The sequence below is a fragment of the Nitratireductor sp. GZWM139 genome (assembly GCF_030068685.1).
Classification (GTDB): domain Bacteria; phylum Pseudomonadota; class Alphaproteobacteria; order Rhizobiales; family Rhizobiaceae; genus Nitratireductor; species Nitratireductor aquimarinus.
The window spans coordinates 1-52,527 of sequence record NZ_JAMQML010000005.1; the positions used below are offsets into that span (position 1 = coordinate 1).

Below are 52,527 nucleotides of genomic sequence, written 5' to 3' on the forward strand. Positions count from 1 at the left end.
CGCCACGATCTGCGACCGCAGGATCACCAGAACGAGGATGACCACCACCAGCACGCCGCCGCCGGCCGCAATGGCCTTCCAATCCATGCCGGTCAACCAGCCCAGACCAAGCGCGCCGGAACCGAGCAGCCCGGTCAGCCACTGCCAGAAGCCGGATTTCTCCTTCACCTTCTGCTCGACCTCTTCGGGAACGGTCGGGCGCGGTACCGGCACCTTCTCGATCTGCTTGGGCTGCCCTTCCAGATGCAGGGAGCGAACGCGAGAGAGCACCCGCTTAACCTCATCCACGGAGACAGAGGCCCGCTGCCCGCCATAATAGCCCCTGCCCTCCGGCGTCGGCAGGCTGGCCCACTCCTTCGCCAGGTTGAGCAGCAGGGTGTTGAGGTGCAGCCGGCCGGCGAGCCATTTGTCGATGCCCCGCAGTCCGAGCAGATAGCAGGCCATCCGGTCCTGCATGTCTTCATCGAACAGTTCCGCGCCGGTCAGGCCGAGCGCCTTGCGGATCGCCCGCATCGTGGTCCGCACGATCTGGTAGCGCCCGCAGGCCGAGGAGTTCAGCCGGCTGTTGTCCGGATCCTTGAGCATCCGGGTTTGCAGCTTGTCGACCTGATCCAGCGTCATCGCGGTCAGGATGACATCGGTGCCCTTGCCCTTGGACACGCGCCCATCGAGCATAATGCCGTAGCCGAGCGTTTCGTTGTAGCCGTCGCCCCTGTCCGTCCCCTCGGAATGGCCAAGGAGATCGAGCACCGGTCGATAGACGCGATACTTGTCCATGTCGTTTCCTTTCTGGTGATGAGTCCATACGAAAGCGCCGCGCCCGGAAGGCACGGCAGAAACTTTCAGATTGTGGGTAGGTTCAGTTGCGCAGCGGCACCAAGATTACGTGATCACACCAATGGTGCGATCACATCATTTTGCTACCTTGGATTGCCGTCGAGCGAGATAATCGCCCTTGGAGCCCCAAGCTTGAAGACGTGAATTAGTACGCCCTCGCTCGTCGGCTCCACCTAGCGCCCTCTCCGTCATTCGCAAAGATGCGTGTAGCCGCAAGGTAGCATTTTATCGGACACTGAATATTCAGTCGGCTGCAAGCGCGCGAGTTGGTTGCGTACTCATGGAAATTCTGCAATCAGATCGGCCGAATAAGCCTGTTCGGGGGAAACCAATTGCAGAAGTCAGGTTATAGGACCGACATCGACGGCATTCGTGCGTTGGCCGTCCTTCTCGTGGTGATCTTTCATATCAACGAAAACCTTATCCCTGGCGGCTTCGTCGGCGTGGATGTGTTCTTCGTTATATCCGGCTATCTTATTACCGGAAATATCCTGAGGGACTATCAACGAGGCACATTCACTTTCTCGGAATTCTACCGACGGAGAATTCGGCGCATACTCCCTGCCATGTTCACCGTCACTTTTGTGACGCTCATTGCCGGCACGCTATTGTTGTTGCCGGAGGATGTGAACCAGCTGGCCTTGTCTTCGCTTGCTACGGCCCTATCCGGCGCTAATATCTTCTTCACGTATTTTCTCGATACAAGCTATTTTGCCGCAGACAGCGCTACCATTCCGCTTTTGCATATGTGGTCGCTCGGCGTCGAAGAGCAGTTCTATTTCCTATGGCCGGTCTTTTTGATCTTCCTTCTCGGTCGAGCGCGCTGGCTTTTAACTGCCCTTGCATCCCTCATAGTGGCGAGCTTGGCTTTCGGCGAATGGCAGTTGCGCCATGAGCAATTTGAATGGGCCTACTACATGTTGCCCAGCCGAGCGTTTCAGCTCGCAGCCGGCGGAACTCTCGTATTCATGCCGCAGATAAGCCGTCTCGCGGCCATGCTTCTCGCACCGTCCGGCCTGCTACTCGTGTTTGGAAGCGCGTTCCTTCTTGCTGGCTCTTCGCCCTTCCCTGGCCTTAACGCCGTTCCTGTAACCATCGGCGCGGCGGCGATTTTGGCTTCGGGCGTCCACACCACGCCATTCTCGACAGCCCTTTCGGTCAGGCCTTTGAGGTTCGTAGGGCTAATCTCCTATTCCCTCTATCTGTGGCATTGGCCGGTACTCGCCTTCCTGCGATACTTCTATGGAGAGTTAGATGCGCTCCAGCAGGTCATCGCGTTCATTGTCATGACAAGCCTCGCCGTCGCCAGCTATTTTCTCGTAGAACTGCCCTTCCGCCATGCGGCATTCTCTTTCCGAAAAAGTTTCATTCGGTTCGCGGTTATGCCGACGGCCACACTCGCTCTGATCGTAGTTGGACTTGTTACGACTGATGGCTACGGGCCTTATCGCTATACGGATTACCCTAAAAGGCTCGCAAATTTACCGGAAGCAAGAGCGGCCTTCTCAATCGCCCAAACGTGCCAACGGTCTGCCATTCGAGTAACCGACACAGAAGGCGACGGTTGCGTGATTGGAGTTGGCGAACCCCGCGTACTTCTTTATGGTGACTCCAACGCCACGCATTACATTGGCGTGATCGCAGCGCTCGCCAGAGAAGCAGGTGTCCCGTTCAGAAACTATGCACACTCAGGGTGTGTACCGCTCAATTCAGACCCTTCACCATATGTCACGGGACGGTACCTTCAGCCGTGTGTCGACTCGCAACAAGTCGTTGCAAGTGATCTCATGCAATATGACCTGATCTTCTTGGCCGCAGCTTGGGGCGTCTACGACAAACGGGCTACCAGAAGCGGAGGCGACTTGGCTGGCGATCTAAAGGCTTTCGTCACAGCACTCACCGCAAATGGGACGCAAGTGGTATTGATAGACACGGTTCCAGCACAACCGCACGTGGATGGTCGATGCGGTCGAAAGATGCTGAAGATCAATGCTTTGGATTGCACCCGTCTTGGCGGATTGAACACAATTCCCGATTTCATCTCAGATCTAAAAACAATCGCGAAAGAAATACCAAACACATCGTTCCTGAGCCTTCGCTCAAGCATTTGCGACGACCGAACGTGTCCAGCATTCCATGAAGACGGAACAGCGCTCTATTTTGACAGAAGTCACCTGAGCGCTGAAGGCAGCCGCAAAATTGGCGAGCGCTTTGTCGGCTCCAGCGAAGGGTTGAAGATGGTCGACTTCATCAAGTCGACCGTTAGTTATTGATAAATGATGCCAGCTGCGGTGATCGCATTCGCATTTTGACTCAGCGTACCAAGGCCGCCACTAGCGTTGATTGTTGATCCGGTCACGACTTCGAACCCAAAGTCGAGCACAGCATTCGCGATACCATTGTGTGCGTTAATATGCGATCCTTCCGCCGCGTAGAAACCGCGCCGCGTCGATGCCTGAGCGTTTTTCGCCACATCAGCGTGGCGCGCATTAATCACGGCACCCTGCCAAGCGTAGATCCCGGCAATCCCCGCATCACGCGCTTGCGCGCCCCAGCAATCGATCACAGCGCCCTCTTCAGCTCGAATACCATACGAGCCACATGATGCTGCTCGACCATTATTGAAGCTCAACTGTGAGACCTGCGAAGATGAAACGCCATACTTCACAGCATCGCGAACGTCAGAGTCATCCGCGTGAATGATTGATCCTCGCCGCGCAGAAATACCTGTCGCATCAACCAACGCTTCCGTAGAGCCCGACGATCCTGCGTACCGAAAATTAGTGCCGTTCGCCACAGCTTTGGAAGCTCGATTTGCGAGAAGACCAAAATATCCAGCCCGAATAACGCCTGCTCCAGCGTCGATAAGCATTGAGGCTCCTGTATCGAGATAAATACCGGTCCTGCCTCGGCCTTCCGCGTCAATAAGACACTCAAGAGAGGGCATAACGCACCCCTTGTCTCCATAGAAGATGTGACTCATAGCTGGGAAAGCAGGACTCAGAAGAATATCTCCCGACTCTGATGTGATCCGAAAATGGCTGTAATCCCCACGCGACAAACGAAGACCAGAGATAAGCAGATGCCCAGATGAAATCCGAATGGTGATTACTGCTCCCGTCCGCTTGGGCAAGCCTCCCAGTTCGTTGAACGCCGTCTGCAGCGTTGGGTAATCCTCTGGAATGCGGTACGTTGTTGATGACAGAGCACGGGGCACCCATAGATAGTCACCATCTGCGTCGCTATTCTTGATAAGCGTGTCACCAATGAATCCGCCGGTCGGGACACCGGTCATCTGTGCAGCCTCATACCATTTGACGGTCACACCATCTGCAAGCGTGATAGGAAACTTCCTGGCATGAGTTGGCTCGGCCGCAACTAACCTGTAAAGCGCACCTCTTCCGTCGCCAGCTAGGACCAAGCCAGCGGTCCTAATGTATTCCGGCGCGACTGCTGGCGCGAACGCTCGTGCCGTTGCAACGTTTGAAAATTGCGGATCAATGACGGTGGTCATGGATCCAGAGGCAACGGAAGCAGCCGCTTCCGACCGGCTTGCTGCAGCTTCTGCTGCGGCTACAATCGCGGCCGAGGCCTGATCGGACAGCAAACGGAAATCTCCGCCCTGCACAACACCCAGCATGACCGAGCCCGCAGGAAGCCCGCCGACAGCCACATCATTGCCCGAGACGGTCTTCACCGTCAGCGCTACCCCACCATTGAACGCCACGGTCACGGGCGAAGCCGTGTTCGCGGCGGTAATAGGCAGAAGGATGAGCTGCGTTTCGTTCACGGCCACAGGCGTGGTGGCCGCAATTGTGTTCGGCGTTCCTGCCCCGGCATTCGTGGCCCTGACGAAGCCCTGCCCCGGAACGTTGCCGATCTTCACCCACGAGCCCGAGCCGGACGCGCCCTGCTTCATGTAGAGGCCATCGTCGGCAATGCTCTCGCCGATCAGGATAGCGCCGGTATTTGCTGCATGGTCAAGGTCGGCATTCAATGCGGAAAGACTGCCATAGACCAGCAGATCGCCGCCCTCGAGTGCCACCTGAACGATGCGCTCAACCTCTGTCGACCACACCTGAGCATCATGATTGATGACCTGGCGCGGGTTGCCGGCTGCATCCGTAGGCGCAAAGATGAGCGCGCCGAGCTTGGAAAAGATCGACATCAAGTATCTCCGATTTTGGATAGGCTTCGCCGGCCGGGCAGATGCACTGCGCGGGGCGGATCAGTTCACGATGGGTGTGGTCTCGACTCCCGGTAGAGCCTCTGCTTCACTTGGAGGCGCTAGACAGGGAGGGGAAAATGGATTGACTCAGACAGAACCAAGTGGTGTGCCCGGACTGCCGTGTTCGGATCGGGAATTGGACGCTTGCGGGCACCCTACAGGTGGTCTCGGGTCTTGGAGGCGTCGCTGGCTGCGCTCACCGAGGAGACCCGAACGCCAAGGGCATCCAATGTCCGCGATTAGCGGAGGCTGTTGCGGAAGCGAAGCGATCAGTCGACCATCCGCGTCGTGAATGACTTCTTCCTGCACGGCCATTCGGATTTCGCCATCATCATCCTTGAAGGCGTATCCGTTCGCCACATAGGTCCAGTTATCTGGGGCCGCGTGGGCAAGATCAAGAAACTCTTCTTCGGTCATGTCTTCCTCGCATGCTTCGCCGACCGAGGCGCGCGGGCCGGGGCGGCTGGAAGGGTTCAAATTGAGGAGTTCAGCGCCGGCCTATGGCGGCGGGCCTTCGAAATTGTAGGTGTTCACCTTCTGTCGGCTGGTGCCATCGGTGGTGTAAACCGTCGTCGTGATGGTGATGGTGTGGGCGCGCCCCTGCCCCGGCTTTCCGATTTCGAAACTGCCGACCTGCTCCTGAAGCGGCCGACCGACACCATCATAGAGCGTCCCACTGCCTGATGGGGTGCCGATGGCGCTCCAGGTCACCACCATCCGCGCAACCTGAATGTCATCCTTGTGGGGTGACGACGTGATGGTGAATGTCCGGTTTTCGCTGGTAACACCACTGTCTTCGTATTCGATGTCCTGATACGGCACATTGGGCAGACTGTTGTCGACTGCCATGGGATCGACCGTCAGATATTCGGATGGATAGGACGCCTCGCCATCCCCATTGTACCAGCGCACCCGGAAGTCGCACTTTGCCCCGCGCGTATCTTCATAGTCCCGCGCATACCAGCGGTCGGCAGGCGAAGGCGGCGGGATAGGATCACCTCCCGGCACGTGATTGTCCCATTCCGCCATGCCCTGCCACGGATCCGGCAACCCGCCCGTATAGGTGCGGAAGTTCGCCTCTGCGAGTGTCCCGCCGCTCACAGTGCCGTATTGGACGCGGGTTTCCCACGCGCCGCCCGGAACCTGCACCACCACCGCGCGCGTGGGCGCGGCCGGCGTGTCCAGATCACTTTCATATTGCAGGTTCGGAAGCTGCTCTGGTGCTGCGGCTTCCATCGTCGCCGGGTTCCACGGGCTGTCAATCAACTCCTGCGGCCAGACCGTGAATGGAATATCCACCTGCCCGCGCTCATCATCAACGCGAGGCGGGGCGATCTTGCAGACCGGGGTTTCCTCGATGTCGGAGAGCGTGATGTTGGCGTAGTCCCTGCCCCACAGCGCAAGCCCCGCCATGTTGCTCTGCACCACGCCGGTGTCGCCACGCGCCTGCAGGAAGAGACGCCGCGCAATGCGCTGCGCCTGGCTGGCCGATGGACAGAATGGAAGTTCGATATCGTAGATCTTCTCGCCATACCGATCGATCTCATCCTGCACGCGCGCCCACCCAATGCCGGTCATGTCGATCTCGCCCATCTCATACCCACGCTCGGGCGAGTAGTAGGAGATGCGGCAGATGTTCGGGCGCTCGGCAGCTTCCGGGCCAGACCGCCACGAATAGCTGGTGATGTGATCGTCGGTCAGCGTCATGTCAGCCGTGGGTGCGTCATCGATGAGCCCGATGCGAACCAGCCCCGCATCGCTCAGCGTCACCTCGCACCCGATGCTTTCCAGCACCTGCTTCATGGTGTCGCCGCGCTTGGCCTCAGAAAGCCACACACCAGAGCATTGCGAACGCGGTTCCGTTCCGGTCAGGGTTGGAACCATCGCATCGGCCTTGTCAGCTTCCGCCGCAATGAAATCCCAATCGAAGCTGTCGGCCGTCAGATCAGGGTAGGAGAGCATGATGCGGGCAGCGCAAAGCGGCCCGTTCATCGACCACACCCATGTGGCGTCGTTGTCCTTGTGCGCCCCGACCTCTCGCGGGTCATAGACGACATTCCACCGGGCAGTGGTCGCGCTTTCCGGTTCACCCTGGTTGTAGAGCTGGCCGAACTTTTCGGTGTAGATGCCGGGGGAGACGTATTTGACCAGAGACTGCGCGATGCCACGAACGCGATGCGCAGAGGTCCATGTGGTCGGGAAAGAGCTGACCAGTTCAGGCCACGCCGTTTCGGTCCCGTCGCCAACCTTGGTCTTGAAGGTCACCCAGGAGCCGCCGGACTTCGCAAACGGCGGTGACGACACATAGCCCGTGTCGCTATCGACCACCACCTCGCGCCCGCCGAGAAAGTACTCCTCGATGGCAACCATCGGCCCCTTGGCGTGGCAGGTCAGGCGAAATCTGTCCCTGTTCCTCGTGTTGCCGAAGGTGCGGACACCGCCGAGACGGCAGCGGCCAATGGCGTTGATCTCGGATCCTTCAGGCGAAATCTCAAACGTGTTCTTGTATTGGCCGGGGTCAATCTTCTGGCTCTTGGACAGGGCCGACGAAACCAGAAGCGAAGCGCCGATGCCGATGGCGTAGAGACCGATCTGCGCGGCTGTCACCAACGCGCCAAACGAGAAGGCAGCACCAAGCGGTCCGGCAAACAGAAAGAAGCCGATGCTGATCGGGTCCGCCGAGGCGTGCGCCGTCATCGCCAGGTAGGATCCACCGGCGCTGAGAAGGAATTTCCAGAGCTTCATGGTGTCTCGTAGACCCTCAGAAACTGGCGCACCGGCCCGAAGGGATGCCAGCCGCCACTGTCTTTGCGAATGATGAGGATGCGGCCGGCGCCGAGAATGCCGCCGACCTGGCCGTGAAGGCGCGTCTCGATGATGCCGACATCACCGATTTCCGGCTCGCCGATGCGCTCCATGCCGCCCGCCTGCGCGGCAATGTCATCCCACACCGCCAGGAGCCCGCCCATGCGCTGGATAATTGCGTGCGCCTCATCTCTTGAAGAGTATTGGGGCAAGTCGATCTGCTTGCCCGTTTCTTCCGACCACCACAGCGCAGGAGCGGCGGAACAGTCACTTTCGCCCCAGACCACCGGAGCGCCCTCAAAGCGCGTCAGGAAAGCCCGCAGGCGGTTTGCGCGGCCCATGGTCAGTTCCATTTCTCGGCCACCTTCACGCCGACGAACTGGAGCCCCTTGTCGCCGGGATAGCGCCGGCGCTGGTCGGCATCGTTCCACTTCCCGCCAAAGGGAAAGTTCTGAGCCTCCCAGAAAGACTCGACCGTCAGCCCCACATAGCGGGTGCCCACGCCCTGCCGGTGCAGCGTCGGTGCGGACATCTTGCCGGGGAACATGCTCTTGAAGAGCTTGATCTGTCCCGTCTCGGGATCGAATGCCCCGAAGCGCAGCGTGGCCGATCTGCCTTCGATGGCGCGCGCATCCCGCTTCACGCTCTTGAAGAACTCGACATTGACGCCGCTCAGGATGATGTCGACCTTGGCCGCCTGCCCGAAGCGCGGATCCTCGACGGCGGAAATACCGACCAGCAGGCCACCGACCGGATCGGTCACGCCAACATATGTCTGCCCCTCGACCTCGACCTCACCGACACCATTGTGCAGGTAGTGAATGCCGGTCGGGAGATCGAACTCGCCGAACCAGGCGCGCGTGACATGGGGACCGGACAGCCAGTCCATGTCCGCTTGCGTGAACTCTGCCATTGATCAATCCGCGAAATACTTGCGCACGTCGTAATCGAGCACTTCGACAAGCGTCATGGAGAGGTTGATGCCGAATGCGGCATCACGGGCGGCGGTCGCAGCTTCCTCGCCTTCCAGCCGCATCGCGATCACGGGGCGAAGGGTGGCAAAGTCATCAGGCGAGATGTCTTTCCGCAGCGGCGGCCAGACACGATACCGACCGGGAGCAAGAACCTCGGTGACCATGTATTTCCCGAGATGGAACGGGAAGAACCCGAACATGTCGCCAATATCGAGGCCGTGGCCCCAGAACGCGCTATCGAGGGAGACAACCGTGCCGCCCTTCGACATCGCAGCCGATACCGCCACCACGGGCGGGGTCGAGCCCCAGTTCTGGCCATTGCTCCATGGTTGCCCGTTCGCCCACGGCTGCCCGTCACGCCACTCCTGATCCGTCGCCGCCACCCCCATTTGCGAGCGTGTCAGCCCATCCCAGTCGCAAAACGGCACGGCGACCGCATTGGCCCCGCCATGCAGGGCAGTGACGAGGCCACGATAGCGCCGGAATATCTGCCCGCGCATCAGTGACGGGAATCCGAAGCGCCAACGCCACAGCCCGAACGGACTCGCCGTGGTCTGGAGAAACCCGCTAATGGATTGCGTCTGCGATGCACCAATCGTGCGCGGGCCGGAAAGCGGCTCACGCATGTTCGTGCGCAAACCGTTCGGCCATGAAAGCAGTCTAGCCATTAGGGCCTCGTTCCACGAACGTCACGGGTGTTGATGCGATTGTCGATCTGCTTGGGCAGGCTGCGCTGCATTTCCTTCAGCTGCTCATTCACACGAGCAAGCGCCGGCGCATTCGCGTCCCGCGCATCGATGGTGATGGGCATGCTGATGGAAGTGCTGCGCGAACCGGATGCGGAAGGCCCGCGAAGATCCACAGGGATGCGACGGCCATCGGGCAGCGGAACCGCAGCCTCCGGCCCCGCCTCACCGAAGATCGATGCCGACCGGGCAACACCGCCCTTGGCAAAGCGTGGAAGCGGCTGGGGCTTGCCGTGCGCGGCAATGCCGCCCTTGGCAAAGCCGAAAAGGCTCAGAAGCCCGCCACCACCGAAACCGCCACCGAATAGACCGGCGATCAGATTGTTCAGCGCCATGTCCAGCAGTTTGTCCGCAACCTTTTGGAGCGCACCCTCCAGCGCTTCGGCAGCATCAACGCCATTGCGCAGATCATTGATGAAGCCGCCCAGCACATCTTTGCCCAGGTCTTTCAGATCGTCGGCCTGCTGCCGTGCATTGTCCTGCGACTCTGCCAGCTTCTCGGATTCCACCGTGGCCGTGGCGTAGGCAGTGGCAAGCTGGCGGATCTGCTCGGAAAGCTGTGGCGTGATCTCAAGCCCCGCCTTCTTGGCCGCATTCTCCAGTTCGGCAATGGCCGTAGCGCGCTCAAGGGCGAAGCCGTAATCATCGATCAGAGGATTAACCGTGGCCTGCGCGGCCGTCATCGCCTGAATGGAAGCGGTGCGCTCCCTGATCTGCTCGATCTCACGCTGGAGATCGTTCTGTCGACCGCCCCGCCGACCACCACCGCCGCCGCCGCCACGTCCACCAGTGCTCGGCAAATCGAAATCACCAAGGGAAACCGTGCGTGGTTTGCTGTCCGGGCGCGCGCCGGGGATCGGCCCACTATCAGGCAACGAGACACCGGCGCCAGCCTGGCTCTTTTCGTACCACTCCTTGATGGCAGCTTCGGAAACCGACCCGGCAGTTTCGACGGTCTGCGCAAAGGCATTGTCGATCCGTGACTGGAGAGCCCGCGAAGATTTGACGGTGAACGCGCCGCCTAGGAAGTCCTTGGAGACTGCGCCACCAGTCAGCACCTCACCAATCCTGTCAGTACCAAGCGCAGCCCCGATGGACGGGACAAGGTTCTGGACCCACTCGATACCTGCACGCAGATCATTGAGCCAACCAAGGATCTTGCGCACTTCCTCGCCGAACGCTTCGAAATCGATCCCGTTGATGGCATCAGCCATCGTCTGGAATGCCGCACCAAGACCATCTGCGGCCAGAGAGCCTTTGGCGAAGTCGCGGGCCGCATCAATCGCAGCGGTGCGGACGTTCTCCAATCCCTGACTGGTCGTGAGTGTCGCGTCGGCAACCTTCTCTTCGAGGATGACGCTGCCAGCCTCAAACGCCCGGAAGAATGCCTCTGACGAAATCTTTCCATCCACAACGAGCTGGCGCAGCTTGGAGACAGAACCACCAGCCTCTTTGAGACCGGCAGCCGCCGCCTGCGCAATCGGCAGCGCACCTTCAAGGATGGAGTTGAATTCCTCAGCCCTCACGACACCAGAACCAAGCGCCTGGGAGAGCTGGAGCAGTGCACCAGAAGATTCAGCCGCCGATTGTCCGGAGACGCGAAGCGCGAGCGCAATCTTGTCGGTGAAGTTCAACATCTCCTCTTGGGAGACGTTCAATTCCTTCTGAACGAGCGCCGCTCTGCCATAAAGCGTGACGAGCGTTTCGAGCGGCGCGGCGTTTCTAATCGCGCTATCGCGGAGCCGGTCATAGACCTTCTCCAATTCAGCGCCAGACAACCCCGCCACTTTCAGCGCGTTGTCGATGCGCGTTGCACTGTCCAGGAGCGATTGCATCCCCCGGATGCCGCCTGCGACAGCAAGCGCCTTCGCGATGGACGCACCAATCCCAGAGAAGCCCCGCGAAAGGTTCTTGTTCATCCTGTTGAAGCGCGTCTCAATCGAGCGGGCACGCTTGTTCGCAGTCTGGTTCGCCTTTGCGAGCTGCTTCTCAAATTTTGCTTGGCTCGCTTCAAGTCTTACGATGAGGCGTTCAACATCAACCGCCATTTGGCAACCTCAGATTCGTTTATACGTCGGAGAAACTCGTTGAAAACCGTCATCGCTAGCCTGACCATACTCGTCACTACCAACGCTGCGCACGCCGATACCTATCGGCTTATCCACGCACTCGGGAACGCTGAAAAGGAAATCGCCAGAGGCTTGAAGAAGGACGAATGCGAAGCAATGAAAAGAGACCGGAAGCGCATTTCAAATGCGCTTGGCATTCACAATGAAACCCTCGGTCTTGGCTCGATCACGTGCCTGCCCGAGAGCATCTTCGCAGACTAAAAGCCCGCAATGCCCATATCAGCCAGGTCGTCGTCGGAGATATCGCCGCCCTTCGGCTTGGCCCCATGCTCAAGCATGATGCCGTCACGGGCGGCCATGAATTCCCATAGGGTCAGAACCCCTATGTCTCCGAGCTTTCCCCGCCACTGATAGAAGCCGGAGAAGCGCCATTTTCCGCGCGGGAGAGGTTCGCGCTCTGGTCCGCCTCCCCCGCCTCCAATTCCCCCACTTCGTCATCCTGTGTGCCGAACAGGGCAGAGGCGAGAACGGCCTGAGCGGTAATCACCGAGAGCGAAAGCGGCTCATCCTCGACATGGAGCTTGACCAGCTTGCGGGCTTCTTCCTTCGACATGCCGCCGCCTTCGAGACCAAGGCGGATCGGCTGGATCACATCGTCAACGTGCCAGCGCGCGGATGAGAGCCGGTTCAGAACATGAGCCGGGCCGGCATCGCACTTCTCCTGAAGCGCTCGCAGAAGCTCGATGGTGAGCAGGAATTCATGCTCACCACCTGCCCAAGTGATCTCGACGCCGCGCGCCATTAGACCTTCGCCGTCCGGGTCGGCACACCGTCGAAGTTGATCTCAAGCTCGGCGGTGACCTTCTGGCCCTTTGTGCGGGAGTTGTTCAGGCTCACCAGTAGGGCGGGGCCAGCTTCGGTCTCGGTGTCACCCGTTGCGCCGTCAGCCTCCACCTTGGCGTTGCGCAGGCGAATATTCAGCGTGGAACCGCCATACCACCAGCCCATGATTGTTTCATGGCTCTGGAGCGCCCAGACGCCGGTGGCCGAGATGGTGACCTCCTGAGAGCGCACAGCACGTTCGATGCTGAGCGGCAGGCTCTCGTCGTTACAGTTCGGCACCTCAGTTGTGTCGATGTTCGACGTGCGGTTGATGGTGACATCCGTGAGACCACAGAGCGCAGCATAGGTGCCGCTTTCCGGCGTGGTCTCGATCTCCAAGATCATCTGTTCGAATTTTGCAGTTACAGCAGTCATTGTGTTGCTCCATGCGGGAATGGGCCGGTCGCAAACCAGCCACGGTGATGGGCGTCCTGCCCGTTCTCAGGTGATGGGCGTTATCCCGCCCGCTTGGCGCGCTTGTAGGCGCGTTTCTGTTCCGGCCTCGGGCTTGTCACCCGCTCGGCCGCGCCGGCCGCCACGGCTGCATTGATGACCTTTGCAGGAAACTCCTGCGGGTCTTCGCCGGGCAATATCTCCTGACACACGGCAGCGTCAGGCCGGAAATCGAAATTGAAGGTGCGATGGAAGACAGCCCATGGCATCAGAAGAACCCTCCCCAGATGAGCAGTGCGACCAGACCGCTATCCATCAAGCGCCGCCCGATCCAACGGCCCCAGAATTCGGTCCATGTGGTTTTCGCTACGCCGCCCTGCCCCAAAAGGGCCATGCGAAGAAGCGGACCCAAGAAGACCTTCGACGCGAGGAGCGTTGCAAGAATCCATTGCGCGCCCTGCCAACGTTCCATCAGCTTTCCTCGATCATTGCCTCGACCGTCACCACGCCATGTGTCGTGAGGTTGTCGGGGTCTTTGAAAAAGCGGATGCCGAGCACGCGCATCTGAACCAGCGCGTTGACGGTGAGCGCCCCGTCATACTTATGCAGCGCCTTCTTCACGGCATCAGCGAGGGTCTTCACCTCTTTGAACTTCCCGGAGGTCCGGGACCAGCAATCAAGCTGGATGGTCTCTGTGCGCCCCGTGATGCATTCCGCATCATCCTCGACCACATCAGACGGGCCGAATGAGACGTATGGGAAGACAGCGCGCGTGGTTGGCGCGTCATAGATCCGATCAGCGCAAATCGCGTGGACGCCTGCGTCAGCGACAAGGCGACCATGGATCAGGGCCTGTAGTTCGTTGGAAGCCGTCACTTCGCACCTTCCTTGATCGCCTTTTTCATCTCGCGGGTAACGCGGCCTTTCACCCGGCGCTTCAGGGTTCGGTAGGCCGGATAGAAGAACGGCGAAGGCGGCATGTTCTGCGTCCCGAACTCGACAAACCGGACATAGAAGGCGTCCTTGTCGCCAAGGTTCTTGTTGCGCGTTCCGGCGTAGATCGTGATTGCCTCATCACCGTCCTTCGACTGACGAACGGTCCCGAGGGTGATCGAACCTTCCGGCGCTGCCCCCCAGGTCCAGCCAATGCTGTCACGAAGCGCGCCGCTGTCCACCGGGACAAGCGACTTCATCATCGCAACGATCTCCTCGGCACCCTTCTCCAGCGCCGCCCGCGTCTTCACCCTGACGCGATCCGGGATCGTCTTTGTCAGCTTGCGATTGAGCGACTTCAGCCCCTGCACCATCAGACAGCCACTCCACTCTCGGCGAGGAACTGGACGTACTGCCGGTCCGACGTGATCTCGCGCGACCGGATATTGAACGTCTCGCCAGTGCGGGTATCCACGATTGACCAGCCGGTATCGACGCGACGGGAGTCGGCGCTGGAGCGCACGGTGATCACGGTCGGCTGGCGACCGGCAAGCCGCGCCGCCTGAACCGTCTCGGAACCGCGGAGACGTTGATAGCCGGCGCGATAGGTGAACTCATCGTTCCAGCCATCGACTATGCCGCCCTGCCCATCTGAGACCGGCTCAGCAGGACTGCGAAACGTTACCCGCTCAATCAGCTTTCCAGCGGCCATCAGAAGAACACCCTTCGATAAGGCGTGATCAGCCTGTCGACGGACAAAGGCACGCTTTCAATCTTCGTGCCCTCAGCCCCTTCGCGGTGCTCGTACCAATGAGCGGCAAGGAGCATGATGGCGACACGCAGGGCCGAGGGAACATCAGTTGCGGCAGGGCCGAACCCCGTGGTGAACGTAACCTGCACCGCATCCGAGACATCATCGAACAGAGCTGGCCGGGAGAAGCTGTCGCGAAAACGGATCATCGATCCAGTCGCAGTCTCCACCACCTCATATTCACCACGACCAAGAACCAGTTCGTTCTCATCGGGATCGATGTATGTGATGTCTGCATCGGACACATCACCGAACGGCAGGACAATACCACCGGCGGGCCAGCACATAAGATCAATGCGCCAGTCCTGATTGATCATCGCCCGACCGAGGATCCCCGTCCAACCGTCCAGATGATCGACGGCCGCATCCAGATACGCTTGCAGGATCGTGTCATCGTCTGAGAAGTCCACCCGCGTCTGCTGCTTCAGTTCGGCAAGCGAAACGGGGGCGTCGGCGGGAGCTGTGACTCGGACGGGCTTCATGGATTATTCCTTGTCAGCCTTGGCCTTCGATACGGCCTTTGGCTTTTCGTCAGAGACGGCATTCGCCTTCATGGCCGCGACCAGAAGATCATCTGGACATTCGTCGCCGACCTTGAAGTCCTGCGGGTAAGAGTTGCCGCCAGTGGCACCCTTGAAAGGCTTGGTGAATTTCATGGGTTCGCTCCAGTTGGTTTTGTGACGGGGCGACCGAAGCCGCCCCACTGCAAAGCCAACCGTTAGGCTGCGACCTGCTGGTAACGGATGTATTCCGGGTTCCAGAGACCACCGCCAACCCGCTTCGTGGTGTAGAACATCACATAGGGCTTGTTGGTGTACGGATCGCGGAGAACACGAACCCCGGCACGGTCGAAGATGCGATAGGCCATCGCCATGTCACCGAAGATGACCGGGCGCGCATTCGCTGCGACATCGGGCATGCCGGCCAGTTCACGGGCCGCATAGCCCAGAACCTGCGCCGGCTGACCTGCCTGGAAAGGCGGCTGCCAGAGGTAGTTGTTCTGGCCATCCTTCATTTTGCGGATGACGGCATGCGTGGCGCGGTTGGCGTAGAACGCCGAGTTCGGCGTGACGCGCTCGCTCGGAATGCCGTAGACGAGATCAACCAGACCATCCGCCGTCAGCAGAGCGGCATCACCGGAGTTGACATCCTGAACCGGTCCGAGCGGATGCTGCTGATTGGCCGGAAGACCGCCTTCGGTCGTCGCGTCGTACATCAGCACGCCCTTGGGGCGGTTGGTGCCGTTGCCATTGACGAAGGCCGTACCTTCCTGCGTGGCAAACTCCAGCTGAACTTCCGAGGCGTGCCATGCGGCAATGTCGATCTCGGAGTCATCGAGGATCTGCTGCGTCAGGGCCGGATTCGCGTAGACCTCACCGAAGGCGAACTCATACGCACCGAACTGCGCCGTGTTGGTCTCAGGACGGCCAGCGGTTTCACCGACCCAGCCAGAGCCAGCACCGTGCAAGTTGTACAGATGGCGGAAGCCCTGACCGCGAACGGTCTGGACGGTCGCATACTGACGCATCTGCGAAACGACCTGGAGTTTGTCAGTGATCTGACGATCCCACTCGACCGGCGCCGTATAGCCGCCGTCCGGGTCAGAGCCGACAGACATGGAGGCCATGACGCCAGACCTGTTCGCCGCACGAATTTCACTCTCACCATCACCAGTGCGGAAATAGGCATTGAACTTGGCCTTGTATTCGGCCATTTCCGGCGTGTCCTGCTCACCTTCCCCGGCGGGAGTTGAAGCAAGCGCCTGCCTGGCGTTCAGCTCATCGATGGCGGCAGTCATTTTGCCGAGATCCGCGTTGATGCGTTCGATCTTCTCATCGACAACCACATCGGCCTTGGCCTTGAGCTGGTCATCGATCGTTGCCTTGAATTCCTCAAAGCCACGGTTCACACCCTCGATCAGGGCCTTGATATCGCCGGGGCCTTCTGCACGCACGGCGACGATCCCGCGCAGCTTGCGCGAGTTTACAATGCTGTTCATTGGTTTTCTCCGAATTACAGCTTCAGGGTTTCGACCAGCCTGGAAAGACTGGCCTTCAGTTCACCAGCGTCGTGCGTGGCGGTTGCGGCAGCGTCGTGCGTGCCACCTTTCACTTCACCAATGAGGCTACGGCGCTCATTGCGTGAAATTCCTGCTTTGGCGAGAAGGGCATCAACACGGCGGGTCGCGTTCACCGACCGCGCACTTTCCGCCTTCGCCTTGTCCTGCTTTTCATCCTTGGGAGGGTCAAAGATGCTGTCGGCAAAGCCCATATCGACAGCCTTCTGGGCCGACATGTAGGTCCCGTCCGACGCCTTCCTTTCGCCCTCCATGATGCTCATGATTTCGTCATCGCCCATTCCGGTGCGGGCGGCGTAGATTTCTGCCATGGACTCATCGAACTGCGAGAACAGCGCCTGAGCCTCTGCGAAATCATGGGTGTTCCCGATGGCGACACCCCACGACCGATGCACCATCATCTGAGCGCCACGACCCATCTGGATTTCATCGCCCGCCATGGCGATGACAGACGCTGCAGAAGCCGCGATGCCGACGATCTGCACAGTGACCTTGGCAGGGTGCTGAGCAAGCATGTTGTACATGGCGATGCCATCGAACATGCTGCCGCCAGGAGAGTTGATCGAGACCGTCACGTCACGGTTGCCGATGCTCCTCAGCGCGGCAGAAAGGCGCTTTGTCGAAAAGCCTTCCCCCATGAATTCATCGCCGATGATGTCGTGAATGGAGATCGTGCTATCGTCGCCAGATCCAGCAGCAACGGGCTTGCTCGCCCATGCGCTCATGACATCATCAGGCGCGTCCCAATCCATGATGGCGGACGCTTTCGGAACCTCAATTATCGGCAGTGTCTTCAGGCTCATCGCCGTTGGTCTCCGTGCTTTGCGCCAGAGCGTTCGGCGCGATTTCCTTTTTCGGTAGGTCCATCGTGTCGCGGACTTCCTCGCAATCCATCCATGGCTGATGACCGCCGGAGCCAAGGGCTTTGGCGAAGAAATCAGACTGATCTTTCATGGACCCGCGAAGGAGAGCACCAGCGTTGAACTTGACCTCAAGCCGCTCCGCTTCCTCATCGCTCATGCAAGAGCGCTTCACCGCCTGCTCCCAGGCCGTGAACCATGGGTTGAGAGTGTAGCGGACGAAGATCTGCCCCAGCACGTCGATACCGCTGCCCCAACTTGTATCGTCCAGATTGAGGAAAGGACGCGGGACGCCATTGAAAGCGCGCGCAATTTCCTCGATCTGGAAAGATCGGCTTTCAATCTGCTGGCTGTCTTTCGCGGTGCTGCTGAACTGATGGGCTTGCATACCCTCTTCACCAATGATCCACCTGCCAGCGTTGTTTGTGCCCGCGTATCTTTCCTCCATCGAAGCCTTAAGGCGCTCATATGCTTCCGGTGAAAGCTTCTCTGGATGGCTCAACATGCCACCGAGAAGCATCCCGTTCTTGAAGAACTTGGCTTGGGCATTCTCCAACTCGCGCGATAACTCAATCGCCCGTGCCGCAGCCTCCAGCGAGGCAGTGCCGCTAAATCCATTCTCGCTGTCCGCATAGACGTGCAGCATGTCGGCTGGCTTGATGACGCGCAGTTCACCGTTCCTCGGCGTGTAGCGGTACTCGACCGACCAATCCCTATTCTGCTTCACCTCGACCATTCTGGGATTAAGCGGTACGAGGCGGACAACCCGGCCCATCGAACGGATGATCAGCGCATAGGCATCACCGTACGCCAGCGCATTGCGCTGCATGTATTGCTTGAAGTTGAACGCGGTCTGCCAGTCGTTAGGCTTGTGATGGAGCAGGGAAAACAATGGGTTCTCCCGCGCCTTCTCCTTGGTCTCCGCATCGATAACATGGAGTGGAAGCATTCCAATCGTAAACGAGATGAGAGACATGCAGCGCATAACCGCTGTATTCCGCATCGCTTCCTTGACGGTAACCTTGGAAACACCGAGATCACCACCGTTCCGCATCCATTCCTTGAACTCAGGTGAGTTCGGATCCATCACCTGAGCCATGGCAGCAAGGTCTTTCATGACCTCGTGATACGGCTCTTTCTGCCCCGCGCGCTCGGAACGGCGGAAGATGTTCAACAGATTCATGTTCCCGCCTCAGATCACAAGAAAGCCGCGTGTTTCGTAGACAGACGGTCCGCGCGCTTCCGGGTTCCGGCTCATCACCGTCACCGCGTCGAAGAGCGCCATCACCGGGTCGATCTTGGCGTCACCAGCATTCTGCTTGGTTGCCCTGATCGCGGTCGCCGTCGGTTCGATCTTCAGATTGCTGACGCACCAGGCCATCAGCTTGGAGCCGCAGTGCAGAAGGGTTCCGTTCGTCAGCTTCCGTTCGGCCGTCTTAATCGCGTTCATCATCGCGTAGCCCTGCGGAGCACCAATGATCTGGTTGTTTTCCGGCGTGATCCCGATCTCGGCCAGACCATCAATCATTTCACCTAGACCGGCGGGATCGGCTGACACCGCCGCAAGAAGGCCCTGCGAATTGATGCGGTCGATCAGATCGATCATCTGGGCGATGTCGTCGAGTTCATCATCGACAATCGTCAGCTCGCCATCAGCTGCCGCCTGCTCCAGAATGGGGGCAATCGACTTGCGGCGGCGAAGCACACTGCGGTGGCACCACGCACGCGACCAGGCGAGCCATTCCTTCGTGGTCTTCCGCCGGCCAAGGGCGCTGAAACCGTAAAGGTCATCAAGGCCACCACCATCGAGGCCGACGACGATCACCTCACATTCAGCAAGCAGATAATCCAGTGTGATCTGCGGATCGTCCCGCTGCGGCCAGACATCGGCACCCGGCCAGCGGTTCGCCCGCAGGTTCATGCCGATTTCAACATTGAGGTGCTTAGCGAGAAACGTCTGGATCGTGTCGCCGTCTTCGTCGCTGCCCGAGCGAACCTTGATCAGCTTCCGCTCCAGCCAGTCCTGCCGAACCGAGCGCCCCATGTTCGGGTTCGTGATGTAGAAGTTCTCGGGCTTCAGATAGGCCTTGGATTTGACCATATCCTCCGGGAACTCGTACAGCACCGGAAGGCTCTGCGGATCATCGATTTTGCCGTCGCGCACTTCGCGAAAGTAATCGAGCTTTTCCTTGAACACGCCGGCCGGCGGACCATCCGATTGCGTCGAGATGTAGATCACGAAGCCCTCTGGCCGCGAGATGAGCCCGCCTGTTGCTTCCTGCAGCATCGCGCTCGCGCTCGCCTTCTTGCCGAACAGCCACAACTCCTCGACCAGCACAAACGCCGCCTTCTTACCGGCCGATGTCGAGCTGTCCGCAGAGACCACTTTCAGAACCGCTTTCGTCACGCGGTGGGTGATCTCTTTCAGGTTCCGCTGGACGTGGAGGAGATCGCGCAACTCTTCATCCGCCTCGACCATATCTGCGGCCGGATTGAACGAGTTGTCGGCAACCTCACGCGTCGGCGCCAGGATCAGCAGTTCCTGCGAATGCCTCCAGTTTCGAATGAGCGCGGTCAGCATGATGCCGGCCGCCATGGTGCTCTTGATGTTCTTCTTTGAGATGAGGAGGAAGAACTCCTCAATCTGCCGGCGGGCTGTAGTGTGGTCATAGGCCCCGAAAATCGCCCGAACGAAATCGAAGACATACTCTTCGCAGGCTTCGCCGAAGGTGGGCTGCCCGGCCACATCGACGATCTTCAGGGACTTGAACACCCGAAGCGCCGCTTCTGCCTCATCCGGGTAGAGCGGATCGAACGGGATCAGCGACCGCCCCTCGACGATACGCTGCTCCCAGTCCGGGCAGGCTGTCGACCAGGTGGCGGTCATCGGTTGTCGATCACCAGTTTCGGCGGCACCGGCGGTGCATACTTCCCACCGACATTCTGAGCCGCCATCTTCTGCTGCTCCTTCTTGCCCAGCTTCTCGGGCTTCTTCGCTGGCTCGGTGCCGCGAGCCTTGACGGTGCGGTCGGCGCTCTCGGCCTTGACGCGTTCAAGCATGCCGAGCGCTGCATTCAGCGCAGACGCGTTGCCGGACAGTCCCTGCCTGATCTGGCTCACCCGCAGCTTCGTCTGGAGCCGGTCGAGCAAGAGGTCGCGATGTTTGATCAGGTGCAAATAATGTTTCCGAAAAGTCGGCACCGACAGGCCGAGCGTTTTCGCAACTTCACGATTGGTTGCGCCCGATGCCAGTAACACCATGACAAATATGATCTTTTCTTCGTCCGGTTCATGCTCCGGTCGACCAAGCTTTTTCTCGGTCGTCACCAGAGGGTTTCCGAACAGGTCGAAATCCTGAGCCATGAGAAAAAAATATCCGAATGAGGGGGACGCGGGTCCGGGAGCGGAGGGGCCTCAGACTTTTGACCCGCCCCCCATCCTGTGGAGGTCGGCCCTTCGCTCTTCGCGCTGGATGATGCTGTCGTGGACCTGCTTGGTCACCGTCTCGAGATTGTCCGGATCCCAGAACAATGCAGGGTCACCACGATGGGGAACCTTGTGGTTTGCCACCGGCGTTGCAGGGTGATTGCCCTTGCCGGTGCACAATGCGCCAGTGCGCTGGCAGGTGAACTGGTCACGCACGAACACGCTCTGTCTCAGCCGCTCCCAGCGCGCAGTCTTGTACCAGGCGCGCCATGGCTGCTCTTTCGAGCGCTTGCGGTCTCGGCCTTTCTCGTCTCCCGGCGCATAGCCGATGCGCGAAGCAAGGACACCGATCCGGGGTTTCAGGCTGGTGAGCTTAGCCATACCCTAACCTCCAAGGTCGACACTTCCAGCCTTGACCAGAACACCGATCACTTCCTCACCGAGCCCGCGACCGAACGCGATCTCCTCAGCGTGCGGCCAAGATGTTCCGATGATGCATCCACCGTATGTCCGGTCATTGGCTTGGAACTCGGAGCAGAACACCACACCACGTGCGACGAGGAGATTGCGCTCTGGGCCTTTCAGCCCATCGAGATCATCAAACCGGATGCCGTCTGCAACAGGGCGCGAAGGATCGATGCGCAAACCGCTTGTCGGCAAGTGAGACCTCCACATACGGGAAGCCCCGGCGCATGACCGGGGAGTTTTGTGCAGATCTTGCACAGAAGTGATCACCGACAGGGCGTCGACATGTGATCTGATTTTCGGAGATAGCTTCGCCATGAGGCTCAATGTTTACCGGCTGATCGCCGTCTCATCGAGCTGGGTTGCCGCGGCGTCGCACGCTTGCATGAAGCGCCTTCGTCCTGCGGCAGTGGCCTATGGGTCGGAATCGCTATGCCAGTTTTCTCAGATGGTCAATCCCCACCCGGCAAGGCGTCATCCGCCCGAAGATATCGATTTCGATGTCGACGGTATTTCCATCGCCCTCATCTTTCGAGACGACGCCCTCAAAAGAGGCGAACGGTCCGAACGTCACCGAAGCCCGCTCACCAGCCCGAAATAGGCTCGACTTGTTGATCAGCTCATCAGCACAACCTGCTTGAATTTTAGCGATAAATCGCTCCGGCACAGACTGTGGAATTTCACCATTGCCAAGCAGGCAATCGACACCGTCAAACGTCATCATTCCGAGCCACGCAGCCTCGAACCTGACAAGGCGAACGAAGAAGTAGCGAGCATAAAGGGGCCGCTCCACCGTGATCCGCGTTTGCTTGCGCGGAACCCTTTTCACAACTTTCTCGGTCGGGCAGTAGACGGTGATACCCTGCTGCCTGACTTCATCAGCGACCGAATCAGCATTCGGCTTCTTCGTGCGGACCACATACCAGAACATCTCATCGTCCTGCGCCGCAGCTTGAAGGCGAAGCCAGCCGACCATTTCACGAACCTTGCGGGACTTCTGCCAGGCGCGCTCCTCGCGCTCGCTCAATTCCTGCACCAGACCCTCACGCATTATTCTGCTGCCTCGCTGACCCCTGTCTCATCCGCTCTGATTGCCGTCTCGAATTCCCTCAGCCCTCCCGGCCCGCCAGCCGGGAAGTAAACCCATTCCTGTCGCCCCGGATCCGGCACCCATGGCCAGCCACGCACCTCATGCTCCAGCCGCCATTCCTCCCAGCGCTCGGAGCCAACCCGCACGGCCTCCATCATCTCCGCAAGCGGCTGCAGCGCGGTCGAAACCGTCACGCCCTGCCGATGCGTGGCCTTTTCGTGCATCGCGTTGATGGCTGGAAATCCGGTCTTCACCCGCTTGTCGGCCAGCAGCTGCTCAGCCGTGAAGCGACCAGCTTCCACCATCTGCTGCTCAACCCGCGTCAGGACCGGAGCCGGCCCCGTCACCCCGGCCAGCAGATGCTTGATCCGAGCAGCCATCCAGAGCTTGCCGAACGGCTTGGCCAGCACTGCGGCCGGGCGCTCCTCGCTTGCCCGTGGCTCCAGCCGCTTCCAGCGCTTTTCGTGGAGATAGACCGCATGGCTGCACATGTGCCTGCGACCGCCAGCCTTGGCGGACGCCTCATAGCGCTCCGCTTCATCGTAGGCCTGCTGTCGCTCATCTGGCGAGAGATCAAGCCAGGCCTTCCACGCTTGCGGCCTGCTGTCGCTGATCGAGGTCGGCCAAGCCTGAAACGCCCGCTCGAAAGCTCGTTCGATGGCCTTGCGGTTGGCTGGATGATTTTCCCTTTCTTCCCACTCGCCCTCGCGCGCATCTCTCTCTTGTTCTGCAAGGGACGTTAAATCGGGGTCGTTCTTATAGGGTGCCGATCCAGGACCGGCAGGGGGTGCCGACTCTGGGTCGGCAGGGGGTGCCGGTATATCGGCAGGGGTGCCGGCTGGTCGGCACCCTGTCTCCGCGTCCGATTTCTCCCAGGCATTCATCGTCGCGGCCGCAACTTCGCGGTCGAAGATGACCCGGTAGTGATAGGACGTGTCGCGCCCGTCGAAGCTGTCGCCCGTGCGGCGCTCCACAACCCCGATCTTCATGAGCCGTTCCAGCGAGGACTGCACCGTAGATCGTGCGCAGTCGAGCTGCCGCGCCATTTTCACCTGACTGCGGAAGCACCAGCCCGCCTTGTCGATATGGCGCCCCAGCAGGCACAGCACCTGCAGGTCGCGCCCCTTGAGGCGCGGATCGGTGACGATCCAGCCCGGAATGATGGAAAATCGAAGATCACTCATACCGCCGCCTCCAGCGCAAAATCATTGAGGGCGGCGCCGCCCCACTGGTCGGCCATGGCGTCTGCCATGCCAGGGAAGAAGCGGCTGCGCTCCTTTCCGCGCTCCGCACCCGGCGACATGCGCCACACGCGGTTCCAGCGCTTCCATTCATCAATGCCCTTTTCGGGCTCCGGCAGCCGGTCGGTATCTGCAAGGGCGGGAAGCCCGCGCAGATACCAACCCGTCGCCTTGTATTCGGGGTGCCCGAACCAGAACGGCTGCACGATCTGCGGGCGCGGCAGATCAGCCGGCATCCGGGCCTTGGCAAGGCCATGCATTTCCGGGTTTTCAATCGCCACGCGGGGAATGGGCGCGCGCCAGCAGGCAACGAACAGGTCAATGCCCTGCTCGAACTCCGCTTTCATACTCTCCCACGTGCGGCCCTTGGGCAGCTTCTTGGGCGGCGTCATCTTGCCCGCGCCCGATAGCCAGCGACGGCCAGACCGACAAAGCCGAGTGCATGGCGGATGTGCGACGATGAGCAGATCCCAGCCGTGATGCAGGATCTCGCGCACATCGCCCACGATATGCCGGTTGCTGCGGTCATCCGCAGGCAGCAGATCGCAGGACCACGCATCATGCCCACGCGCGGCAAAGGCCCGCCGCACGATGCCCGAATATTCGCATCCGACAAGAACGCGGAGACCATTCATCCCACAGCCCTCCAGGCCTTGAATGCAGCCCTCAGCGCCTTCCAGCGCTCGGCCGCCTGTCCATTTCCGTTGAGTTCGCGCCGCGAGGTGATCCCGAGGATCGAGCGCAGCTTCACCACCGCGCGGTCCTTCGTCAGCGGCGGTTCGAGCCCGTGCTGCTCCGCCAGAAAGCGGCGGAAGGCGGGCTCATCGCATTTCATGGTTGCCTCGGCGGCAAAGTCGCGCGGCGCGTCCTGCCGGGCCGGTTCGGCCTGCTGGCGCGTGGCCGCACCCCTGCGCGCCTTCTCAATGGCGCGATCCACCAGCCCGAGCAGGAAACCGGCCATCTCCGGCGCGTCGGCGATGAAGGCGATTTCGTCAAAGGTCGCGCGCGGCGTGAACCGCGCCAGCTCGACAAACGCGCCATGCTCATCGCGCGCTTCCAGAAACTCGCCATGGTCATCCATGGAGCGGTGCCAGCGCGCAGGCTGGATCCGCGCCAGCCTGTCGCGGGCTGTCTGAAGGCGTTGCATTTCCTCGCTCACGGGAACCTCCCGTGCTTGGTCATCACGGTTTTCAGCCGCCGCGCAGCCGCTTCGAGGTTCCTGCGCGCGCGAACTTCCGGCCCGCCGGAAAACTTTGCCTGCTGCAGCTGATCGAACGCTTCGCCAACCTGACGACAGGCGTGCATGACTTCCTCATCCGCCTTGCGCACGATGACGCGCGGCGCCGGAACGCGCAGCTTCTCGACCTCCTCCATGAGCACCTGACCAACCACGCCGGCCAGCCGCTTCTTGATGCCGTCGATTTTGTCGATAGGCGCCGTCATGTCCGGCCCCCGTCAGCAAATGCGCCCATCTGTGCGCCGAACTCGGCAAGCGCGTCGGCAACAGCGGGCTTCAAGCGCCCCTGCCCGTCCCGCACCGAGCGCATGGCGTTGAGCCGCAGCTCGAGATAGGCCTCGCCCGGCTCAAACTGCCGCTTGCGGCAGATCTTGCGGATGACGCCCTGATACTTGCTCATGATCATGTCGGGCGCTGCCAGCAGCAGCAGCGCGAGCGCCCGGTTATCCTCGGCGTCATGCATCTGGCGGAGAATGGGGAGCATGGTGTCGGTCATTCCGCCGCCTCCCCCGCCTCATAACCCCAGGCATCCCAGCCCGGTCGCGGCGATCGGCAGAACAGCTCTATCCGCGCCATATCCGGGTAAAGCCGCTCGATTGTCTCGGCGAAGAAATCCGGCTTGGCGCTATGCCGCCCTTTCCGCTCGCGGTAAACGGTCTCCGGCTGCGTTCCGGGGAGCGGAGCGACAGCATCACCGCGCCTGCCGATCAGCAGCAGCTCATGCCGATCACGGCCCCAGTAGCCGGTGCCCGCCACTTCCTTGTCCCAGATCCAGTGGTGAACATAGCTGAAGCCCCACGCCTGCATGACCCGCAGGCCATCCAGCAACATGGGATTGGTCGCCCAGAGAAACAGCACCGCGTCCCGCGCGGCCACGCCGCCCAGCTTCGCAAGCAGCCCGCAGATTTCTTCCGTTGGCATGGTCGGGTAATGGTTTTCCGCGCTCTTCTCGCGCCCCGTCTCTTCGGAGCGAACCGAATACCGCCAAGCAGGATCCGCATAGATCACCGGATACAGCCGCGAGACCTTGTCCGGAGCGGTGCTGGCTCCACGCTCGGCGATCATTTCCATATGCGCAAGGCGCACCGAATGGCGGGTCTTCTGCTCCTCGGCGCGCAAGAGCTTCGCCACCTTGGCCAGCTCGCGCCGGTTTTCCGGCTCGGGCATGAACGCCGTCTTGATCGTCCGCCGCGCCGGCCTGTTTTTGCCGTCGCGTCCCTCGACCTCTTCGAACTGGGGAATTTCCCCGGCCTTCTCCAGCCTGCCGCGCACCTTGCCAACCGTCTTGTGGTCGACGCCCAGCATCGCAGCGACAGCCCGTGACGAAATCGACGGCGTGTCGCGAAGCTGCCCTTCGATCAGATCGCGTTTCTGCGCGCTGGTAAGGTGCCGCCGCGAGACATTCAGTTCGCGCGCCAGAGACCGCTTTTCGGGCTCATCAAGGCCCCGCCGGACAAAGCGCGGCCAGTCGACCAGACCCAGCTTCTCGCAGACCTGCACACGGTGGTGGCCGTCGAGAATGTTGCCCTCTTCGTCATACTCGACAGGCACAAGCACACCATGCTCGATGATCGAGGCTTCGAGCGCCGCAAAATCTTCGTCGGAGAGCGGAGGCAGGAGCTGATACTTCATCACTCCATCCCCAGTGCGGCTTTGTAGAGGTCGATCATCGCCTCGGCTTCCTGCCGCTCTGCCGGATCCTGTTTCCGCATCTTCACGATGCTGCGCAGAGCCTTGGTGTCGAAGCCCATCGATTTGGCCTCGGCGAAGATCTCTTTCTTGTCGTCGCTCAGTGCGTCGATATCTTCCTGCACGCGCTCGATCCGCTCGACAAACGCGCGCAGCTGGCCAGCGGCAACGGTCTGCGGGCCGCTCGCCTCATCGGATTCAGCAACCATCTTTGCTCCGGGCCGTTCACGTGCCGGCCCGCGCGGGCTCCACGGATCATGCTCCATCACGCTGCCCTCTGCTCGCGAGGCCAGGAGCGCAACGTGTCTAAGGCGCGCTCCTTGATCCCTGCTCGCATGGGCATCAGAACGGCGAAGCGCGGCCCGACACCTGTCACGCGTATGGGCGAGTGTTCGTGGGCAACATGAAACGTAAGCGTTTCCTCGCCATCAAACGCGCGCACGATGTCACGCAGATAGCGTGGATTGAACTCGACAAAGGCCTCACCCGAGACGCCGGAGGTCACGGCCGTGTCGACATATTCGCGGCCCACAATCTCGTTCGGCGATCCAACGCCACAAAGCGCAAGCCGGTTCGCATCGAAAGCCAGCGACACAGCACGGGCACCGCCATACGAGATCTCCGATTGAAGCCGGGTCAGAACACGCTGGAAGGCTTTCCGCTCCACTGTGATCTTCTGCGTGGTTTGCTCCATCGGAGGCACGACACGCGGCCAGTTAGGAAAAGCCCCGTCGATCAACCGGCTTTGCAGGCGCAGGCCGGGCAACGAAAACTCGGCGGCCGTCGCATCATTGTTCAGGAGCACAGCGCTCAGTCCGGGAAGGCTCGCGAGCAATCCTACCGTGCTGCGCCCGATGATCGGCCGGCCATGGTCGGCCCCGTCATCGCCAACCTGATATGCGGCGAGCCGATGCCCATCCGTGGCGACCATCTTGCCGCCATCGATGCAGACACCGTTCAGGTAGTATCTGGTTTCCTCGGTGCAGATGAACGGCGAGCAAAAGTGAAGGCCCCGCAGGAATGCCTTGGACTGAATGTTGACAGGCCGATCACACGATGCGTCGAGCAGCACTTCATCATATTCAACGGTTGGCAGGTCATACCGACCGCCGGAGAACGAAAGGCTCGCGCCCTGTGCGCCGGCATCGAGGCGGATCGTGTCGTCATCCGCGATATGCCGAACGAGCGCCGCAAGCGGACGAAAATCAACCGCCGCCTTGCCCTCGGCCCGGACACAGGACAGGTCGACCTCTGCATAGTCCACCAGATTCGAGGCGCGCAGGGTCGCGCCGTCAAAGCGCACGGTTTCGAGCAAAGGCGTGGTTGCCCGTTTCGGAACCACGCGCGCCATCAAATCCATCGCGCCTTTGAGCGCACGGGCAGTCGTCTCAAGTCTCATGGCTTTCTCCATCGGTTGAGGCCCGCCCCGCATCGCGAATGCGCCGCTGAATGCGCAGCAGCGCATCACGCACAGGCAGGTTGCGCTCCACGTCCATGCGCGCGGCGTCATCCGGCGCGCGCTTCGCCAGCGCGGATCCGGGCAGGATCAGGTTTGGGCTTTTCTCCTGGCTGCGCATCAGCCCGCCCTCGGCGTGATGGCGGCGAGCCAGAGCAGCAGGAGACAGAACAGCAGAACGGCAAAAGCCGCTGCCCGCCATGCGCGCGCCGCCGTCATGCCGCCTCCTCTGCCACGCTTTCGCAGCGGGCGAGATAGTCGCGGTGAAACGCGCAATAGCGGCTGCGCTGCCCGCCGCCGGCCCAGTTCTCGGGCTCCACGGCGGCAGCGCAGAAAAACGTGGTGCCCGGCTCACGCCGCACGGGAAAGAGGCAGAAAGCCCCTTCGATCTCCGCAAGGCTGCGCCCGCCGGCCACGCCAGCAGGCGCTTCCAGCGCATTGCGCTCCTGCACCATGTCTTCAACGGAGCGGATCATGCGCCACTCCCGGCGGAATAGGCGCACCGGTCACGCAGAGCGTAGCCAATCCCCCAAACCGTCTGTATCTGGACACCGAATGCAGCGAGCTTCTTCCGCATCTTGCAGATCAGAACATCGACGATCTTTTCGTCGGGCATCTCGCCGCTGCGCCCGCCATAGACCGCGAGCATGATCGCGTCTTTTCTGGCAACGTCGCGCGTGGCCATGTGCGAGAAGATTCGCGCCTCGGTCGCCGTCAGCCCCCACTCCATGGGGATCTCGATAGAAGCCGGTGAAAGCGCCTCTTCGAGCTGCCGGATACGCTCGCGCAAAGTGTTGATTTCGGACGCCTGCCGCGCCAACAGATCATCCTGCATGGCGCACCTTCCGGCGGTTCATGTAGATGACACTGGCAAGAGCCCGCCAAAGCGGAACCTTCCGTTCCGCCGCAAATCGCCCGGCTTCGGTGGAGATCGATTCGCCATGAGCTGACAGGATCAGCGCAATCCGCTCTGCGTCGATCTCCCCTTTGTATTCCTGCGCGAACATCAGGCATTCAACGGCCTTGATTGCCGCAGCCGAAATGGGAGCCATACCCGCCTTCACGCAGACTTCGAGAACCTGCCGCGCGCCACGCGCATAGCGACGGTTCACCAACCCTCGCACGGTGGTAATCGCGAGGGTGTCGCCAGGCTTGTAGCGCCCGCCCGTAGGGGGATTGCGCAGAATAACAGCCCCGGCCCGCTCACAAACCTGAGCAATGGTCAGAGCCATCTCATCGCCTGCCGCCACCAGCGCATTGTGCAGCTGGATCGGCGTGACGTTGATGCGATCACGGTTGTGCCGAACAAAAGCCCCGGCCCGCGCCTCCTGCTCCTGCGCCTGGATGACCAGAACCGGGATCTCCCCGATTGCGCCATGTGTCACCGCTGCAATCGCCGTGTGCTGGCCATCGATGACTTCGAAGCGCTCACCTGCGTCAACAACCACCGGCGGCTTGAACGCGCTCCAGCTCCATTCCGAAACGATCTTGCGGATAAGCCGCAAAGACCGCTCCGAAAGCCCACGCTGATAACGCTCATCAACATGAAGCTCCGCAGGGCTCATCAGCCGCAACTCAGGCGGCGCGCCTTGGATCTCAGCCGGGACAACATCGGGAAGGACGAGTGGTGCGATCTTTCTCATCCCGCGCCCCCGTCCACAACGGAGAGCCCACCCGACCCGTGAACCGAAGCCGCAGCACCGCGCAGTTCGTTCAGAACCTCAATCAGCAGAGCGGCGGGCCGGTCGAACATCATCTTGGCTTCGGTCGGAGTCACCTTCCCGTCAGCCAGTGCCTCGCCCGCAGAACGGGAAAGCTCGCCCACCTGGCGCATCACATCGGCATAACTCCCCAGAATGTCGCTGGCAGGAGTAGGTCGCGCTGTCGCGTCGGCCAGCTTGCGCCCGCGAACCACCGCCAGTGCATTCAGAAAGTCGAAACGATCGGTCTCCTCCTCCAGACGCAAAGCCGCGTCCACAGGCATGATTTCAGGAGCCTCGATATTGTACCAGCGCCCCACGGTGCTCTTGCCGTAGGAAACGATTTCGGCGGCGCGTTCTATCCCGCCTGCGGCGGCGATCAGATCGCGCTGAGCAGCCTTGAGGCGGAAATGATTGGCATTGGCGTTCGGGATCATGGGTTTTCTCCGGGCAAAAGCTTTCCCGCGCCGGGAAAACCCGGCGTCGTTTCCCGTGGCGGGAATGGATTGGTGCTGTCAGGGTGCGGGCATGGAACAGAAACCAGACACCCGCGAAATCATCGGCCTATGGCGGCGACCGGAGAGCGCCCCGAGGCACGCCCTCCGGCCCCTTCTCGCTCTCAGGGTTGTGGGTTTGCGCCACGCAAGGCTGCGACCGCAGCCCGCCCGGTCTTTCGGGCGCGTTGTCCGCAGGCCAGCGGGGCGAAGCCTTGCGCTCGGCCGGGAGGACGCAACTGGTTGCAGGGGGCAGATTCGAACTGCCGACCTCTTGGGTATGAACCAAGTGGGATACCGCTTCCCCACCCTGCTGAAACTGGTTTGCTGCGCCGGCCTCAAGGTCGCACACGGCGCGCAGAAGGCGCGGAATGCCCGCAGCCCTGGCGCGCTCGGCGGCCATGTCGGCAATCAGCGCGTCGACACTGGCGAACCTCTCATAGGCGGCAACCGCCTTGAGCAGGATCATCATGGCCGGCGAAACGCAAATGGAATTGGAGGCCGCGCCTGCCGGGAAACGAGCCCCGAAACCCGCAGGCGCGGCCAGTGCCACATTTCCGGGGAGGAGGTCGGAAACGCGGTCTTGGGAGGAACAGTGTTGACGAAGCGCGGTCATTCGGCGGCCTCCATCGAGATTGCGGCCTGCACTGAGAAAAAGCGGTCAGGCCTGTTCTGGCGAAGCCACGCAAGGCGCGTTTCATGCATATCAAGCGCCGACACAAGACCGCCCGTCAGGTCATGTATGCGCTGGACCATGTCGGCATCGGGTCGACGCGAGCCAACTTCGATCCGAGCGATGGTCCCTCCGGGGTTCACGCCGGCAATGCCCAATGACCTGGCGGTCTCGGCTGCGCTCATTTTCCGTTGCTTTCGCCAATCACGTAACTGCATGAAGGGCTATAAGCCATAACGGCTAAACTAATGTCAAGAATATATTAGCCGCAATGGCTCTTTCTGACTTAGCCAAAATGGCTAGTTTAATGCCATGATCGACCTTGAAGAACGCTACACCCACTATCGCAAGCGCTTCCGCGCCTTCATGGAAGCGCGTAAAATGACGAATGAAGCTGTCGCAGAAAAACTGGACGGCGGCGTTCATCCCGTCACGATCTCCAAACTTAGAACCGGTGCAATCAACCTAAATGACGAATGGCGAGCACGTATCGCAGACGCCTTCGGCATCGAGCACGATCTGCTTTTCGGTCATCAGCCTCTGCCGACGCCACGCCCCGACGAAGTGCGCCCGCAAAAACGCAGAGGCAGACCCCCACGCCTGCCGCAACCGCAATCCACCCTGCCAATGTTTGGCTGGGCCGCCGGATCCGTGACCGGCGTTGAGACCCTGACAAATGAACCGGTGGACGAAGTGCCTTGCCCACCAGCGCTGTCAGACACGATTGGCGCATACGCGCTCAAGACACGCGGCGAATCCATGTATCCGCGCTACCTTCCAGAAGATATCCTCTATGTGAACCCGCACCAGACGGTGAAGAGTGGCGATCACGTCGTCATCCAGACCCAGCGCTATGAGGGGTCTGGCGTGGAGACATGGGTAAAACGGTACGACAGCGAGAACGACACCAGCGTGTTCGTTTCGCAGTATCATCCACCTGCACAGATCACGTTTCGCAAAACTGAGGTCTTGAGCATACACCGCATATTGAGCGTCAACGAACTCTTCTAAGAGTTACGAAAACACGTCGGCTCCAAGAATCTCACGCGCCATTTCGTTAATGATCTCAACTTCTTCAGGATGCGCGACACCGTCTGCTTCCATGACAGCCTTTGCCGCCTGGAAGAAAGCCATCACGTCAGCTTTGGGACACCTGGAAACCTCATCCAGCGCCCTGCCAATCGCCTCAGCATCAGGCCTGAGACGCCGGATATACGTGACCAGTCGCTCGAAGTCTTCTTGCTCAACCCACAGTTCCTTGCGCTCAGCAATCTTGGCGAGGCACTGCGCTGAGGTCTCGATTTCGACACTTCGCACCTGACCGTCGCTTCGAGATACTGCCGCGAGAAGCACAGCCATTGGACGCACGCAGGCAACAATTTGCTGCCAGTGCTTCTCTCTCTCGCTGTCCTTTTGACGAGAAGCGACGCGAAGGTCCATACCAAACGTGTCAGAGAGAAATCCCGCCACATCTTCGAAGACCTCGCCGTCATAGTCTATGCAGGCTGCGATCCGGTCTGCTCGAAATTGCCGAGTGGCTTTGCGTTCATGGCAGCGAGCCATCAGGCACGGGACACCACCAGCGCCAGCCACAATGCTGAAAACTGTGATGCGCCTCATTGAGCTTTTGCCGGCCGCGTTCACGTATTCAATGATGAACGATTGACCTTCAGCGACACCAAGCCCCGCCGCCATGCTATCGACGGGATCATCCTCGTACCCGCCTGGAACAGAGGTTTTCCGACCAGATGGAACGGGCGGGATCCGCCGAGCCAAGCTGTCAATGAAATAGTCGATTCGCGCCATAAGTCCGCCTCCCATAGATCCGCCCCACGGTCATTCTGGCTTACCCGCGAACTTCATCAATAGCCGATATGGCTAATTATTTTCTTGACATAATATTAGCCAATCAGGCTTATTATGCTCGTTCCCCACCCGAGGGCCGTATCGAGCAATCCCCTCCGCTCGGTACGGCCCACCTTGGAGCCACCCGAACGGAGAGATGCAATGATCCAGTTTCAGAAGGCCGAAACTTCGGCCACGGAAGCCGCCCACATCGAGACCAACCCCGTGAAGCTCATGGCTGACGCCATGCTGGTCATTCAGGGCGGCGGGCGCACGGTTGACCGCGATGCCCTTTCGCTCGCGGGCTTTTCGGCAGCCGATATCGACAAACACGGCATCGAGGCCCGCGACCTCGCAAATGCCCTGTCGCAGAGGCGGGCGGCATGAAAGCCGCCCTCGCCTTTCTGGCGCGCCGCCGCATAGAGTGCGCGGCCATGATGGCGCTGGCCTTCGCCTATGGCGTCGGCCTGCCGCTCATCTACGCGACCACGTGATGAGGGCGGCGTCATGTCTCCCGTCCTCGCCACCCTCGCCGGCGCAGCGTTCGGTCTTTGCCTTGTCGCGGCGCTGATCATCACCCTGAAACGCCGCGAGCGCCGCACCGGCGCCGACGATTTCCTTTCAGACAAGAACGATTGGGGAATGTGATGGCTTCGCAGCCGCCGCCGCTGACCAGGCGTCAGCGCCACGTCCTTTTTCTGCAGGGCGCGCTGAACCGCGTGGCGCACTGCTACACCCCGCCCGCCCGACCAGATGCACTGGCCGAGTTCCTGCTCGGCGGCGAGATGGTCGACCGCGGCTACATCGCGATCACCGATCTGGCCGATGCAAAATCCTTCATCGACGACATCAGAACAGGCCGCAGGCCGATCCGGGAGGAAGCCCATGGCTGACCGCACGAACACCAAATGCAGCAACTGCGGCAACGCCATGCCGCCATCCAGCTTCCGTGCGTGTGAGGCCTGCCGCGCCGAATGGCGGCAGTATTCGAGAAAGCCCGGAGGCCCAGCCGAACAGCGCGAACGGCTTGAAGAGCTCATCGCCGTCACGAAAGACGTGACGCGCATGCTTGAGGCCGTCCGCTTCACCTGTGGCCTCGGTCAGGGCCAGCTCGACCGCCTGCAGAAAGCGAAATCCGCAATCATCAGGGCGGAAGGAGCGATCAAGCAATGACCATCGAAACCCATGACGGCCACACGCAGGTCACCTGCGACCACTGCCCGGCCAGTTACCCGAACACCTACGCCCGCGAAGATTTCGATGTGATGATCGCCGACGCGCGAACGGCAGGCTGGCGCATCGTAAAGGCGAAGGTAGACCCGGCAAACGGCGAAGGCACGGCCGAGCTCTTCGGCACCGCTCCAAAGGTCGCCGACCGCAAACCCAGACAGGGCTACGTGCACATCTGCCCGGCCTGCCAGCAGGCAGCGGAACTCAACAGGAGGCTGCCCTTATGACGGATCTGCCGAAGTATGCGCTGTCGATCATGCAGCCCTGGGCGTGGCTGATCGTGAACGGCCACAAGGAGATCGAGAACCGGAGCTGGCCGACGCGGTTTCGCGGACCAGTGGCAATCCATGCCGGCAAGAAGATCGATATCACGCCCCACCGCGAAGTGACCGCTGGCTTTCATCCAGTCACCGGCGGAAAGACGCTTAAGGGGATCGGATACCCAGCATGTTCCGGCCACGACATTGAAACAGGCGGCATCGTCGGCGTAGCCGAGATCGTCGACTGCGTGCCGACCTCGAGCTCCGAATGGTTTGTCGGAGAATACGGCTTTGTCATCCGCAACGCCCGACCGGTCGACTTCACCTCGGTGAAAGGCAAGCTCGGCTTCTTCGACTGGCGCAAATGGGAGGTCGCTTCGAAATGACCCGCGAACACTATCTTAAAAAATGCGCCAGCAAAGACTGCGACAAGCCCTCTATCCACTACTTCGAGTGCGGGGGAGTTGGGTCGTACTATTGCAGAGAGTGCTACAGGCAAATCGTCGCCCTCTCTACCCCCAAGGCAGAGGCGGAAGAACCCTGCCCTGTCTGCGAAAAGCCGCTTGCAGACGGCGACACATGCGCCACCGATATCGAGCTTGGCAAATGCCATGCCGAATGCCTTGCGGATAGCCCGACCGTCGATCTGAAAACCGGCGAGCCGATGGACGGGCCGATTGGCACCTTTCCGCATGTCGCCCCCAAGGCAGAGGCGGTGACAGTGAAGCCGCTGGAGTGGGGCGAGACGAGCTATGGAAATCCAGAAGTTACAACCATAGTCGGAGTCTATCGCATCAACGAGTCGATGGCTGGCGGATGGTCGGTGGTTGCCGGCAAACTCATTCTGAAAACCAGTGATGGACGGGTGAATTTCCCGACTAAGGATGCCGCCAAAGCCGCCGCACAGGCCGACTATGAGGCTCGCATTCTTTCGGCAATCGACACCTCCCCCGTCCCCGCCCTCACCGACGAGGCGGTGGAGCGGGCCACCCACCGCCACAAAAAGCGCGGCACCGATTACGTGCTGCTAGGCATAGGCAAGATGCAGGCTGAAAGCTGGTTTGACGCCCCGTTGACGCTGACAGGGAACGCGAGCGTCGATATGCGCGAAGTCGCCATCTATCGAAGCGTTGACGACGGTTCCATTTGGGTTCGACCGCGCGAAAATTTTGAAGATGGGCGCTTTGAAGCCCTCGCCGCCTTCCCCAGCAAGGGAGGCACGAATGGGTAGACACGAACCGAGCATCGTGCAGATCGGCGATGATGAGCCGATGACGCTTGTCGAAGCCTGCCGAATAGTCTTCCGCGATGCGATCAAGCCTGCCACATTGAGGGCAGAGGCTGCACGGGGCAACCTCGTCATGGAGAGAATTGGCCGTCGCGATTTCGTTACGCGAGCGGCATTGATGGAGATGAGGGAAAAATGCCGCGTCCAGCAAAAGGCGCCCGCCTCTGGTTCGATAAGAAAGCCGGCCTCTGGTTCATCAGAGACGGATCGGTCAAGCGTGGCACTGGCTGCAGCCTTGAGGAGCGCGAGAGCGCTGAGGGAAGGCTCCAGCAATACATCGAAGAAAAATACGAGCCGCCGTCAGACAGTCGTTCCTCTGCGCTCCTCGTCTCAGACGTCTTGACCTATTACGCTCGCGAAATCGCGGGCGGACAGCGCTCCAAGACATCGAGCTATTCAATCGAGCGCCTGCTGGGCTGGTGGGGACTTAAGCCTCTCTCCGAGGTGAAGCGCTCAACCTGCCAGGCCTATGTGGAGCACCGGGCATCGCAGCCGATCCGGCAGGCCACCAAATCCAAAAAGCCCAAGCTCGTGTCACGGGAGACCGCCAGGCGCGAGCTTACGGTGCTCCGGGCAGCCATCAACGCCTATCACGCCGAAACGCCCCTGGACGCCCTCCCTGTCGTCACCCTGCCGAAGCAATCACCTGCGCGGACACGCTGGCTGACGCGCGAGGAGGTCGCGCGCCTTCTTCGGGCCGCCCGGAACCTGGAAGAGAGAGATTCGGCCCGCGCATTGCAGCGCTTCATCCTGATCAGCATCTACACCGCAACACGATCCGGCGCGGTGCGCCGCCTTGGATGGGTGGAAAACACCATTGGCGGGCACGTGGATACCGAAGCCGGCGTCATTCATCGCCGGGGAGCAGATGAGGCCGAGACCAGAAAGCGCCGGCCACCGATTCGCATCCCTGACCGGCTCGCCGGGTTCCTGCGAAGATGGGAGGCCGACGACATGCGGAAGGACAAGGACCGCAAGGCGGTCCCGTTCGTGATCCACTTCCGAGGGAAACCGGTGAAAGCTCAGCGCAAATCTTGGGAAGAGGCCCGAGCAAATGCCGGACTGGGGAAGGAAGTGACGCCGCACATTCTCAAGCACACCGCCGTGACATGGATGATGCAGAGCGGGGCGGAGCCATGGGACGTTGCAGAGTATGCCGGAACAAGCCTGAAAATGATCGAGGATGTCTACGGCCACCACCATCCAGACTTCCAGGGCGACATCGCATCGAGGATCGGAAGGCGGTAGTTTCTGTCATCGTTTCTGTCATGACAGAATGACTGATAATCGCTAAGTGCTTGATTTACTGGTGCTGCCGGAGAGATTCGAACTCTCGACCTCTCCCTTACCAAGGGAGTGCTCTACCCCTGAGCTACGGCAGCATGCCATAAGGCGGAAACGCCGGGGTGACGGCTGATGCGTCTGCGTTTCGCTCACCACGAACAGAACTGCGTCTGTCTCTGTGATGCGGCGGACTTCTGCCACAATGAAAAGCATTGCGCAAGCGCACATTCGCATTCAATTGCACAGTTTGATAGAAGCTTGTGAAATTTGCCGCCAAAGCCGGCCCAAACGGCGCTCTCTGCGCGCCCTGAGAAAGCCATAGAAAGGCGGTTTCAACTGACATGGAGCCTCATGTGAGCAAAGCCGATAAACAGAATCCGCCCGTCGTCGGCAGCAAGGGCGATGAAGAACGCAAGAATCGCCTCGCAGCGCAATTGCGCGCCAATCTCGCCCGCCGCAAGGCCCAGGCGCGCTCGCGCCGTCAGGGCGAGGCAGACCAGCGCCCCGAAGGCCTGCAATCGAGCCCGGCGGAATCGGAAGAATAACGGCGTTTCACGACGCATTCCCCGCCTTGCGCAGCGCGCGGCCATGTTTTAGGACCAATTTAAACGAATACGTCTTGCGGCAAACGCTTCGCGGCGTCGCATGCTCCAATTCCGCCGCGATCAAGCATTCCTTTACGATACCGCAAGGCAATCGGCGTATTCAGGCAAGTCGGGGCTGGCAGATCGCTGCCGGCAAATCGGGGACAGCCCACGATCAGACGATGTCGAAACAAGCGCCCGGAAAGTGAGAACGGATGGACCGCATACGCATAACCGGTGGTAACGAGCTGAATGGCACGTTGCCGATTTCGGGCGCCAAGAACGCAGCGCTGCCGCTGATGATCGCGTCGCTTTTGACAGACGACACGCTCACGCTGGACAATGTTCCGCATCTGGCCGACGTCGAAAGCCTGATCCGCATTCTCGGCAATCACGGTGTCGACTATTCGGTGAACGGTCGCCGCGAGAACCAGCAAAAGGGCTATTCGCGCACCATCCATTTCACCGCCCGCAGCATCGTTGACACCACGGCTCCCTACGAGCTCGTCTCGAAGATGCGCGCGAGCTTCTGGGTGATCGGACCGCTTCTGGCGCGCATGGGCGTGGCCCGCGTCTCGCTGCCCGGCGGCTGCGCCATCGGCACCCGCCCTGTTGACCTCTTCATCGACGGGCTGCGCGCGCTGGGCGCGGAGATCGAGATCGAGCAGGGTTACGTGAACGCGAAGGCCAAGAACGGCCTCATCGGCAACCGCTACGTGTTTCCAAAGATTTCGGTCGGCGCAACGCATGTGCTGATGATGGCCGCAGCACTCGCAAAGGGCGAGACGGTGCTGGAGAATTCCGCGCGCGAGCCAGAAATCGTCAATCTGGCCGACTGCCTCAACGCCATGGGCGCGAAGATTTCTGGCGCCGGCACGGACACCATCACCATTGAAGGCGTGACCAGCCTTTCGGGCGCGCGCCATCGCGTGATCCCCGACCGCATCGAGACCGGCACCTACGCCATGGCCGTTGCCATGACCGGCGGCGACGTGATGCTCGAGGGCGCGCAGGCAGACCTTCTGGAAGCCGTGCTCGACACGCTGGAACAGACCGGCGCAGAGATCACCCGCACCAACAGCGGCATCCGCGTGCGCCGCAATGGCGCCGGCATCAACCCGGTCGACATCACCACACAGCCCTTTCCCGGCTTCCCCACCGATCTGCAGGCGCAGTTCATGGGCCTGATGACCATGGCCAAGGGGCGCTCGCACATCACCGAGACGATTTTCGAAAACCGCTTCATGCACGTGCAGGAGCTGGCGCGCCTGGGCGCGAATATCTCGCTTTCGGGCCAGACCGCGGTAGTGGACGGCGTTTCGGAGCTGCGCGGCGCGCCGGTGATGGCCACCGATCTGCGCGCTTCGGTATCGCTGGTCATCGCTGCCCTTGCGGCACAGGGCCAGACAGAGGTAAACCGCGTCTATCATCTGGATCGCGGCTTTGAGCGGCTGGAAGAAAAACTCTCCGCCTGTGGCGCAGTGATCGAGCGTATTTCAAGCTGAACCTGAGTGGCGCGTTAACATGGATTTTCTCAAGCTCGTAGCGCTCGACGATGTCGATCTCGGCATACTTTCGGCGCACCTGCAGGACGCGGTCGTCAAGGTTGGCGATCTTGCATTCGAGCCGTCGAACCGGCGCTTTGCAGCGGCCTTCAACCGCTTTGTCTGGGAAAACGAGACCAAGCGCAGCTTCCTGAGACAGTCCCCGCATGAGCGCCGCCGCAGCGTTCTTCACTTCGACCGGGTCCAGTCCGTGCGCACGGCAGGGATCGACCGCAACCGGCCGAACGACGTTCTCTCGCTTCTGGCGATCAACTTCATTCCTGCGCAGGAACCGTCGGGGGTGGTCGAACTGATCTTCTCCGGCGATGCCGCGCTGCGCCTCGATGTCGAGTGTATCGAGGCGCGGCTCACCGATCTCGGCGCGGCGTGGGAAACGCCAAGCCGACCAAGCCACGACGTCTGACATGGCTTGTCCGGACTCCGATACGGCACGTCTGATCGATGTCGAACTCGATGAGTCCGTTGGCCGCGGGACGCCCGATGTCGAGCATGAACGGGCGGTCGCGATCTTCGACCTGGTCGAGGAAAACTGTTTCCGGCCCGTCGGCGACAAGAAGGACGGCCCCTACAAGCTGAAACTCTCGCTTGTCGATTCCCGCCTGGTCTTCGCGATCTCCCGTGAAAATGACGAGGCCGTGGTGACGCACATTCTGTCGCTCACCCCCTTCCGGCGCATCGTGAAAGACTATTTCATGATCTGCGAAAGCTATTACGACGCCATTCGTAGCGCCACGCCCAGCCAGATCGAGGCAATCGACATGGGCCGGCGCGGTCTGCACAATGAGGGATCGCAAACCCTGATGGATCGCCTGAAAGACAAGATCGAGGTCGATTTCGACACCGCCCGGCGGCTCTTCACCCTGGTTTGCGTGCTGCATTGGCGGGGCTGAGGCGCGTCATGTGCACCTGCCACGGCAGGGTGCAGTCATGAGCCCCGGCGTCGCGGAGAAACAGCGTGCGCCGCAATCGGTGTTGTTTCTGTGCGGCATGAACGCCATTCGCTCCCCCATGGCCGAGGCGCTGGCGCGGCAAAGCCTGCCAGCCGGCGTGTTTCTGGCGTCTGCCGGCCTTCGCGCCGGCGAGCGCGACCCCTTTGTCGATGCTGTGCTGGACGAGAAGGGCCTTTCGCTGGGCACGCGCCAGCCGCAGTCCATCGAAGAGCTGGCTGACACCAATTTCGACCTGATCATCACCCTGTCGCCAGAGGCGCATCACCGCGCCCTCGACATGACGCGAACCATCGCGGCTGACGTCGAATACTGGCCGACGATGGACCCCACCGTGGTCAGCGGCACACGCGACCAGATCATCGCTGCCTACCGCGATGTGCGCGACCGTCTGGCCGCATCCATCGCCCAGCGCTTCGAAACGTGAAACAATTCCGACACAAATTCACGTTTGCCGGGGTTTGGCTTGTTCACAAAGGGTGATGAATGGGCTAGGTTCCGCGCCAAATTCCGGTCGTCGGCCGGAAATATCCTAAAAGAGCCGAAGGTAACGGATGCCAAAGGAAGAAGTCCTGGAGTTTCCAGGCGTGGTCACCGAACTGCTGCCCAACGCGATGTTTCGCGTGAAGCTGGAAAACGAACACGAGATCATCGCCCACACCGCTGGACGCATGCGCAAGAACCGCATCCGCGTTCTGACGGGTGACAAGGTGCTCGTCGAGATGACGCCCTACGACCTGACCAAGGGCCGCATCACCTACCGCTTCAAGTAAGCCGTCTGACGCGGTCGGTGACATTGCAATGAGCGCACTGCAGAAACTCGTGCTGGCCTCTGGCTCGCCCCGCCGCGTCGAACTCCTGCAGCAGGCGGGCATCGAGCCGGACCGCCTTGCGCCTGCCGATATCGACGAAACGCCGCTGAAGAGCGAACATCCCCGCTCGCTTGCCCGCCGTCTGGCGCTTGGCAAGGCGGAGAAGGCGCATGAGCGCCTGACGCAGGATGGCGAGGCGGAAGGTCATTACCTGCTGGCCGCAGACACGGTCGTGTCGGTTGGCCGCCGGATCCTGCCCAAAGCCGAAATGGTGGACGAGGCATCCAACTGCCTGCAGCTGCTCTCGGGCCGCGCCCACCGGGTCTACACCGGGCTTTGCCTCATCACGCCGTCGGGAAAGGTGCGCCAGCGCATCGTCGAGACGCGCGTGCGCTTCAAGCGCCTGTCGCATGAGGAGCTGGAAAGCTATCTCGCTTCGGGCGAGTGGCGCGGCAAGGCCGGTGGCTACGCCATTCAGGGGCTCGCAGGCACGTTTGTCGTCAAACTGGTCGGCTCCTACACCAATGTGGTCGGCCTGCCCCTCTATGAAACGGTCAACCTTCTGGTCGCCGAGGGCTACAAGGTACACTTCAACTGGCTGTCCGGACTGGGAGCGCGCTGAGATGGATCAGGACCAGAAAGAAAAGGTCACGCCGCTGCGCCCCAAGCGTCCCTGCCCGGAATGCGGCAAGGAATCGCTGCGCGCGCACTATCCCTTCTGCTCCAAGCGTTGCAAGAACGTCGACCTCAATCGCTGGCTGTCGGGCAGCTATGTCCTTCCGGGTCGCCCGCTCGATCAGGACGACGACGACACCGCCTGAAGTCTCCACGCATAAAAAAGCCCGGTCCAGAGGACCGGGCAAGTGGCAGGCTGCCGGGGGGAACCGGCATGCGGGAGTCAGGCCTGCTTGGGATCAGAAAAACGCTCGAAACTCACGATTTGTGTCCGGCTGCGCCATGAATGGCCGCCATACGCGCCCGCTCGTGAGCGACGGTCTGTAGCCGTTGCGTCACCTGGGCGCGCGGCACACTGAGCGCGGCGGTATCAACGTCACAACGCGTCAGCCCGATATCGGCGAGCTGCCAGTCGGACATTTCCGAGAGCTGACGCGCGGCGCGGCGCGCGCTCAAGAGGCCCGTGAATTTGGCGCATAGCGACACCGTGAGCGCACGCACCACGCCAGCCGGCTGCGGGACAGCGGTTACGGCGAGAGCATCGGTGTGAGCGCGTGGCATCGAACAAATCCTTAATATCGGCGGTGACACTGGGAAACGGCTTGCCCTGACAGGGTTTGGCCAGGGGGTTGGCCAGGGGGTTGAGAAGGCACGGGCAGGCCATTTCCGAAGACAGCGAGATAGTGTCAAAGGCTTATTGATTAGTCGAACGAATGTTTCTAATCTTTATCATCAGCTTCAATGATGGATTGATCCATGGCCGCCCCACTCGACCTCGACCAGCTCGCAACCTTCATCGCGATTGCCGATACGGGAAGTTTTACGCGGGCCGCCGAAGAGGTGCACCGCACCCAGTCTGCCGTGTCCATGCAGATGCGCCGGCTGGAAGAGCGGATCGGCAAGACGCTGTTTCAGAAGGACGGCAGAACCAATCGTCTGACGGAGGATGGCGAGCGCCTCCTGGCCTATGCGCGCCGCATGCTGCGGCTGAACCGCGAGACGCTGGCCGCTTTTGATGACGCCAGCCTGGAAGGCCATATCCGCATCGGCACGCCCGATGATTACGCCGACCGCTTCCTGCCGGAGATCATGGCGCGCTTTTCGCGTTCCAACCCGCGTGTCGAGCTTTCGGTCGCCTGTGAACCGACATCCAATCTGGTCGAGCACATCCGCAAGGGAACGCTCGATCTGGCGCTTGTCACGCATGATGATTCCAGAGGCGGATCGGAGCCGGTGCGCCGCGAACCGATCCTGTGGGTCAGCTCGGCCAATCACACGGTCCATGAACGCGAGGTTCTGCCCATGGCGTTTGGGCGGCCGAACTGCCTGTGGCGGCGCACGGCCTGCGCAGCCCTCGAAGAGGAGGGCCGCGACTATCGCGTCCTCTTCACCAGCTTCTCGGCAACCGTCATCGCCACGGCGGTTCTGTCGGGGCTCGCCATCTCGGTTCTGCCCGAATGCGCCCTGCGCCCCGGCATGCGCGTTCTGGGAGAGGCCGATGGCTTCAAGGCGCTGCCCGACTGCCATATCGGTCTGATGCGCGGCCACACCGGGCAGGCCGAGATCATCGACGCGCTGGCGCGCCACATCTCCGAGAGCCTGGACAATCTCTCTGTCCCCGCCTTTCTGGAAGAAAACGGCAGCTATGATTTCAACGCTGCGTTCCTGAATTCGCGCAACAAACGCCTGCGCCCCGGCCATTTGCTGAATGGCTGGTGAGGCGGGCGACGGGGCACGGCAGATGGCGCGGGCTTGACCCCGTGGACCCGGAACGTCTCAATCGGAAATTATGGAAAAGATACGCCCAGCCGATTCGCAGAGCAATGTTGCGGAATTCTCCGTCAGTGAGATTTCGGGTGCGCTGAAGCGCACCGTGGAAGACAGGTTCGGGCATGTGCGCGTGCGCGGCGAGGTGTCCGGCTATCGCGGGCCCCATTCATCCGGCCACGCCTATTTCGCACTCAAGGACGACCGCTCCCGGCTTGAAGCCGTGATCTGGCGCGGCGTCTTCTCCAAGCTCAAATTCCTGCCGCAGGAAGGGCTTGAGATCATCGTCACCGGCAAGCTCACCACCTATCCGGGCTCGTCGAAATACCAGATCGTCATCGAAAGCGTGGAGCCGGCCGGCGCCGGCGCGCTGATGGCGCTTCTGGAAGAACGCAAGAAGAAGCTCGCCGCAGAAGGGCTCTTCGAGGACAGCCGCAAGAAGCCCATCCCCTTCATGCCGCGTGTCATCGGCGTCGTCACGTCACCCACGGGCGCGGTGATCCGCGACATCATCCACCGCATCTCCGACCGGTTTCCGGTTCATGTGCTCGTCTGGCCCGTTCGTGTGCAGGGCGAGACCACGGGCGATGAAGTGTCCAACGCCGTGGCCGGCTTCAACGCCCTGCCCGAAGGCGGACCACTGCCGCGCCCCGACCTCGTGATCGTTGCGCGCGGCGGCGGCAGTCTGGAAGACCTGTGGGGCTTCAACGACGAATCCGTGGTGCGTGCTGTCGCGGCCTCGGACATTCCGGTCATCTCCGCCGTCGGCCATGAAACCGACTGGACGCTGATCGATCTCGTGGCGGACCGCCGCGCGCCCACACCGACGGGTGCTGCCGAGATGGCCGTGCCGGTGAAGGCCGATCTGGAAGCCTCCGTTGCCCGGCTTTCCGCCCGGCTGAAAGGCGCGGTCTCGCGAGAAGGCGACCGCAAGCGGCAGGCGCTGCAGGCGCTGTCACGCGCCCTGCCCTCGCCCGACCAGCTTCTGGCCCTGCCGCGCCGTCGCTTCGATGAGGCCGCTGGCCGGCTCGGCCGCGCGCTCACCGCCGCGACGCAACGCAAGCGACTGACCTTCAATGGCGTGCGGCTGTCACCAGCCACGCTGGAGCGCCGTCTGAGCGAGGTGCGACGACGCACCGCAGCCTCCGGCGAACGCCTGCCAGGCGTCTTCCTCGCCCTTGTGCGCGCCCAGCGCACGCGCTTCGACCGCGATGCCGCGCGCGTCTCCCCGACGGCGCTCCGGCAGCGCATCGTGCATTGGCGCGACCGCCTTGCACAGGCCGAACGCCGGGCCGACACACAGGTCGCCATGCAGCTCAAACAGGGTCACGCAAGCGCCGATCAGGCCATGCGTCTGGCGAAGTCCCTGTCCCACGAAGGCGTTCTGGAGCGCGGGTTTGCGCTGGTTCGCGGGCCTGACGACCTTCCCATCAAGCGGGCGCGCAACATCCAGCCCGGCCTTGAGCTCCAGATACAGTTTGCCGACGGGACCACCCGCGCGGTTGCCGCCAGCGACGGCCGCAAGGTCGCAGCCAGCCCGAAGAAACCCAAACCCTCGGACAAAGGTCCGAAGGATCAGGGGAGCCTCTTCTAGTTCGCCCTGCGTTCATTCGGACGCACGGGGAATGCTCTGGTGCGCGGTTGAAAAATCGGTGACGGGTGCTTCTGGCACACCACCTCTTTTACCGCATTGAAACCTTGTCTACCTAGCGTCCCGAGAGAGCAAGGATAATGCAATGAGTACAGCGCTTCTGATTTCCGGCGTCTTGCAGAATTTGGGTATCGCCGCAATTGCCGCGCTGTTTTACGACATCGTTCTGCGTCGCAGCCCCAATGACGCAACGCGCCACGCATTGATCGCCGTGGTGTTTGCCGCCGGTGCGGTGGGCTCCATGTCGCTGCCGGTTCAGGTGGCGCCCGGCCTCATCTTCGATCTGCGCAACTCCTTCGTAATTCTCGCCATGAGCTTCGGCGGCTGGCTCACGCTCGGTCTCACCACCGTTGCAGCCATCGCTTTCCGCCTGTGGATCGGCGGGGCGGGTGCGATCGCCGGCGCGATCGGCATTCTGGTTTGCGCAGGCGCAGGCCTTGCCTTCGCCATGCTCTTCAAGCGCGAGCGCATCAGCCTTCCGACATTCGGCCTTCTCGGCGCGGTCTCCGGCCTGTCGCTGCTCTCCATGTTCGTTCTGCCATACGAGACGGCAATCGCGCTTCTCTCCAATGTCGGCCCGGTCATGCTGCTCATGAACGTGCTCGGCACCATGCTCGTCGGCGGCATTGTCGAGCGCCAGCGCCAGCAATATGAGCGCGAGAACACGCTGACGCGCGAAGCATCCACCGACGCACTGACCCGCCTCGCCAACCGGCGCGTGTTCGACATGCGCGGCCCCAACATCATGGATTCCGCCATGCGACGGGGCGAGGCCTGCACATTGATGCTGATCGACATCGATCACTTCAAGCAGATCAACGATGTCCACGGCCATGATGTGGGCGACAAAGTGCTCAAGCATCTGGCTGCACTGGTGCGCGCCAATGTGCGCCAGAGCGACCTTGTGGCGCGTTTCGGCGGCGAAGAGATTGCGCTCGTCCTGCCGATGCATGACGCCAATCGCGGTTTCAACCTCGGTGAGCGCCTGCGCAAGGCCGTCGAGGCCACGCCCTATCTGCACGAGGACGGCGCGGAAATCCGGATCAGCGTGAGCATTGGCGTCTACGCCAACAATGGCGAAGATGCTGCCGAGCCATTTTCAGCCGCATTCAAGCGCGCCGACATGGCGCTCTACCGGGCAAAATCTGCCGGCCGCAACCGCGTTGAAATCGCCATCGCGGCATAGGACTGGAGCCGCTTCACTTCTGACGCGGATTGCGCCAGCGTTGCAGGAGTTCGGCCTCAATGCCCTTGAAGCCGAAATAGAAGAGCACGATCAAAAACCCTTTCGCGAGAATGGAAAGGAACTGCAGGAGACCGCCATCGGCGATCCCCATCAGGCCGTGCCTGAGCAGAAAATCCAGATTGGCCATGGCCACATTGATGAGCTGAAACGAGAGAAACGCCGTCAGGAAGGCGCACAGCGCCATGACCATGAACAGAAACAGCCAGTGATAGCGTGACAGTCGAAACAGATCTCTCATTCGACTTCCCCGAGCGCCCGTAAACTGCCCGGAGCACCGCAACGCGCGGGCCCGAAACCATGCTCCAAGGATAGGCCGCCGGGCCCGATGCGCAAGCCTGCCCGGTTAACGGCGCTCATGCAAAAGGGCGGCGAACAGAAGCTCACCGCCCTTTGCCATTTCATTGGTGTGTCCGCTCAGGCCGTTTTCACGTCCGAGGGATAGCCGGCCGCGTCGAGCGCCTGAATGACGGCGGCATCGGCGCTCTGGCTGTCGATCTGAACCGTCTTCGTTTCCAGGTCGACATTGACCGCTGCATTCGAATCCACGCTCTTGACCGCTTCGGTCACCGCTTTTGCGCAATGCCCGCACGTCATGTCAGGCACATTCAACGTCACCATTTGCTGCTCCTTCAGGTGAAGATCGTCTCGATTCGATGAAGCTAATCCTTCCAGTAACCGGAAGGTCAATCGCCTTTCGCCCTCACGCTTGACCTTCCAGCAGATGGAACCTCTACCCTGCAAAGGCCGATACAGGAGAAGACATCATGATGAACGACTTCATGGGCACGGGAATGATGGGGTTCGGCGGTCTCTGGATGCTGCTGATTGGTGTTCTGGTCATTCTGGCGATCGCCGCGCTGGTCAAGTATCTGATGAAATAGCCAGCGCGGCGTCACCTGAAGCACCGCGCTCAGCTCACGGTAAACTGCCCCATCATGCCGGCGTCCTCGTGTTCGAGAATGTGGCAGTGATACATGAAGGGCGTGTCCCTGCTCGCCGGGTGATCGAACCGCACCAGCAGCTCCGTTTCGCCATCGACAAGAACCGTGTCTTTCCAGCCCTGGTCTTCCGGCCGCGGTTCGCGTCCGTTGACGCTGACCACCTGAAACGACACGCCATGGACGTGAAACGGGTGCGTGAGCATGTTCGTGGTCACGATCCAGCGTTCCGTCGTCCCGCGTTCCACTTCCTCATTGATCACCCCCATCTCGAAGGGGCGGCCATTGATGGAGAAGCCCCCCATCATTCCACTGCCCCCCATGCCTCTGCCGCCCATGCCACCCCCCATGCCGCCGCCCATACCCATATCGAGCGAAAAGCGGCGCGTTGCGGCAGTTTTTGCCGGGTCATGATCCGGGCGGATGCCGCCGAGATTGTCTGGCAGACGCTTGATCGAGCCTTCAAGACGCTCATCGACAGTGAACGGAAGAACCGGGAACTGCCGCAGCCCCGTGACCCTGTCCACCATGCCAAGCGCGCGTCCCATCATGCCGCCCATGCCTGAATTGGGATCGCCATCGCTCGCAAGCGTCATCGCCCGACCGTCGGAGAAATCGACAAGGATCTCGGCCCGTTCGCCCGGCGACAGGCGCAGGGTCTCCAAAGCCACGGGTACCGGCAGATAGCCGCCATCCGTCGCAACCAGATGCATGGGCCGCCCGTCATCACAGAAGAGCGAATAGATCCGCGCATTCGACGCATTGATCAGCCGCAGGCGGACGATGGATTTCGGCACCACGGCCACCGGATCGAGTTGCCCGTTGATGAGCATCGTGTCGCCGGTCATGCCATGCATGATGTCCATCATGGAACTTGCATAGGCGAGTTCGCCATCCTGCGTGAAGCGCCGGTCCTGCAAAAGGAGCGTCAGATCATCGACGCCATAGGTGGACGGCAGGCCGCGCTCGTCATCCAGACCATCGGTGACGTGGATTGCGCCGGCAAGCCCGGCATAGACATCACGCGCCGTGCGGCCATGGATATGGGTGTGGAAGAACGCGGTGCAGGGCGACTGGTCGATCTCCATGTCGGGAACCCACTCGCCACCGGGCTCCACGGGCAGATGCGGGCCGCCATCATGCTCTCCGGGCACAAGAAGGCCATGCCAGTGCGCACTGACGGGGATCGGTAGCGTGTTGCCTACCCTGGCCTCCAGCGGCCCCTTCTTCATGCGCACGACGGGTCCGAGATAGGACTGGTTGAAGCCGATGGTCTGGGCGCTCAGCCCGCCGCCGAAATCCGTCTGCCCGGTCTGCGCCACCACCTCGAAACGACCGGTCTCAGTCGTGTCGATCAGCGTCGGCATGCGCAGCGGCGCGCGGTCTGCGGCAAGGGCTGCGGCGGGTGGCAATGAGGGTCGCAGCACGATGCCGGCAGCGCCTATCGCAGCCAGCGCGGTTGCACCTGTGAGAAAGTGACGTCGTTTCATCGTGTTCGCTCCTGCGCGGAACGCGCGTTCAGTTCGTCGTGGCCCTCGCGTATCTCATCGGGCCAGGTGCTCTTGATGTAGGACAGCACCGCAACGATCTCCTCATCCGACAGAATGCCATCATAGACCGGCATTGCCGAAACGTAATCGTCGAGATTGGCTGCCGCAGCCACACCGTGTTTCGTTATCGCGAAAAGCAGCGTGTCATTGTGGTGCCAGGTATGCCCGGTTTCGTCATGGGGTGGCGCGGGCATGGAACCATCCGGCCCGGGCGTGCGCCAGTCCGCGGTCTCGCCTTCGAGGTCTGCGCCATGGCACGAGGCGCAATTGGCCGCGTAGACGTCCCTGCCGCGCGCAACGAGCTGCCGGTCATCGGGCTTCAGGAGAGCAGCATCCTCCGCCGCCCCCTCCCCCAGCACCAGCCAGAGCGCCGCCGATAGAGCGACCGCGAAAGCGACGCCCAGAACGACTAAGACCGAGCCTGCACGCATGCCTGCCTCGCCTGAACGGGAAAACCGGAGCCGCCGCCATCATACGGTGCCTGCGAAGACAGGACCGTCACGGCGACGGTCATGCCTGCTGCCGGAGCGCAATGCGCCCCGGCCCGAATGCCCGGCAGGGTCATTTCTTGCCGGTTTCGAGGAAGACGCCCGGCTGGGTGTCGGCATATCCGTCGAATGTGTAGACCGTGTATTCGGCCTCAGGGTCGTATCCCATGCCCAGCGAGCCCATCGGCATGCCCGGAACGGCGATGCCCTTCACGTCCGGCTTCTCGGACATGAGCTTTTCCACCGCCTCGATCGGCACGTGACCTTCAAGCACATATTTGCGCTCGTCGCCGATCACCGCCGTGTGACAGGCCCCCATGGCGTCAGGCACACCGGCCTGTTTCTTGACGTTGGAGAGGTCTTCAAGGTCGGTCACCTTCATCGTGTAGCCGGCCTCTTCCATGGCCTCGACCCACACTTCACAGCAGCCGCACCACGGCGTCTTGTAGACGGTGATGGTCTTGTCGCTGTCTGCCGGAGCGGCATGGGCCGCGCCAAGAAGCGTTGAAAGGGCAAGTGCGGCGGCAGGCATCTGCTTCAGGATGGCGTTCTTCATTGTGGTTCTCTTTCGAATGATCTCGGGGAGAGCCGCGACAGGAACTGAAATCGTCCAGAGGGCCAGAATGCGCGCCACCGGGGCCGCTCTTGCGCGACCGGGTTCAGGTGGCGGGCTCATGCCCTAAGGCAGCGCCAAGGCGCACACCTTTCTGGAGACCGCTATCCTCTCTCGACTGATTGAAATGCGCCGGATACCGGCGCTGAAAGCGATCAGGCGAGGATGGGCGGTCGAAAGAGACGTAAGGGGACGGGCTGGTGAAGCGTGACGGTCGGCATGCTGGCAAGCGGAGAGACCGTGGCGTGGAACTGCTGCACCTGGAAGGGCGCGATGTAATGGCAATCCATTGCGCAATTCATCTCGAAGGGCATCGCGCCATCGCTGGCCGGCCCGCAGCAATCCATCATCGAAGAATCAGCGGGATGCGCGGCCGTTTCCGTGGCGGCGACCGAATCAGCCGCAAACGCCGTCTGCATTGCGGGAAGCGCGCCCGCAAAGGCGAAAACGATCAGAAGCAGGACGGCCAGAAACCTTCTCATGAAGCGTTATGTATCGCGCCATGGCCGGGAAATCCATAAAAACCGGGCGCATGCGACACCGAAACCGGGTCTGGAGGCGTTCAATGTTGCGCCCGACGCGCGCAACACCGCTATCCGCAAAAGTGTAGCGCGCAATTTCAGTTGGCGCGAACGCGCAAGTTCACTTGGCATCAATTCAAAATGATTTTTTGATCCGTTGAACGGCGTTTCAACATTCTCGATCCTCCAGCATCGAAGCTGCGGGGCCGGCGGATCGTTTCATATTCTCAGCGGTATTCCTCCTAACAGGATATGCCTCGCCGTTTCCCGCACATTGCTCCGGACGTTCGCTTTGCAAAACTCATTGTCTCATTCGTCACAGCCATACGGCGAGTGAGAACACAATGAGAACAAAAGCTAGACTCAACCGGCCCACCTGTATTAAATTCTTCTCACTGATGAAGATCGCCACAACCGCCTGATTGGTGCTCAACCCCGGGGCATGAATGCTCCTGGGGAACACTATCGGCTTGCCGCTGAATAAAGCGGTAGGTGTCTCGACTTTGCGCTTCCGCGAGCAGGAGCATGCTGCCGTCTTGCGGGCGGCCACGAGGTCGAGTGGAAGTCTTCCTCAACTTCACCACTGGCAAGCCCGGCTTGATACCGGTCGATGCCGGCAAAACCGAAGACAATGATTGGCGAGAAGAGAGCTGATGGGCATGACGCAGACCCGCGAAACGAACAACGCAGCAGAAGCGGGCGAAGCGGTTTCTGCCGACCCGGCGAAGAAACGAGACCCTTATGGGCCGGCCGCAGAGGCGTTCATCGAATCGTGCGGCGGTGATCCTCGCGAGGCGGTGGCTGCGTTGATGGGCGAGAATGACTATCTGGCCGGTCGTATCAAGGCGCTCGAAGACGTGGTGAGCTGGGGCTATATGCGGGCGGGCACAGGGCAGCGATAAAACGTTGGATGAAGCGAATGAATGGTAAATGCAGGGCGATGCGGCGCCTGTCAGTGCGCGGAGCCGTAAATGGGTCAATTCAGGCCGATGGATTATTCAGAACTTCTGCCAGGCAGGAACCGCCATATGATCCGGTTGGGTCACATTGCCCGATGGTGGAAACTCGGAGCACTCTGCATCCACTGTAAGAACTTAACACAGCTCGAACGCTATGAGCTGCGCAATCACTGGGGCGAGCGAGCTTTCATGGTGGATCTCGAAAGCAAACTTCGGTGCCGCCGCTGCGGAAACCATCGAAGCAATAAGATTCTTGTGATCGGAAAAGAGACACGCTGAGGCGCAGCCTGCCTATCGCACACGCGGAATTCGATCCTTGTCGTCGACGAGCAGATCGGCCTTTCGGATTTGCTTGGGCGTCAGGCGTCTACTTGTACTAGTCGGCGGCACCATGCTTCTCGCAATTTGCTCTGGGCCATTGAAGATGACATGGGCGTTACCAGTTTTGAAATCGAGTTCGAAGAACAAGAGCCGTTGATCTGTCTGCAGAGGATACGACAGATTCAGTACCGGTCCGCCCCCAGTTCCGGTCGCCTTAACCTGAACAGGGTATCCGCGTGGACAGACCCCGTCGACACCGTGACGAATAGGTTTGTGAATCTCGATGCCAAAGTGTTTATGCGCCAGAACTTCTCCAATGTCGCCAACGAGCATCCCATCTAGGGTAAATTTCTTCAGGCCCTTAGACTCTTTGGCTAGACGCTCCTGCGCCCTCGCGATTTCCATCATAGCCTTCGATAAAGTGATCGTACGCTTAGCCCCCTTCCTGAATATCGACATCAGCGCGCCCTCCAACCAGTTCGTTCTTGACCAACCCCACGGCCCGACAACTAATATCAACAAACAGCGCAAACCTCCAACGAGCCGGCCATGTGCAATCTCTACAACGTGACCACCACGCGCGAGGCGTTGCGGCAGTTTGTCGGAACCCTCCGGGACTACGGTTTCAACGAGCCCTCCCTGCAGGTTTATCCAAACCGCTATGCCCCGATCGCGCGGATTGGAGAGGATGGCGAGCGCGAACTGGTGCGTGCGCGCTGGGGCATGCCGACACCGCCCATGTTCATCAAGGGCCAGCATGACAGCGGCGTCACGAATATCCGCAACACCGGGTCCGCGCACTGGCGCAAATGGCTATCACCTGAAAGCCGGTGTCTGGTGCCTGCAACGAGTTTTGCCGAACCCGATCCCGGCAGCCGGAAGGAAGGCGACAGGCGC

The 52,527-nt window shown here is 61.0% G+C and carries 72 protein-coding genes and 2 tRNA genes (1 of these 74 only partly in view); 25 read left to right on the forward strand and 49 right to left on the reverse strand.

All coding sequences use genetic code 11. The features are described from left to right. Positions 1–777, reverse strand: a 777-nt coding sequence (locus NDI72_RS07215) for a lysozyme family protein (protein WP_283800042.1), incomplete at its 3' end; no start/stop codon positions are given. Positions 778–1,169: 392 nt separating this feature from the next. Here NDI72_RS07215 and NDI72_RS07220 point away from each other — a divergent pair. Next, entirely contained in the window at positions 1,170–3,110 is a 1,941-nt protein-coding gene (locus NDI72_RS07220; RefSeq protein ID WP_283800043.1) for an acyltransferase family protein, read from the forward strand. Here NDI72_RS07220 and NDI72_RS07225 read toward each other — a convergent pair. The 6 genes from NDI72_RS07225 to NDI72_RS07250 all read right to left on the reverse strand — a co-directional run bounded on the left by NDI72_RS07225 (position 3,104) and on the right by NDI72_RS07250 (position 11,638). Beyond that, a complete protein-coding gene (locus tag NDI72_RS07225; protein ID WP_283800044.1) occupies positions 3,104–5,005 on the reverse strand; it encodes a right-handed parallel beta-helix repeat-containing protein in 1,902 nt (633 codons plus the stop codon). The genes NDI72_RS07220 and NDI72_RS07225 overlap by 7 nt on opposite strands. 558 nt (positions 5,006–5,563) lie before the next feature. Further along, on the reverse strand, positions 5,564–7,810 hold the full coding sequence (locus tag NDI72_RS07230) for a phage tail protein (RefSeq protein WP_283800045.1): 2,247 nt from the start codon (positions 7,808–7,810) through the stop codon (positions 5,564–5,566). After that, positions 7,807–8,223, reverse strand: a complete 417-nt coding sequence (locus tag NDI72_RS07235; protein WP_283800046.1) for a DUF6950 family protein — start codon at positions 8,221–8,223, stop codon at positions 7,807–7,809. The genes NDI72_RS07230 and NDI72_RS07235 overlap by 4 nt, the downstream gene beginning before the upstream one ends. Beyond that, complete coding sequence (locus NDI72_RS07240) at positions 8,214–8,783, reverse strand: transcriptional regulator (RefSeq protein ID WP_283800047.1); 570 nt, start codon at positions 8,781–8,783, stop codon at positions 8,214–8,216. Before NDI72_RS07240 ends, NDI72_RS07235 begins: the two co-directional genes overlap by 10 nt. 3 nt (positions 8,784–8,786) lie before the next feature. Continuing rightward, positions 8,787–9,512 carry a hypothetical protein gene (locus NDI72_RS07245; RefSeq protein WP_283800048.1) on the reverse strand — a complete coding sequence of 242 codons (726 nt, stop codon included), beginning with the start codon at positions 9,510–9,512 and terminating at the stop codon, positions 8,787–8,789. Further along, positions 9,512–11,638: a tape measure protein gene (locus NDI72_RS07250; RefSeq protein WP_283800049.1), complete on the reverse strand. Its 2,127-nt coding sequence runs from the start codon at positions 11,636–11,638 to the stop codon at positions 9,512–9,514. Before NDI72_RS07250 ends, NDI72_RS07245 begins: the two co-directional genes overlap by 1 nt. Positions 11,639–11,677: 39 nt before the next feature. On the opposite strand from NDI72_RS07250, the gene NDI72_RS07255 reads away from it, so the two are divergent. After that, the gene (locus NDI72_RS07255; protein ID WP_283800050.1) at positions 11,678–11,920 is read left to right on the forward strand and encodes a hypothetical protein; all 243 of its coding nucleotides are present in this window, start codon (positions 11,678–11,680) and stop codon (positions 11,918–11,920) included. A 121-nt stretch (positions 11,921–12,041) separates the two neighbouring features. Here NDI72_RS07255 and NDI72_RS07260 read toward each other — a convergent pair whose 3' ends face one another. The 32 genes from NDI72_RS07260 to NDI72_RS07415 all read right to left on the reverse strand — a co-directional run bounded on the left by NDI72_RS07260 (position 12,042) and on the right by NDI72_RS07415 (position 31,304). Continuing rightward, entirely contained in the window at positions 12,042–12,461 is a 420-nt protein-coding gene (locus NDI72_RS07260; protein ID WP_283800051.1) for a gene transfer agent family protein, read from the reverse strand. Then, the gene (locus tag NDI72_RS07265) at positions 12,461–12,916 is read right to left on the reverse strand and encodes a phage tail tube protein (RefSeq protein WP_283800052.1); all 456 of its coding nucleotides are present in this window, start codon (positions 12,914–12,916) and stop codon (positions 12,461–12,463) included. The genes NDI72_RS07260 and NDI72_RS07265 overlap by 1 nt, the downstream gene beginning before the upstream one ends. 80 nt (positions 12,917–12,996) lie before the next feature. Beyond that, positions 12,997–13,203, reverse strand: a complete 207-nt coding sequence (locus NDI72_RS07270; RefSeq protein ID WP_283800053.1) for a hypothetical protein — start codon at positions 13,201–13,203, stop codon at positions 12,997–12,999. Next, on the reverse strand, positions 13,203–13,406 hold the full coding sequence (locus NDI72_RS07275) for a hypothetical protein (RefSeq protein ID WP_283800054.1): 204 nt from the start codon (positions 13,404–13,406) through the stop codon (positions 13,203–13,205). Before NDI72_RS07275 ends, NDI72_RS07270 begins: the two co-directional genes overlap by 1 nt. Beyond that, positions 13,406–13,810 carry a DUF3168 domain-containing protein gene (locus NDI72_RS07280; RefSeq protein ID WP_283800055.1) on the reverse strand — a complete coding sequence of 135 codons (405 nt, stop codon included), beginning with the start codon at positions 13,808–13,810 and terminating at the stop codon, positions 13,406–13,408. The genes NDI72_RS07275 and NDI72_RS07280 overlap by 1 nt, the downstream gene beginning before the upstream one ends. Then, entirely contained in the window at positions 13,807–14,241 is a 435-nt protein-coding gene (locus NDI72_RS07285; RefSeq protein ID WP_283800056.1) for an HK97-gp10 family putative phage morphogenesis protein, read from the reverse strand. Before NDI72_RS07285 ends, NDI72_RS07280 begins: the two co-directional genes overlap by 4 nt. After that, positions 14,241–14,579, reverse strand: a complete 339-nt coding sequence (locus tag NDI72_RS07290; protein ID WP_283800057.1) for a head-tail adaptor protein — start codon at positions 14,577–14,579, stop codon at positions 14,241–14,243. The genes NDI72_RS07285 and NDI72_RS07290 overlap by 1 nt, the downstream gene beginning before the upstream one ends. Next, positions 14,579–15,160: a head-tail connector protein gene (locus NDI72_RS07295; RefSeq protein WP_283800058.1), complete on the reverse strand. Its 582-nt coding sequence runs from the start codon at positions 15,158–15,160 to the stop codon at positions 14,579–14,581. Before NDI72_RS07295 ends, NDI72_RS07290 begins: the two co-directional genes overlap by 1 nt. Positions 15,161–15,163: 3 nt before the next feature. After that, positions 15,164–15,334, reverse strand: coding sequence for a hypothetical protein (locus NDI72_RS07300; protein WP_283800059.1), 171 nt, complete (start codon positions 15,332–15,334; stop codon positions 15,164–15,166). 62 nt (positions 15,335–15,396) lie between these two features. Beyond that, positions 15,397–16,677, reverse strand: coding sequence for a phage major capsid protein (locus NDI72_RS07305; RefSeq protein ID WP_283800060.1), 1,281 nt, complete (start codon positions 16,675–16,677; stop codon positions 15,397–15,399). Between the two features lie 14 nt (positions 16,678–16,691). Further along, entirely contained in the window at positions 16,692–17,558 is an 867-nt protein-coding gene (locus NDI72_RS07310) for a head maturation protease, ClpP-related (protein ID WP_283800061.1), read from the reverse strand. After that, the gene (locus NDI72_RS07315; protein WP_283800062.1) at positions 17,530–18,798 is read right to left on the reverse strand and encodes a phage portal protein; all 1,269 of its coding nucleotides are present in this window, start codon (positions 18,796–18,798) and stop codon (positions 17,530–17,532) included. The genes NDI72_RS07310 and NDI72_RS07315 overlap by 29 nt, the downstream gene beginning before the upstream one ends. 9 nt (positions 18,799–18,807) lie before the next feature. Continuing rightward, the gene (locus tag NDI72_RS07320) at positions 18,808–20,502 is read right to left on the reverse strand and encodes a terminase large subunit (protein WP_283800063.1); all 1,695 of its coding nucleotides are present in this window, start codon (positions 20,500–20,502) and stop codon (positions 18,808–18,810) included. Then, a complete protein-coding gene (locus NDI72_RS07325; protein WP_283800064.1) occupies positions 20,499–20,978 on the reverse strand; it encodes a helix-turn-helix domain-containing protein in 480 nt (159 codons plus the stop codon). The genes NDI72_RS07320 and NDI72_RS07325 overlap by 4 nt, the downstream gene beginning before the upstream one ends. 51 nt (positions 20,979–21,029) lie before the next feature. After that, on the reverse strand, positions 21,030–21,422 hold the full coding sequence (locus tag NDI72_RS07330; protein ID WP_206547080.1) for an HNH endonuclease: 393 nt from the start codon (positions 21,420–21,422) through the stop codon (positions 21,030–21,032). Between the two features lie 3 nt (positions 21,423–21,425). Further along, on the reverse strand, positions 21,426–21,701 hold the full coding sequence (locus tag NDI72_RS07335; RefSeq protein WP_283800065.1) for a hypothetical protein: 276 nt from the start codon (positions 21,699–21,701) through the stop codon (positions 21,426–21,428). Positions 21,702–21,936: 235 nt separating this feature from the next. After that, entirely contained in the window at positions 21,937–22,557 is a 621-nt protein-coding gene (gene nusG, locus NDI72_RS07340) for a transcription termination/antitermination protein NusG (RefSeq protein WP_283800066.1), read from the reverse strand. Continuing rightward, entirely contained in the window at positions 22,557–23,780 is a 1,224-nt protein-coding gene (locus NDI72_RS07345) for an LvrA C-terminal domain-related protein (RefSeq protein ID WP_283800067.1), read from the reverse strand. Before NDI72_RS07345 ends, nusG begins: the two co-directional genes overlap by 1 nt. After that, entirely contained in the window at positions 23,777–24,472 is a 696-nt protein-coding gene (locus NDI72_RS07350; protein WP_283800068.1) for a hypothetical protein, read from the reverse strand. The genes NDI72_RS07345 and NDI72_RS07350 overlap by 4 nt, the downstream gene beginning before the upstream one ends. Next, positions 24,469–24,996, reverse strand: a complete 528-nt coding sequence (locus NDI72_RS07355) for a hypothetical protein (RefSeq protein WP_283800069.1) — start codon at positions 24,994–24,996, stop codon at positions 24,469–24,471. Before NDI72_RS07355 ends, NDI72_RS07350 begins: the two co-directional genes overlap by 4 nt. Beyond that, entirely contained in the window at positions 24,993–25,280 is a 288-nt protein-coding gene (locus NDI72_RS07360; RefSeq protein WP_283800070.1) for a hypothetical protein, read from the reverse strand. Before NDI72_RS07360 ends, NDI72_RS07355 begins: the two co-directional genes overlap by 4 nt. After that, complete coding sequence (locus NDI72_RS07365) at positions 25,277–25,570, reverse strand: hypothetical protein (RefSeq protein ID WP_283800071.1); 294 nt, start codon at positions 25,568–25,570, stop codon at positions 25,277–25,279. The genes NDI72_RS07360 and NDI72_RS07365 overlap by 4 nt, the downstream gene beginning before the upstream one ends. Further along, entirely contained in the window at positions 25,567–26,706 is a 1,140-nt protein-coding gene (locus NDI72_RS07370; protein WP_283800072.1) for an MT-A70 family methyltransferase, read from the reverse strand. The genes NDI72_RS07365 and NDI72_RS07370 overlap by 4 nt, the downstream gene beginning before the upstream one ends. Continuing rightward, positions 26,706–26,972, reverse strand: a complete 267-nt coding sequence (locus NDI72_RS07375) for a DUF2312 domain-containing protein (protein WP_113156243.1) — start codon at positions 26,970–26,972, stop codon at positions 26,706–26,708. Before NDI72_RS07375 ends, NDI72_RS07370 begins: the two co-directional genes overlap by 1 nt. A 56-nt stretch (positions 26,973–27,028) precedes the next feature. Further along, positions 27,029–28,162 carry a DNA polymerase III subunit beta gene (locus NDI72_RS07380; RefSeq protein ID WP_283800073.1) on the reverse strand — a complete coding sequence of 378 codons (1,134 nt, stop codon included), beginning with the start codon at positions 28,160–28,162 and terminating at the stop codon, positions 27,029–27,031. Further along, on the reverse strand, positions 28,152–28,340 hold the full coding sequence (locus NDI72_RS07385) for a hypothetical protein (protein WP_283800074.1): 189 nt from the start codon (positions 28,338–28,340) through the stop codon (positions 28,152–28,154). Before NDI72_RS07385 ends, NDI72_RS07380 begins: the two co-directional genes overlap by 11 nt. Before the next feature lie 94 nt (positions 28,341–28,434). After that, entirely contained in the window at positions 28,435–28,695 is a 261-nt protein-coding gene (locus NDI72_RS07390) for a hypothetical protein (protein WP_283800075.1), read from the reverse strand. Then, positions 28,692–29,054 (reverse strand): helix-turn-helix domain-containing protein, encoded by a 363-nt coding sequence (locus tag NDI72_RS07395; RefSeq protein WP_283800076.1) that lies wholly within the window; start codon positions 29,052–29,054, stop codon positions 28,692–28,694. The genes NDI72_RS07390 and NDI72_RS07395 overlap by 4 nt, the downstream gene beginning before the upstream one ends. After that, positions 29,044–29,862, reverse strand: a complete 819-nt coding sequence (locus tag NDI72_RS07400) for a DUF6551 family protein (RefSeq protein WP_283800077.1) — start codon at positions 29,860–29,862, stop codon at positions 29,044–29,046. The genes NDI72_RS07395 and NDI72_RS07400 overlap by 11 nt, the downstream gene beginning before the upstream one ends. Beyond that, positions 29,859–30,356, reverse strand: a complete 498-nt coding sequence (locus tag NDI72_RS07405; RefSeq protein WP_283800078.1) for a phage regulatory CII family protein — start codon at positions 30,354–30,356, stop codon at positions 29,859–29,861. The genes NDI72_RS07400 and NDI72_RS07405 overlap by 4 nt, the downstream gene beginning before the upstream one ends. Positions 30,357–30,653: 297 nt before the next feature. Further along, a tRNA-Met gene (locus tag NDI72_RS07410) sits at positions 30,654–30,728 on the reverse strand. 297 nt (positions 30,729–31,025) lie between these two features. Further along, positions 31,026–31,304, reverse strand: coding sequence for a helix-turn-helix domain-containing protein (locus NDI72_RS07415; RefSeq protein ID WP_283800079.1), 279 nt, complete (start codon positions 31,302–31,304; stop codon positions 31,026–31,028). 94 nt (positions 31,305–31,398) lie between these two features. On the opposite strand from NDI72_RS07415, the gene NDI72_RS07420 reads away from it, so the two are divergent. Then, the gene (locus NDI72_RS07420) at positions 31,399–32,097 is read left to right on the forward strand and encodes an XRE family transcriptional regulator (RefSeq protein WP_283800080.1); all 699 of its coding nucleotides are present in this window, start codon (positions 31,399–31,401) and stop codon (positions 32,095–32,097) included. A 3-nt stretch (positions 32,098–32,100) separates the two neighbouring features. On the opposite strand, the gene NDI72_RS07425 is transcribed toward NDI72_RS07420, so the two are convergent. Next, positions 32,101–32,892, reverse strand: a complete 792-nt coding sequence (locus tag NDI72_RS07425) for a TerB family tellurite resistance protein (RefSeq protein ID WP_283800081.1) — start codon at positions 32,890–32,892, stop codon at positions 32,101–32,103. A 201-nt stretch (positions 32,893–33,093) separates the two neighbouring features. On the opposite strand from NDI72_RS07425, the gene NDI72_RS07430 reads away from it, so the two are divergent. The 8 genes from NDI72_RS07430 to NDI72_RS07465 all read left to right on the forward strand — a co-directional run bounded on the left by NDI72_RS07430 (position 33,094) and on the right by NDI72_RS07465 (position 36,957). After that, positions 33,094–33,318, forward strand: coding sequence for a hypothetical protein (locus tag NDI72_RS07430; protein WP_283800082.1), 225 nt, complete (start codon positions 33,094–33,096; stop codon positions 33,316–33,318). A gap of 120 nt (positions 33,319–33,438) precedes the next feature. Continuing rightward, positions 33,439–33,579, forward strand: a complete 141-nt coding sequence (locus tag NDI72_RS07435; protein WP_283800083.1) for a hypothetical protein — start codon at positions 33,439–33,441, stop codon at positions 33,577–33,579. Continuing rightward, complete coding sequence (locus NDI72_RS07440; RefSeq protein ID WP_283800084.1) at positions 33,579–33,824, forward strand: hypothetical protein; 246 nt, start codon at positions 33,579–33,581, stop codon at positions 33,822–33,824. Before NDI72_RS07435 ends, NDI72_RS07440 begins: the two co-directional genes overlap by 1 nt. Then, positions 33,817–34,104 carry a hypothetical protein gene (locus NDI72_RS07445; RefSeq protein WP_283800085.1) on the forward strand — a complete coding sequence of 96 codons (288 nt, stop codon included), beginning with the start codon at positions 33,817–33,819 and terminating at the stop codon, positions 34,102–34,104. The genes NDI72_RS07440 and NDI72_RS07445 overlap by 8 nt, the downstream gene beginning before the upstream one ends. Continuing rightward, complete coding sequence (locus tag NDI72_RS07450) at positions 34,101–34,388, forward strand: hypothetical protein (protein ID WP_283800086.1); 288 nt, start codon at positions 34,101–34,103, stop codon at positions 34,386–34,388. Before NDI72_RS07445 ends, NDI72_RS07450 begins: the two co-directional genes overlap by 4 nt. Continuing rightward, the gene (locus NDI72_RS07455) at positions 34,385–34,807 is read left to right on the forward strand and encodes an ASCH domain-containing protein (protein WP_283800087.1); all 423 of its coding nucleotides are present in this window, start codon (positions 34,385–34,387) and stop codon (positions 34,805–34,807) included. Before NDI72_RS07450 ends, NDI72_RS07455 begins: the two co-directional genes overlap by 4 nt. Beyond that, complete coding sequence (locus NDI72_RS07460; RefSeq protein WP_283800088.1) at positions 34,804–35,652, forward strand: hypothetical protein; 849 nt, start codon at positions 34,804–34,806, stop codon at positions 35,650–35,652. The genes NDI72_RS07455 and NDI72_RS07460 overlap by 4 nt, the downstream gene beginning before the upstream one ends. A gap of 192 nt (positions 35,653–35,844) precedes the next feature. Then, positions 35,845–36,957 carry a tyrosine-type recombinase/integrase gene (locus tag NDI72_RS07465; RefSeq protein WP_283800089.1) on the forward strand — a complete coding sequence of 371 codons (1,113 nt, stop codon included), beginning with the start codon at positions 35,845–35,847 and terminating at the stop codon, positions 36,955–36,957. Between the two features lie 59 nt (positions 36,958–37,016). On the opposite strand, the gene NDI72_RS07470 is transcribed toward NDI72_RS07465, so the two are convergent. Further along, positions 37,017–37,091 (reverse strand) — tRNA-Thr (locus NDI72_RS07470). A gap of 243 nt (positions 37,092–37,334) precedes the next feature. Between NDI72_RS07470 and NDI72_RS07475 the strand changes: the two genes are divergently transcribed. The 8 genes from NDI72_RS07475 (at position 37,335) to yacG (ending at position 41,722) form a co-directional block, all read left to right on the forward strand. After that, a complete protein-coding gene (locus tag NDI72_RS07475) occupies positions 37,335–37,538 on the forward strand; it encodes a hypothetical protein (protein WP_113154256.1) in 204 nt (67 codons plus the stop codon). A gap of 254 nt (positions 37,539–37,792) precedes the next feature. Then, positions 37,793–39,082 (forward strand): UDP-N-acetylglucosamine 1-carboxyvinyltransferase, encoded by a 1,290-nt coding sequence (gene murA, locus NDI72_RS07480; protein ID WP_113154255.1) that lies wholly within the window; start codon positions 37,793–37,795, stop codon positions 39,080–39,082. A gap of 19 nt (positions 39,083–39,101) precedes the next feature. Further along, positions 39,102–39,545, forward strand: coding sequence for a DUF2948 family protein (locus NDI72_RS07485; protein WP_206993884.1), 444 nt, complete (start codon positions 39,102–39,104; stop codon positions 39,543–39,545). Between the two features lies 1 nt (position 39,546). Further along, entirely contained in the window at positions 39,547–40,032 is a 486-nt protein-coding gene (locus NDI72_RS07490; protein WP_113154253.1) for a UPF0262 family protein, read from the forward strand. A gap of 37 nt (positions 40,033–40,069) precedes the next feature. Further along, positions 40,070–40,516, forward strand: coding sequence for an arsenate-mycothiol transferase ArsC (locus NDI72_RS07495; RefSeq protein ID WP_283800090.1), 447 nt, complete (start codon positions 40,070–40,072; stop codon positions 40,514–40,516). Between the two features lie 127 nt (positions 40,517–40,643). Beyond that, entirely contained in the window at positions 40,644–40,862 is a 219-nt protein-coding gene (infA, locus tag NDI72_RS07500) for a translation initiation factor IF-1 (RefSeq protein ID WP_006200926.1), read from the forward strand. A gap of 28 nt (positions 40,863–40,890) precedes the next feature. Continuing rightward, positions 40,891–41,523 (forward strand): Maf-like protein, encoded by a 633-nt coding sequence (locus tag NDI72_RS07505; protein WP_113154251.1) that lies wholly within the window; start codon positions 40,891–40,893, stop codon positions 41,521–41,523. 1 nt (position 41,524) lies between these two features. Then, positions 41,525–41,722, forward strand: a complete 198-nt coding sequence (yacG, locus tag NDI72_RS07510) for a DNA gyrase inhibitor YacG (RefSeq protein WP_113154250.1) — start codon at positions 41,525–41,527, stop codon at positions 41,720–41,722. Positions 41,723–41,834: 112 nt separating this feature from the next. On the opposite strand, the gene NDI72_RS07515 is transcribed toward yacG, so the two are convergent. After that, positions 41,835–42,137: a DUF1127 domain-containing protein gene (locus tag NDI72_RS07515; protein WP_283800091.1), complete on the reverse strand. Its 303-nt coding sequence runs from the start codon at positions 42,135–42,137 to the stop codon at positions 41,835–41,837. Between the two features lie 195 nt (positions 42,138–42,332). Between NDI72_RS07515 and NDI72_RS07520 the strand changes: the two genes are divergently transcribed. From NDI72_RS07520 to NDI72_RS07530, 3 genes are all read left to right on the forward strand, one after another. Further along, positions 42,333–43,295, forward strand: a complete 963-nt coding sequence (locus NDI72_RS07520) for a LysR substrate-binding domain-containing protein (RefSeq protein ID WP_113154248.1) — start codon at positions 42,333–42,335, stop codon at positions 43,293–43,295. A 70-nt stretch (positions 43,296–43,365) separates the two neighbouring features. Beyond that, positions 43,366–44,937, forward strand: coding sequence for an exodeoxyribonuclease VII large subunit (xseA, locus tag NDI72_RS07525; RefSeq protein ID WP_283800092.1), 1,572 nt, complete (start codon positions 43,366–43,368; stop codon positions 44,935–44,937). Positions 44,938–45,079: 142 nt separating this feature from the next. Next, positions 45,080–46,180, forward strand: a complete 1,101-nt coding sequence (locus NDI72_RS07530) for a GGDEF domain-containing protein (protein WP_113154246.1) — start codon at positions 45,080–45,082, stop codon at positions 46,178–46,180. Positions 46,181–46,193: 13 nt separating this feature from the next. On the opposite strand, the gene NDI72_RS07535 is transcribed toward NDI72_RS07530, so the two are convergent. From NDI72_RS07535 to NDI72_RS07560, 6 genes are all read right to left on the reverse strand, one after another. Beyond that, positions 46,194–46,478: a hypothetical protein gene (locus tag NDI72_RS07535; RefSeq protein ID WP_113154245.1), complete on the reverse strand. Its 285-nt coding sequence runs from the start codon at positions 46,476–46,478 to the stop codon at positions 46,194–46,196. Positions 46,479–46,654: 176 nt separating this feature from the next. Continuing rightward, on the reverse strand, positions 46,655–46,927 hold the full coding sequence (locus tag NDI72_RS07540) for a heavy-metal-associated domain-containing protein (protein WP_222473803.1): 273 nt from the start codon (positions 46,925–46,927) through the stop codon (positions 46,655–46,657). Between the two features lie 223 nt (positions 46,928–47,150). Further along, positions 47,151–48,668 carry a multicopper oxidase family protein gene (locus tag NDI72_RS07545; protein WP_283800093.1) on the reverse strand — a complete coding sequence of 506 codons (1,518 nt, stop codon included), beginning with the start codon at positions 48,666–48,668 and terminating at the stop codon, positions 47,151–47,153. Then, on the reverse strand, positions 48,665–49,159 hold the full coding sequence (locus tag NDI72_RS07550) for a c-type cytochrome (RefSeq protein ID WP_283800094.1): 495 nt from the start codon (positions 49,157–49,159) through the stop codon (positions 48,665–48,667). Before NDI72_RS07550 ends, NDI72_RS07545 begins: the two co-directional genes overlap by 4 nt. Positions 49,160–49,289: 130 nt before the next feature. After that, a complete protein-coding gene (locus tag NDI72_RS07555; RefSeq protein ID WP_113154241.1) occupies positions 49,290–49,772 on the reverse strand; it encodes a DUF411 domain-containing protein in 483 nt (160 codons plus the stop codon). A 212-nt stretch (positions 49,773–49,984) separates the two neighbouring features. Further along, on the reverse strand, positions 49,985–50,311 hold the full coding sequence (locus NDI72_RS07560) for a hypothetical protein (protein WP_206544645.1): 327 nt from the start codon (positions 50,309–50,311) through the stop codon (positions 49,985–49,987). Between NDI72_RS07560 and NDI72_RS07565 the strand changes: the two genes are divergently transcribed. Beyond that, complete coding sequence (locus tag NDI72_RS07565) at positions 50,310–50,495, forward strand: hypothetical protein (protein WP_283800095.1); 186 nt, start codon at positions 50,310–50,312, stop codon at positions 50,493–50,495. The genes NDI72_RS07560 and NDI72_RS07565 overlap by 2 nt on opposite strands. Before the next feature lie 508 nt (positions 50,496–51,003). Continuing rightward, positions 51,004–51,252 (forward strand): hypothetical protein, encoded by a 249-nt coding sequence (locus NDI72_RS07570; protein WP_283800096.1) that lies wholly within the window; start codon positions 51,004–51,006, stop codon positions 51,250–51,252. Between the two features lie 348 nt (positions 51,253–51,600). On the opposite strand, the gene NDI72_RS07575 is transcribed toward NDI72_RS07570, so the two are convergent. Beyond that, a complete protein-coding gene (locus NDI72_RS07575) occupies positions 51,601–52,089 on the reverse strand; it encodes a DUF6998 domain-containing protein (protein WP_206994792.1) in 489 nt (162 codons plus the stop codon). Between the two features lie 90 nt (positions 52,090–52,179). On the opposite strand from NDI72_RS07575, the gene NDI72_RS07580 reads away from it, so the two are divergent. Then, positions 52,180–52,527: the 5' portion of an SOS response-associated peptidase gene (locus tag NDI72_RS07580; protein ID WP_283800097.1), read on the forward strand. 309 nt of this gene lie beyond the right edge of the window; 348 of the gene's 657 nt are visible here — the first part of the coding sequence; it begins with the start codon at positions 52,180–52,182; its stop codon lies off the right edge, out of view.

Bases quoted from the DNA above. Each gene is read 5' to 3' on its own strand.
- NDI72_RS07400 (WP_283800077.1), bottom strand. From the start codon at position 29,862: ATGAGAAAGATCGCACCACTCGTCCTTCCCGATGTTGTCCCGGCTGAG.
- NDI72_RS07365 (WP_283800071.1), bottom strand. From the start codon at position 25,570: ATGACCGACACCATGCTCCCCATTCTCCGCCAGATGCATGACGCCGAG.
- NDI72_RS07485 (WP_206993884.1), top strand. From the start codon at position 39,102: ATGGATTTTCTCAAGCTCGTAGCGCTCGACGATGTCGATCTCGGCATA.
- NDI72_RS07545 (WP_283800093.1), bottom strand. From the start codon at position 48,668: ATGAAACGACGTCACTTTCTCACAGGTGCAACCGCGCTGGCTGCGATA.
- NDI72_RS07435 (WP_283800083.1), top strand. From the start codon at position 33,439: ATGTCTCCCGTCCTCGCCACCCTCGCCGGCGCAGCGTTCGGTCTTTGC.
- NDI72_RS07315 (WP_283800062.1), bottom strand. From the start codon at position 18,798: ATGAATCTGTTGAACATCTTCCGCCGTTCCGAGCGCGCGGGGCAGAAA.
- NDI72_RS07270 (WP_283800053.1), bottom strand. From the start codon at position 13,203: ATGCCATGGGCTGTCTTCCATCGCACCTTCAATTTCGATTTCCGGCCT.
- NDI72_RS07575 (WP_206994792.1), bottom strand. From the start codon at position 52,089: ATGTCGATATTCAGGAAGGGGGCTAAGCGTACGATCACTTTATCGAAG.
- NDI72_RS07390 (WP_283800075.1), bottom strand. From the start codon at position 28,695: ATGATCCGCTCCGTTGAAGACATGGTGCAGGAGCGCAATGCGCTGGAA.
- NDI72_RS07535 (WP_113154245.1), bottom strand. From the start codon at position 46,478: ATGAGAGATCTGTTTCGACTGTCACGCTATCACTGGCTGTTTCTGTTC.
- NDI72_RS07570 (WP_283800096.1), top strand. From the start codon at position 51,004: ATGGGCATGACGCAGACCCGCGAAACGAACAACGCAGCAGAAGCGGGC.
- NDI72_RS07460 (WP_283800088.1), top strand. From the start codon at position 34,804: ATGACCCGCGAACACTATCTTAAAAAATGCGCCAGCAAAGACTGCGAC.
- NDI72_RS07300 (WP_283800059.1), bottom strand. From the start codon at position 15,334: ATGAAATTCACCAAGCCTTTCAAGGGTGCCACTGGCGGCAACTCTTAC.
- NDI72_RS07465 (WP_283800089.1), top strand. From the start codon at position 35,845: ATGCCGCGTCCAGCAAAAGGCGCCCGCCTCTGGTTCGATAAGAAAGCC.
- NDI72_RS07420 (WP_283800080.1), top strand. From the start codon at position 31,399: ATGATCGACCTTGAAGAACGCTACACCCACTATCGCAAGCGCTTCCGC.
- NDI72_RS07495 (WP_283800090.1), top strand. From the start codon at position 40,070: ATGAGCCCCGGCGTCGCGGAGAAACAGCGTGCGCCGCAATCGGTGTTG.
- NDI72_RS07395 (WP_283800076.1), bottom strand. From the start codon at position 29,054: ATGCAGGATGATCTGTTGGCGCGGCAGGCGTCCGAAATCAACACTTTG.
- NDI72_RS07230 (WP_283800045.1), bottom strand. From the start codon at position 7,810: ATGAAGCTCTGGAAATTCCTTCTCAGCGCCGGTGGATCCTACCTGGCG.
- NDI72_RS07320 (WP_283800063.1), bottom strand. From the start codon at position 20,502: ATGACCGCCACCTGGTCGACAGCCTGCCCGGACTGGGAGCAGCGTATC.
- xseA (WP_283800092.1), top strand. From the start codon at position 43,366: ATGGAAAAGATACGCCCAGCCGATTCGCAGAGCAATGTTGCGGAATTC.
- NDI72_RS07550 (WP_283800094.1), bottom strand. From the start codon at position 49,159: ATGCGTGCAGGCTCGGTCTTAGTCGTTCTGGGCGTCGCTTTCGCGGTC.
- NDI72_RS07425 (WP_283800081.1), bottom strand. From the start codon at position 32,892: ATGGCGCGAATCGACTATTTCATTGACAGCTTGGCTCGGCGGATCCCG.
- NDI72_RS07325 (WP_283800064.1), bottom strand. From the start codon at position 20,978: ATGGCTCAGGATTTCGACCTGTTCGGAAACCCTCTGGTGACGACCGAG.
- NDI72_RS07565 (WP_283800095.1), top strand. From the start codon at position 50,310: ATGAAGCGTTATGTATCGCGCCATGGCCGGGAAATCCATAAAAACCGG.
- NDI72_RS07475 (WP_113154256.1), top strand. From the start codon at position 37,335: ATGGAGCCTCATGTGAGCAAAGCCGATAAACAGAATCCGCCCGTCGTC.
- NDI72_RS07515 (WP_283800091.1), bottom strand. From the start codon at position 42,137: ATGCCACGCGCTCACACCGATGCTCTCGCCGTAACCGCTGTCCCGCAG.
- yacG (WP_113154250.1), top strand. From the start codon at position 41,525: ATGGATCAGGACCAGAAAGAAAAGGTCACGCCGCTGCGCCCCAAGCGT.
- NDI72_RS07305 (WP_283800060.1), bottom strand. From the start codon at position 16,677: ATGAACAGCATTGTAAACTCGCGCAAGCTGCGCGGGATCGTCGCCGTG.
- NDI72_RS07405 (WP_283800078.1), bottom strand. From the start codon at position 30,356: ATGATCCCGAACGCCAATGCCAATCATTTCCGCCTCAAGGCTGCTCAG.
- NDI72_RS07250 (WP_283800049.1), bottom strand. From the start codon at position 11,638: ATGGCGGTTGATGTTGAACGCCTCATCGTAAGACTTGAAGCGAGCCAA.
- NDI72_RS07370 (WP_283800072.1), bottom strand. From the start codon at position 26,706: ATGAAGTATCAGCTCCTGCCTCCGCTCTCCGACGAAGATTTTGCGGCG.
- NDI72_RS07490 (WP_113154253.1), top strand. From the start codon at position 39,547: ATGGCTTGTCCGGACTCCGATACGGCACGTCTGATCGATGTCGAACTC.
- NDI72_RS07375 (WP_113156243.1), bottom strand. From the start codon at position 26,972: ATGGTTGCTGAATCCGATGAGGCGAGCGGCCCGCAGACCGTTGCCGCT.
- NDI72_RS07440 (WP_283800084.1), top strand. From the start codon at position 33,579: ATGGCTTCGCAGCCGCCGCCGCTGACCAGGCGTCAGCGCCACGTCCTT.
- NDI72_RS07455 (WP_283800087.1), top strand. From the start codon at position 34,385: ATGACGGATCTGCCGAAGTATGCGCTGTCGATCATGCAGCCCTGGGCG.
- NDI72_RS07345 (WP_283800067.1), bottom strand. From the start codon at position 23,780: ATGAGTGATCTTCGATTTTCCATCATTCCGGGCTGGATCGTCACCGAT.
- NDI72_RS07360 (WP_283800070.1), bottom strand. From the start codon at position 25,280: ATGACGGCGCCTATCGACAAAATCGACGGCATCAAGAAGCGGCTGGCC.
- NDI72_RS07380 (WP_283800073.1), bottom strand. From the start codon at position 28,162: ATGAGACTTGAGACGACTGCCCGTGCGCTCAAAGGCGCGATGGATTTG.
- NDI72_RS07245 (WP_283800048.1), bottom strand. From the start codon at position 9,512: ATGGCTAGACTGCTTTCATGGCCGAACGGTTTGCGCACGAACATGCGT.
- NDI72_RS07240 (WP_283800047.1), bottom strand. From the start codon at position 8,783: ATGGCAGAGTTCACGCAAGCGGACATGGACTGGCTGTCCGGTCCCCAT.
- NDI72_RS07265 (WP_283800052.1), bottom strand. From the start codon at position 12,916: ATGACTGCTGTAACTGCAAAATTCGAACAGATGATCTTGGAGATCGAG.
- NDI72_RS07445 (WP_283800085.1), top strand. From the start codon at position 33,817: ATGGCTGACCGCACGAACACCAAATGCAGCAACTGCGGCAACGCCATG.
- NDI72_RS07415 (WP_283800079.1), bottom strand. From the start codon at position 31,304: ATGCAGTTACGTGATTGGCGAAAGCAACGGAAAATGAGCGCAGCCGAG.
- NDI72_RS07560 (WP_206544645.1), bottom strand. From the start codon at position 50,311: ATGAGAAGGTTTCTGGCCGTCCTGCTTCTGATCGTTTTCGCCTTTGCG.
- NDI72_RS07285 (WP_283800056.1), bottom strand. From the start codon at position 14,241: ATGGTGCAGGGGCTGAAGTCGCTCAATCGCAAGCTGACAAAGACGATC.
- NDI72_RS07330 (WP_206547080.1), bottom strand. From the start codon at position 21,422: ATGGCTAAGCTCACCAGCCTGAAACCCCGGATCGGTGTCCTTGCTTCG.
- NDI72_RS07290 (WP_283800057.1), bottom strand. From the start codon at position 14,579: ATGGCCGCTGGAAAGCTGATTGAGCGGGTAACGTTTCGCAGTCCTGCT.
- NDI72_RS07505 (WP_113154251.1), top strand. From the start codon at position 40,891: ATGAGCGCACTGCAGAAACTCGTGCTGGCCTCTGGCTCGCCCCGCCGC.
- NDI72_RS07295 (WP_283800058.1), bottom strand. From the start codon at position 15,160: ATGAAGCCCGTCCGAGTCACAGCTCCCGCCGACGCCCCCGTTTCGCTT.
- NDI72_RS07530 (WP_113154246.1), top strand. From the start codon at position 45,080: ATGAGTACAGCGCTTCTGATTTCCGGCGTCTTGCAGAATTTGGGTATC.
- murA (WP_113154255.1), top strand. From the start codon at position 37,793: ATGGACCGCATACGCATAACCGGTGGTAACGAGCTGAATGGCACGTTG.
- infA (WP_006200926.1), top strand. From the start codon at position 40,644: ATGCCAAAGGAAGAAGTCCTGGAGTTTCCAGGCGTGGTCACCGAACTG.
- NDI72_RS07235 (WP_283800046.1), bottom strand. From the start codon at position 8,223: ATGGAACTGACCATGGGCCGCGCAAACCGCCTGCGGGCTTTCCTGACG.
- NDI72_RS07450 (WP_283800086.1), top strand. From the start codon at position 34,101: ATGACCATCGAAACCCATGACGGCCACACGCAGGTCACCTGCGACCAC.
- NDI72_RS07520 (WP_113154248.1), top strand. From the start codon at position 42,333: ATGGCCGCCCCACTCGACCTCGACCAGCTCGCAACCTTCATCGCGATT.
- NDI72_RS07350 (WP_283800068.1), bottom strand. From the start codon at position 24,472: ATGAATGGTCTCCGCGTTCTTGTCGGATGCGAATATTCGGGCATCGTG.
- NDI72_RS07275 (WP_283800054.1), bottom strand. From the start codon at position 13,406: ATGGAACGTTGGCAGGGCGCGCAATGGATTCTTGCAACGCTCCTCGCG.
- nusG (WP_283800066.1), bottom strand. From the start codon at position 22,557: ATGCGTGAGGGTCTGGTGCAGGAATTGAGCGAGCGCGAGGAGCGCGCC.
- NDI72_RS07260 (WP_283800051.1), bottom strand. From the start codon at position 12,461: ATGGCGCGCGGCGTCGAGATCACTTGGGCAGGTGGTGAGCATGAATTC.
- NDI72_RS07430 (WP_283800082.1), top strand. From the start codon at position 33,094: ATGATCCAGTTTCAGAAGGCCGAAACTTCGGCCACGGAAGCCGCCCAC.
- NDI72_RS07310 (WP_283800061.1), bottom strand. From the start codon at position 17,558: ATGAGCCTGAAGACACTGCCGATAATTGAGGTTCCGAAAGCGTCCGCC.
- NDI72_RS07385 (WP_283800074.1), bottom strand. From the start codon at position 28,340: ATGCGCAGCCAGGAGAAAAGCCCAAACCTGATCCTGCCCGGATCCGCG.
- NDI72_RS07555 (WP_113154241.1), bottom strand. From the start codon at position 49,772: ATGAAGAACGCCATCCTGAAGCAGATGCCTGCCGCCGCACTTGCCCTT.
- NDI72_RS07225 (WP_283800044.1), bottom strand. From the start codon at position 5,005: ATGTCGATCTTTTCCAAGCTCGGCGCGCTCATCTTTGCGCCTACGGAT.